A 54,297-nucleotide genomic window follows, 5' to 3' on the forward strand; every position below is an offset into this window, starting at 1 on the left:
GGCCTGGCGATGGGCGCGGCGCGCGGCGGGGCCAGCCTGGCGGGCGCGGCGACCGGCGCGGCCCAAAGCGGCGGCGCGATCGGCTTGGCCAAGGCCGCCGCCGGCGGCGCGGTCAGCCCGTTGCGCCGAATGGCCCAGGATCTTGGCGGACGCTTCGCCTCGGCGCGCGCCCAGCAGCTTGGCGGATCGGCCAGGGGCCAAGACGGTTCGCCCCCCGCAAGCCAACCGCCGGGTTGGGCCCAGCGCATGAACCGCGGCCAGGCCGTCGCCCATGGCGCCTCGGCCGCAAGCCACGCGGCCTCGTCCGGCCAGAGCGGCGGCGGCGCCTCGGTCGATCTCTCGGAAGGAGACTGAAGCAATGTTCAAGCGCCCGGAGGTTCGGTACGGCGCAACGCCCGAACTCGACACGCCCTATAGGCGGGCTCGTCAGGCGTGGGATGATCGCGAGGGCCGGATCGCCGTCAACGGCCGTCGCCTCTGGCGCCTGGCCATGGTCGAGGCCGGCGTGATCGCGCTACTGGCGGCGGGCTTGGTCTGGCAAGGCTCACGTGGCCACATCACGCCCTGGGTGGTCGAAGTCGATCGCCGGGGCGAGGCCCGCGCGGTCGCGCCGGCGGACGCCGATTTCAAGCCCTCTGACTTCATGATCGCCGCGCGACTGGAGCGCTTCATCCAGGAAGTGAGATCGGTTTCGGCCGATCCGATCGTGGTGCGCCAGAACTGGCTGTCGGCCTACGCCCTGACCAGCGCCAGAGGTGCTCGCGCGCTGAGCGCTTACGCCCAGGCCGACGATCCATTTCTTCGGGTCGGCAAGGAGCAGGTCTCGGTGGAGATCGCCAATACGCTGAAGGTCTCCCCGACCAGCTTCAGGGTCGAATGGGTCGAGCGCCGATACCAGGACGGCAAGCTGGCGGCGACGGAGCGCTGGGCCGCGACCCTGACGGTGATCCAGCGACCCTCCCGCAGCGCCGACCAACTGAAGAAGAACCCGCTCGGCGTCTACGTCGATGCGATCGACTGGTCCAAGGAGATGGCCTGATGCGCATGACACCCCGGATTCTGACACCCTTGGCGATCGCGATCGCCGCCATGGCGACGGGCGCCGCCGCCCAGTCGGACCCGCGACGACCGATCGCCGCAGCCAACGCCGCCGCGCGCGTGCAGCCCCAGCTCGAAACCTTCCAGGGGGCGGTCCAGACCTTCGCTTGGCGTGACGGCGGTCTCTATCAAATCTACACCGCGCCCGGCCGCGTGACCGACATCGTGCTGGAAGAGGGCGAAAGCCTGGTCGGGTCCGGGCCGATCGCGGCCGGCGACACCGTCCGCTGGATCATCGGCGACACCGAAAGCGGTGTCGGCGCCCGGCGGCGCGTGCATGTGCTCGTCAAACCGGCCCAAAGCGGGCTGATCACCAACCTGGTCATCAATACCGACAAGCGCTCCTATTATGTCGAACTGCGCGCCAGTGCGGCCACTTACATGGCCTCGGTGATCTGGACCTATCCCAAGGACGCGTTGATCGCCTTGGCCAAGCCGACTTCCACGCCCGCCGCGGTTCTGCTCACGCCGCCTTCGCCACCGCCGCTCGACCTGACCACCTTGTCGTTCGACTACAAGGTCACCGGCGACAAGGTCGCGTGGCGTCCGCTGCAGGTCTTCGACGATGGTCGCAAGACCATCGTCGTCTTCCCGCCGTCCGTCTCCGCAGGCGAGTTGCCGCCGCTCTTTGCTCTGGACGCGGCCGGCCGGCCCGAACTCGTCAACTACCGGATTGAGGGCCGGCGAATGATCGCCGATCGTCTGCTCGATCGCGCGGAGTTGCGGCTGGGGGACAAGCGAAAGGCCCGGCGCGTCCTCATCGAGCGGCTCGGGGCCGACGTCCGATGAGTCATCCCCCCGAGGACAGCGCGGAGGAAACGGTAAGGCTGCGGGCGTCTCCGCCCCGTGTGGCTCGGCTCTCGCGCCTGATGGTCCTGATCGTCGGCGGCGCGGCGGTCGTGTGCATCGCCGGCGCCTTGGCCATGGCCTTGCACACCCGAACGCCCAAGCCCGTGGAGCTTCCGACAGAGGAGGCGGACACCAAGCCGCCGCTCGCGGCCATGGCCGACGCGCCCAAGACCTATAGCGATGTGCCCCGGCTCGGGCCGCCGCTGCCCGGCGATCTTGGACGGCCGATCGTGGCGGCCCACGCCAGGGGCGTAGACCCCTCGCCTCCGCCGATCGGTCGCCCCGAGGGGACGTCGGGCGGTGCGGCTCCGAGCGCCCAGAGGTCTCTCGCCGACAGCGCCCGCGTGGCGGCCCTGTTCACCAGTCGAGCTCAACGCGCGACGTCAGAGCCCGCCAGCAACCCGTCATCGCCGCTGGCCGCCCTGCCAGCCGTGCTCCAGGCCCCGCCGCTCTCAAACCCGCCTCCAGATCCCAGGCAAGCCTTTCTCGATCGACCGGCGGGCTCGACGACCAGCGCCTTTCGCCCCTCGCCCCCGGCAGGTCGGCGGATCCTTCACGCTCATACCGTGATCCCGGCGGCGTTGCAGACGGCGGTGAACTCGGATCTGCCCGGTCCGGTGGCGGCCCAAGTCACGCGAAATGTCTACGACAGCCTGACTGGCCGAGAAGTCTTGATCCCGCAGGGGTCCAAACTGCTGGGGACCTATGAGGCCCGCATCGCCTTCGGCCAGCGTCGGGTGTTTCTCGCCTGGGATCGCGTCGTCTTTCCCGACGGGCGTTCAATGCAACTGGATCGTCTGGTCGGCGCCGACGCGGCCGGACGATCGGGACTTTCGGACCGGGTCGATGCTCATTGGGGCGACATGACCAAGGCCGCGTTGTTATCGACGCTGCTGGGCGTTGGCGCCGAGCTTGGCGCCGACGATGAGGGCGATGTGGCTCGGGCGGTCAGAGAGGGGCTGCAGGGCGCCGTCAATCAGACGGGCCAACAACTCGTTCGCCGGCAGCTTGACGTCCAACCAACGCTTACCCTGCGGGCCGGCCTGCCGCTCTCCATCCTGGTGACTCGCGACATCGTCTTCGATGGCTCGGCTGCGGCGTCGAACTAGGGTTCGCTCGGCAGGAGATCGAGCAGGCGGCGGAGCGCCGGCTTGTCCGACCGTCGACCGGTGATGGCTTTGAAGTCCAGAAAGGCTCGGCTGAGGGGCCGGTAGACCACGCCGTTCACGCGCGCCGCAGCAGCCTCGTTGATCAAGCCGACGCCTTGCTCCAGCGACACCAGGCGCGCCACACTCGCCGCGCTCGCCGCCAGCGCGTGGATATCTAGGCCGGCTTGATCGCGCCTTCGCGCGAGGCGCAGGGCCGAAGCGGCGATCGCGGTCGGCGCCAGGACTCGCCGCCCGGCCAAGTCGGTCCAGCCGATGGCGCTGTTTGCGGTCAAGGGATGGCTTATCGGCAGGGCCACGACCAGCCGCTCGCGCCATCCCTGGCGTTGGTCGAAGCGAGCTGGGGGATCGATCATGAAGGCGATGTCGAGCCGGTCCTGGAGCAGGGCGTCTGTCAGTCGCTCGTCGTCGGCCTCGACCAGGTCGAGCCGCAGAGCAGGCTCGCGCTCCAGCAATCGCCGCATGATGTCGTCCAGCGCGCCAGGGGCCAACCCGCCGAGCACGCCAACCCGCAAAACGCTCATTTCGGCCAGACCTAACTCGGCGGCGCGATCGACGGCGCGATCCAGGCCCGCCAGGGCGGCTTTGGCGTCCGCGACGAAATCCTCGCCGGCCGATGTCAGGCGAACGCCGCAGGGTGCGCGGTCGAAGATTCGAGCGCCGAGCCGCGCTTCGAGGTCATGGATGCGCCGTGAGACGGCCGACTGCTGGACGCCGAGCGATCGCGCCGCGCGGCGGAAGCCGCCTTGTTCGGCTGCGGCCAGGACGTAGCGCAGCTGGTGCAGACCCAGTCCGGCCCAGGCGCTGGTCCGGGACGGCGTGGTCCTTGGGGGCGAACTCTTGAGCGGAGCGTCGAACACGAGCAACTGCGGCGGCGTGGCCAGGATGGCCGCAGCGCCATCCAGAGAGCGCTTGGATGCGCTGCGCCACTCTATAGATCGAATATAGGCGGAATATTCGGTCCAACCTGGGAGGCTTCCCACGCCGCTGCGCTCGATTTCGCACGCCAACGGTCGCGGCGCCTTCGACGTCTGCGCTTTCGTGCCTTAGACTCTTTCCCCGACTGCCGAACCAGAGTGTGATCGGCGGGCGCGTACTCGACAGGAGCCCATGAAGACCTCGCTCGACCATCTGCCGGCCGGCAAGCGCAAGGAACTCGACTTCGTGGTCGAGACCCTGCGCGAAGGGTTCAGCCAAGCGCTGAGCCGGCGAACCATGCCGCGTTTTCGCACCGGCAAGCTGCTCAAGATCATTCTCTTCGGCAGTTATGCGCGCGGCGACTGGGTCGAGGATCCCAAGGGGCGATACTTCTCCGACTACGACATCCTGGTGGTGGTCAACCACGAGGATCTGGCCGACCTGGAAGAGTTCTGGGGCAAGCCCGACGATGTGCTGCTGCGGGAGCTGGCCTCCGGCGAGCGTCTGCGCACCCAACCCAACTTCATCGTTCACAGCCTGGACGACGTGAACGAGCAACTGCGGCTGGGCCGCTACTTCTTTACGGACATCCTGAGAGACGGGATTACGCTTTTCGAGGAAGACGGATTTCCGTTCGCGCAGCCCGAACTGCTGTCGCCGCAAGACGCCTATGGCGAGACTAAGGGCTACTACGAGGAGTGGTTTCCCAGCGCTGCGGGGTTTCTTGACACCGCCCGTTACGTCATGGGCCAAGGGCGATCCAAAGAAGCAGCTTTCCAACTCCACCAAGCGGCGGAACGGTTCTATCACGGCCTGGTTCTTGTCCTGACGCTGTACAGCACCAAGACCCATCGCTTGAACCTCCTGCGCGACCGTGCCGAGGCGATGGACACGCGTTTGATCGGCATTTGGCCCGGGTCCAACAAGTTCGAGCGCCAAGGGTTCGACCTGATCCGCCGCGCCTATGTCGAGGCTCGCTATTCCAAGACCTACGAGATCTCCGCCGAGCATCTAGACTGGTTGGAGAAGTGCGTCACCAAGCTCAAGGTGATTGCGGAAACCATCGCCTTAGAGCGTATCGAGGCCCTCCGAAAGGCAGTCGACTAGCTTGCGTCACGGGGTTCCGATGTCGAGCAGGACCTCCAAGCCCTTCTTGAACTCGACGACGCCTTCGCCGACGCCCAGCATCTTGGTCAGAGATTCCAGCGGACCATCGATTGCGGCCAACGTGCCTTTGACGACCTTCCTATAGCCCCAAGGCCGCGAGCGTCGTCGATCGCTGACGCGCTCCAGCGCGCGATTGCGAGCGGGTGGGATTTGAAAATTGACGTACTCGATGACCTCGAGCTTGAAGCGCAGAGGGGCTCCCGTCAGACCGAAATCGACGAGCCGATTTCGATAAGTCCCCACCTCCACAAAGGCGCGGATCGCATCGATGAGCTCTTTGATCTGCCCTCGTGCTTCGTCGAACGCGGCGGGCAGAGCGCTCTCATCCCGGGCGAGCACACCCGAAAAGCGATCGGGCAGGAGCAGCCATCGATCCTCGAGTATCTCGATGAAGAGTTGATCGAGGAGCTTGAGCATTTCCACGATCGCCTCAGCCGGCGGAAAATCGTCGAACCTTGGCGCTGCATACTCAGCCATCGCGTAAACCTCTCACCGCAGCAAAGGCGCAATCTTGGCGCGAGTCTGGGTCGAAGAGTCAAACCTTGGCCATACGGCGGAACCTCGCCCGAAGCGTCAGCCCGCGGGCATAGCGTAGCGCTCGATCACGGCGCCGTCGTCTTCGATTGCGATCTCGACGACCTCGTTGAGAAGCTCCTGCCCTTCCAAGTCGTCAAGCACAGCAGCAAACAGGATCCGTTGCTCAGCCGGCGGGACCTGGGGGACAATGATGACCAGGCCGGCATGAATCTCGGCTTCGGCGTAGAGACGCCGGAAGTCCTTGGCGTTGTTGGTGACGAAGGTCAGGAATTCCTCACGGATAGGCGCCATGAGGTTCCAATCCTGCATGCCGCCCATGCCGCGCCAGGTGACATGGGCGGCCTCATGGCCGCGCTGCTGGGCCACCTCGACCAGCGAGGTGTGCAGGCATTCGTCGATCAAGAAGTTCAACGGCCGCTCGTCCCACCGCGCGCGCCGGTCAGGGGATCGCCCTTGAGCAGCACCGTCTTGCGCGAAGCCGAAGGCACGCCGTGTTGCGACAGGCGCTTTGGACGGCCCCGCCGGGGGTGGGCTGCGGCCCAGAGACGGGCAAGCACGAGCCTGCGCGCATCGAGCTTGGGATAGCCCGAGAGCAATTCGTCCGGCGTCGCTCCCGCATCGAGCATGGCCGCAACGCCGTAGACCGGGATACGAGTGCCCTTGAATACAGGCTCGCCGCCGAGCACGGCCGGATCACTGTGGATTTCGGCCTCGGCGGCTTCCAAATCTCGAACGCGCGCATCCACCTCGCGGCGGGCCTCGGCGACGTCGACATGCAGGACGCTGTTGGCCTTGACCATCCGGGTGTTGGGACGGGCGGCGACTTCCTCGAAAAGCTGCTGGCGACGCTCCACCGGCAAGGTCCCCGCCAGGAAGTGCTCCAGCCGCATGCACAGCAGGTGACTGTGCGTCAGGTAACGCCGCGCCGCGCGCCCACCCACGGCGGGGCGGGCGACGTCGACGATGTGTTTGTCGATCAGATTGTTGACGGCCTTGAGACCAAGCCCGCTGACCGCAGCCGCCTCGGCGGGGGTGTAGAGGCGAAGCGAACTACTCATAATCATTCTCCACAGAGAGATTATTTATAACAGATCGTATTGGCCAAGTCACCCAGTCGCGACTGCGGGCGCGCGTAGGCCAAGAAAGCCTTGAACTTCACAGGTGCCGCCATCATTCTATGGCCAACGCCGTTCTCGTCGGCGTGGCCGCTGCCCTGGCGAAGAGCCCGCGCTCAACGATCCAAAGACCAATACCCCTCCACGGACCTCATCATGGCCGGCAGGGACGAGCAGCGCGTACCGCCACGGCCGATGCAGGATCTGTGATGTACACCACGCTCGACCGCGCCAAGAAGCGCGCCAAGGACCTCAAGCGCGTCTTCGACGACAGCGGCTTTCTCTATCCCTTGAACCTCTGCCAGACCGCCATCGCTCGCGCCGGCGGCTATCGCGACTGGAACGACCTGGAAGCGTCGATCGCGGCCCAGCCGCGCGTAACCTCAGACACGGACTATAGGCGTCGCCTAGTCGAGGCGCTGCCATGGCCATGCCACGCACCAGTGCGAGCCTGGCTCGACAAGGAACCAGTGTTCGACACGTTCGAGTTTGACGGACCGCGCTTTTGGTTTCGGGACGTCTATCCGTTCATCAGCGTCTCGTTGCGCCATCAACGCCGCCGCCCGCTCCTGCGGCCCGGATCGGGAACTGGCCAGCAGATGCGCGAGGGCCTGGTGATGGATCTGCTTTTGCACATGCACCCAGGCGTGCCGCTCTATCCGCGCCTAGACCCGGTCAGCTTAGCGCTGATCTACGAAGGAGATCTGGCCGCGACGTTCGCGACGCGCATCAAACACCCCCGGTTCGAGGATGAATTCGCGCGGTTGATCGAAGAGGGTGTCTTCCTGTGGACCGGACGGGCCCTTCACATCCTGCCGGTCGCGCGCGAGGCCATGTATGACGACCTGATCGAGGAGAAAACCCACCTCGCAGAACACTGGGCGCCAAGCCCGCACAACGTCAGGGAGTTCACCGGACGACTGCGCGAAGCCCTGGCTGTGATCGGCGTCGATGAGGCCTGGCGCATCGCCGAGGCCATCGCCAGCCAAGGGTCGCGCGCCTACACCACGGAATCTGGAGCAACTCTCGACCTTCTGTCCGAACTCGCCCGGGAAGGTCGTCTCGACACCTTCGCCCGGGTCTGCGGGCTGTTCGTCACGCTCTATCCGGCTAACGCCGCGTTCCTGGTCTCACAGATCCCAGTCAAGATTGGCTCCAACGTCCTGGCCAAGGTGGCGGCGAGCAACCTGAAACGCTTTGAGGCCTGGGATCGCACGCACCCGGACTGGCGCGGCGCCCTCAAGGCCACGTTCGGCTCGCCTCCAGCCTTCGTAGCCGCCATCGACGCCATGATCGCGGAGATATCGGCTCAGGCGGCGTAGGCCGGAGTTAGGTTGGGCGGGGCGCCGCGTCTGGCGAGTCTCGCCCATCTCACAAGCAAGAGTTGCTCTAGCTTGGGCATGGTGATTGGCTGGGCGGTCCAAGCCAATGGGACCGCAGCATGATCAAGTGGGGAGATAGTCGTCGGGACCACGATCCCATCCTGGCCGTATGGCCCACCTACCGTGGTCTGTACGACCGCTGGTTCATGCTCGAACTGGTCGAGACGCCCGCGGGCGGCGTGCAATGGCGCGACCGTCGTGTCCCCGACGAAGACGGCAACGTGCGAATGGACGTCTATGACGGCAAGGAAGCGGCCATCGCCAGCGCCGAGGCGCTGAACCCTGCCCTAGCCGACGCCCTGTTGGCGCGTCCCATGGATCACGTCCTCAAGACCTCGCTGATCCTTAAAGTCAGCAAAGCGCTTCAGGCCAAGCAGCGGCTCGCCGAGGAAGAGGGGTTGATGCTGGCCGAGGCGATCCGCCGACATTCCGAAACGCCGCGCCCAACCGCTTCGGATATCAAGCTCGACCCAACGGCCGAACGATACCGCGGGGCCTTAGCCGCCGAGTTGCAGATCTATCCTTATCTGGGCGTCGCCTTGATCGGCGAACGGGGCCGCCGTGTGGTCCTCTATCGCAACGCGGCCGGCGAATGGAGCCGGGCCTACAACGCAGGGGAACGTGCAGCCGAACTGGCTGTGCGAGCTCGGATCGCCAATGGCTTTGGATTTCACCACTCTCAACACTGGGGACAGGTCAAGGCCAGTATCCGCGCCATATTGCTGCCGCGCGCCAATCAGCTTCTGCAGCTGGCCAGCGTCCAGCGACTATTGGCGGAAGCCCTGGCTCGCGGTGAGCGCGTGCTGGTCAGCAATGGCGTGGTGTTTTGGTACGAAGATGACGGTCAGATCGGCTGGATGGTGAAAGCCACCACCAGCGACAAAGGGGAGGACGGCGCGACACTTTGGCGTGAAGGGACGATCCTTTCGACCAATCACGGCCGTTTGGTGATCCTCCCCTACATCAAAGAAAACGGCGAATTGATCCGGGGTCATACCAAGAATGGTCCTGGCGACGGGCGCGCAAAGCCGCGCCATCCAGACCATTATGTCGAGATCCCCTTCCGGGAGCTCAAAGGCGATCTGATGATCGGCCTCTATGGGGAGCTTCCGTATGAATGACCTTGGCCCGTTTTCTCAACGCTTCGGCTTTGAAGGCCCTGAGGCGGACATTACCGTTCGCGCCGATGCGCCCCAGGCTGTTCGGGACGCGGTCGTCATGCTTGGCTACCAGTTGGGAAAGAGCCCGAAAGGTCTGCGCTCACTGGTCTGCGAGATACTCCTACGGCGACCCAACGCCAACAACTGGAGCGACGAACCGGTCGAACACGAGGTCGCCGAACTGGTCGACGAGGCGCCATGGTTCAAGGTCTATGACATCGCCGAAGCGCTCTATCGCGACATCGAGAAGAGTGACTACACCGCCACCCAAGCGGCCAGCTTCGAGGCTCAGCTCAACCAGGTCTTTCGTGAGCACGGCGTCGGCTGGCGGATGGAGCAGGGCAAGCTCCAAGCTCGAGGCTCGGAAGTCTTCGCCGCCGCGTCGCGTTCAGCAGTGGATATCCTCGACAGCACGAGCAAGACGACGGCCGCTCGTGAAATGCATCAGGCGCTGGAAGACCTCGCCCGGCGGCCGGCCGACGTAACCGGCGCCATCCAGCATGCGATGGCCGCGCTCGAGTGTGTCGCGCGTGGTGCAACCACCGATAACGATACGTTTGGCAAGCTGGTCAAGAAGCTCGACATTCCTCGGCCGCTCGACACCGCGCTCGAAAAACTCTGGGGCTTCGCCTCAGAGCAGGGGCGGCATATCCGCGAAGGTCGAGACCCTCGTTTCGAGGACGCCGAGCTCGTCGTCACCGTGGCCTCAGCGGTCACCGTCTATCTCCAGCGGCTGGAGGCGACTGGACCGGTCGGCGATCAATGACGCTGCTTTGCCCTCAGTGCTTCGGCAATACCGGGCTCCAGCGTCGGATCGAGGAAATTCGGCCCGACTACGACGAAGGCCGGTGCGATTTCCACAAAACCCGGAAGGGCACGCCCATCGCGGCGGTCGGCGCCATCATCGATGAGGTATTCCGCTCGAACTATGCGCTCGCCGGATCGGACCCCTACTTCTCGGACGACCCGGATGATCCCGAGCCTTACTATGAGCCTCGGGGAGAGGATCTGCGCGAAACGGTCGCCGACCTAACCGAGCCGACGACCCCAGGCGTCACGGACTTGGTTGCCGACTGGCTGATCGAAAACGACGACTATTGGCCGCCCGACGGCGACGAGCCGTTCTATGTTGACGAGTTCCGTTACGAGCGAACGGCGCCGGGAGACGCGGGCCACGCCGTAGCCTGGTCAACATTCCGCGAAACGATCATGCATGAGCAGCGGTTCTTCAACCGAGAAGCCGATGGCTGGTTGGCGAAGATTTTCCAGTTCATCCACCTTCAGCGTGACCAGGATCGGTTGCCGCCGGTCTACCTGATGCAGCCAAGCCAGGCTCCAGTCTTCTTTCGCGCCCGGGTCGCCGACGCTCAGGAGCAGCGGAAAATCCTGGCCAATCCTCACCAGGAAATGGGCGCGCCGCCCCGTCGTAAGGGTAAGCCCAATCGGATGAACCCTTCTGGGATCACAGCTCTCTACGCGTCCCTCGATGTCGAGACCTGCCTGTCAGAGCTCCGGCCATTGGTGGGCGCGAAGATCGTGACGGTGGAACTGAGGCTCCATCGACCCATCATCGTCCTGGACACCACCCGCTTCCGGGCCCCGCCAAAGGAACTCAATCTCTTCGCGCGCGACCATGCTCGTCGGCTGACGCAATGGCGTTTCATGCAAAGGTTCATGGACGAGATCAGCAAGCCGATCCTGCCCAGCGACGAGCACCTCGACTACGTGCCCACCCAAGCTGTCTCCGAATACCTGCACAAGGTTCACAAGGTTCGGATCGGCAAGGAAGCGCGCAACATTGATGCGATCGTCTTCAAGTCCGCGCAGCGCCCGCCGGGCACGAATATCGTGCTGTTCGGCGACGCGGCAGACATCGTCGGCGCCGACGACAGCCTGACCAAGACCGCAAGATCAAGGTCCAGTCCTTCCCTCTTCGAGCTTTCCCTGCCGGAGGCGCGTAACCCAGCCCTGGCGCTAGATGCCGCGACCCTCAAGGTGCGGGAAATCACCGAAGCCCAGTTCCCGACCGACGAACCGGTCGATCTTGCCTTTGCGTTGGATCCGCCCTTCTAGCCCGGGTGGATGTAAATTCGGAGACGCCCTTGCCGCATCGTTCGCGGCGCCCAATTGTGACGGCGCGGGCGCCGCCTAATAGGCGACGATCTTGAGCCGGGGGTAATCGGCGGCGGTCGTGGCTGAAGCCGGCGGGCCTTTGGCATGCGCACGAGGTTCCAACGCCCGCCCCTTTTCCGCCGAACGCCGCTCGCCGGCTTGCGCAGCCAGCCTATTTGATTCAGGATTCTCCGGCTGGCGTCCTTGCACGCCGGTGGGGCGTGGAAACCCCGTGCGTTGATTAGAGCCATAGCGACAAGCCGGAGACGGCTGGCCGCTCGCGTCTGGATTCCAGGCGCGCAACCCGTGTCCGCGGTTCGCGGTCGCGCGCCCTTGTCCGCCCTGGCGTTTCCCACGCCTCCGTGAGCAGCGGAGTCGGCGATGGATCGGAATCTGAAGAGGCTCGCCACCCAGCCCGACCTGGACTGGGACGATGGCGAAGACATGGATCAGCTCTATCGGCGCCATGCGTCTTGGCTCGGCGGCATGCTGCGCCGGCGTTTCGGCCAGGGCCTTGAGGCGGACGCCGACGACGTCGTGCAGGAAACCTACGCCCGGCTCGCCCCGCACGCGGTGCGCGACATACGCCGTCCGCGCGCTCTGTTGATGCGGGTGGCCTCGAACCTGGCTAAGGACATCCTGCGTCGGCGCGCGGTGAGGGGCCGCCACGCCCAGGCCGTCCGTGACCTGCCCGATTGCGCTGAAGCCGGGGCAGAGGCGCTGGACCTGCTGACCACCAAGGAGGTCATTCTGTCGATCCCGGAAGCCTATCGCGACGTCTTTGTCTTGAGCCGCTTTCACGGTTTGACTTATGAAGAGATCGCTACACGCTGCGGTTTATCAGTGAAGTCTGTAGAATGGCGACTGAGCAAAGCCATCGCCCACTGCGTCAAGCGCGTTAAGGACTAGGCGGAAGAAGCGTCCCATGAGCCTTTCGACCGTTTCGAGCGACCGGGCCAATGAAGAGGCCGCCGACTGGTTCGCCCGCCTGAAAAAGCGCGACGTCTCGCGCGCCGACATGGAGGCCTTTCGCATCTGGCGTCAGGCGCCCGGGCACAAGGAGGCTTACGACGCGGTTGACGCGTTCTGGCGCCGAAGCGAGGCCTTGAAGACCGACCCCGATATCCGGGCCGCAGTCTCATCGGCGCTGGCGCCACCCACGCCGAACCGGGCGCTCGGGCGCCGACCGATCGTGGGGCTGGGCTTTACCGTCGCGATCGTCGCGATCGGCGCCGTCGGCGGCTATGCCCTTTGGGGCCCCAAGACCTACGCCACCGACATTGGAGAGACGCGCACCCTCCGGCTCGACGATGGCTCCGCCATCGTCCTCGACACTCAAACCAAGGTCAGCATCCGCTTCTCCCGCGCCAAGCGCGAGATCCGGCTCGAGCGTGGTCAGGCCTTGTTCGACGTCGCCCATGACACCTCGCGCCCTTTCATCGTCACCGCCGGCGAGACTTCCGTGAAGGCGCTGGGCACGCGGTTCGATGTTCGGCGTGAGAACGGCGGCGCCCGCGTGACCCTGCTGCGTGGGGCCGTGGAGGTGAGCAGTCAAGCGAAGGCGCAAGCCAGATCCTGGCGCCTGACGCCAGGGCAAACGCTGTCGGCCAAGACCGCGAGGCCGACCAGCGCCGACGTTCAGGCCCTCACGGGCTGGACGAGCGGACGGCTGGTCTTCAAATCCGTTCCGCTTGGCGAGGCCGTCGCGGAGGTCAGCCGCTACGACCGGCGCAGGATCGAACTCGATGTCGGCGAGCTGGAACGGGCTCCGATCAGCGGCGCCTTCGACGCCGGCGACACCGAAACCTTCGTCAGTTCGGCCGCCGAACTGCTCGATTTGACAGTCACGCGACCGGAGAAGGGGGTCTTCCGGTTGGTCCGTTCCGGAGCGCCCGACGAGACGCCCTGATTTTCTTTTTCACGGGCCCAGGGGGACGAGGCGGCTGACGCGTCAACCCGCCGACGCACTGCGCCGTGCACAGAAGATCCGTCCTGCGACGGACGCCGCGCGCGCGTCCGAGGGGACCCGTTTCATGCTTTTCGCATCTCTCCGCCGCCGCCTTCTGGCCGGTCTGGCGATCACCGCCTTCGCCTTGCCGCTCGGCGCGGAGCCGGCGTTGTCCGCGCCCCAAGCCCAGACCCAGACCCAGACGGTCGACTTCAACATCCAGGCCGGCTCGTTGGACAACGCGCTGCTGGCGTTCGCCGACCAGAGCGGGCGCCAGCTGATCTACACGCCCGATCTGGTCGCTGGTTTGCGGACCGCGGGTGTTCGTGGCCGCTTCACGCCGGACGAAGCTATCGCCCGGCTGCTGGGCGGCGCTCCGATCGATGTCCGACGTGGCGGTTCCAACGCCTTTGTCCTCAAGCGGCGGGCGGCCGCGATCCGGTTCGAGGGCGAACAGGCGCTTGAACCGCCGGTCACCGCCCCTGAGGCCGAAACCACCGAAGTGGCCGAGGTGGTGGTGACCGGATCGTTGATCCGGGGCGCCGGCGACGGCGCTTCGCCGATCGTCAGCCTCGACCGGGAGGTCCTTGATCGCGGCGGACACGCGACCCTCGCCGACGCGCTCAGCGATCTGCCCCAGAACTTCGGCGGCGGCTCGACGCCGGCCAATCAGCTGCTCGGCGCTGATCGTAGCTTCACCAACGACTCCGTGGCCACCGGCGTCAATTTGCGTGGATTGGGAAGTTCGGCGACCCTGGTCCTGCTCAACGGCCGGCGGGTCGCCGGAACCGGGTTGAAGGGCAACTTCGCCGATGTCTCGGCCATTCCGACCGGCGCGGTCGAGCGTGTCGAGGTGCTGCTGGACGGCGCTTCGGCGCTTTACGGGTCGGACGCCGTCGGCGGCGTCGTGAACGTGCGGCTGCGGCGCAATTTCGTCGGGGCCGAAACGCGGCTGCGGGCCAGCGCCGCCCAGGGCGGCAAGGCTCAAGAGCGGCAAGTGACCCAGACGCTCGGCCTGGGTTGGGGGGGCGGCAATCTCGTGCTTTCGGGCGAGTATCATCAGCGCGACGCGCTATCGGCCGCCGATCGTCGCCTGACCGAAAGCAGCGATCTTCGCCGCTTCGGCGGGACCGACCACCGCAACAGCTTCGCCCACCCCGGCAATATTGTCGCCTACAGCGCCGCGGTCGGTGGTTACGTCCCGCTCTACGCCATTCCATCCGTCCCCGCCGGGACGCCCCTGAAGGCTTCCGACTTCGTCGCCGGCTCGGCCAATCTCGGCGACCCGCGGCAGGGCAGCGACACCCTGCCAAAGCAGGAGCGCGCCAGCCTCTACGCCAGCATCCGGCAGGACGTGGGCAAGACCGAGCTGTCGGCCGACGCAATCTACACCCATCGCCGTTTCAGCTACCTGCAGGCCGGCCCCACCACGATCCTCACCGTCCGGCAGGCCAATCCCAATTTCGTCTCTCCAACCGGGGCGGCCTCACATCTGATCGGCTACAACTTCACGGATGATCTGGGCCCGCGTCGCCTGTCGGGACTGGGAGAGAACCTTGGCCTGACCTTTGGCGCGGCGCGCGACTTTGGCCGAACCTGGCGCTGGGACGCCTATGGCGCCTACAGCATCGACCGCGGACGTCGTGACCAGAACCGCGCCTTGAACACGCGCTTTCTGAATGAGGCGCTGGGCAATATCGCCGACGATCCGGCTACGCCCTTCAGCGCCGCGCGCGACGGCTACTTCAATCCGTTCGGGACGAGCACCCCCGCCGCGCTCGACTTCATCAACAACGGCTACCAACACCTCAAACGCCGCAACCGGGTGACAGCCGGCGGCTTCCAGATGGATGGCGCCCTCCTGAGCCTGCCGGCTGGCCCGCTTAAACTGGCGGTCGGGGTTCAGGCGCGCCACGAGGATTTCATCGTCCGCACGACCAACCTGACCTCGGGGACGAGCCCGACGACGAGCGGCGGACGATTGTTCGACCGCGACGTCTCGGCCGCCTACGCCGAACTGCGCGCGCCGCTGGTGTCGCCTGACATGAACGTTCGCGGGGTGGAGCGCCTGGAGCTTTCCCTGGCCGGACGGATCGAGCGCTACAGTGACTTCGGCGTCACCCGCAATCCGAAGATCGGGGTGGTCTGGACGCCCATCGCGCCTCTGAAGGTGCGGGCCAGCTACGGGACGTCTTTTCGCGCGCCGACCCTGGCCGACATTTACGAGACCTACGCCGTCGGCGCGGCCATCCTGCCGGACAAGTCAGGGCAGACGCTGATCCTGATGGAGACCGGCGGCAATCCAGACCTGGGCCCGGAAACCGCCAAGACCTGGACGGCCGGCTTTGACCTGACATCGCCGACGCGACGCGGCGCGCGCCTAACCCTGACCTACTTCGACACCCGGTTTTCCGACCAGGTCGGCCATCCCGTGTACGACGACGTCGTCAACGCCTTGACCAACCCGATCTACGCCAGCTTCGTGCGGCGCCTCAATCCAAGCAGCGCCACAGACCTGGCGGCCGCCCAGGCTCTGATCGACCATCCGACTTCCACCGACGCCAAGCTGTTTCCGGCCAACGCGTTCGGTGCCATCATCGACGGCCGCAACCGCAACGTCGGCGAGTTGGCCGTGCGCGGGCTTGATCTACAGGCCAGCTGGCCCTTCAGCCTGGCGGGCGACAGCTTCGTCGTCAGCGGCGATGCCTCCTATCTGTTCGATTATCAGCGCAAGCTGACGGTCGACGCGCCGGCCATCCAGTATGTCGACCTGGCCACCTTCCCCGTCGACCTGCGCGCCAATCTCGGCCTGACTTGGACGCATGCGGCCTTCACGACCAACGCCACGGTTCGCTATGTCGATGACTACCGGGCCTCGAGCGGCGCAAAGGTCGACAGCTGGACCACGCTGGACGCGCAGGTCCGGTGGGCGGCCGCGCCCACGCGCGGTCCGTGGGCGGGAATCGTGATCGCGCTATCGGCGCAAAACCTTCTGGGTGAGCAGCCACCGTTCTACGACGCAGTTCAGGGCGTGGGCTACGACTCCGCCAATGCCGATGTGCTGGGTCGCGTGGTGTCCGTGCAGCTCACCAAGCGCTGGTGACCGTCTGCGGCGCGGCGCCTGACGCCGCGCCGCGCTCTTCCTTCTCCGAGGTATGCCCATGCGCCAGCTTCTGGCGGTCGCGGCCCTTTGCTGCGCCCTTGCCGGCTCGCCCAGCCGAGCCGAGCCCTTCACCGTCGAGGACCTCCTCGACGCCGAGACCCTGGTCACCACATTGGCCTCGCCCGATGGGCGCTGGGTCGTCCTTCAGACCTATGCGGGTCAAGCCCATGCACCGCGCTTCGACTATGACGCCGCCTACTATCTGGCCACGAGCCGCCTGCGTGTCGTCGATCTCACCAAGACCGGCTCGGCGACGTTTCTGATCCCACCGGATCGCAACACTGGATTCGTGCCAGGACCGTTCTCACCATCCGGTCAGCGGATGCTGGTTCATCGGGTCCGCGACCATCGCTGGGAGACGGGGGTCATCGACCTCGTCACCCGGAAGGTTCGCTGGTTTGGCCTGGGGGTGGATTTCTCCGTTCAGGGCCGGACAGCCGCCTGGCGGAGCGAAGATGAGATCGTCGCGCTCACCCACCCGCCCGATCGCCCGCACCTGCTGTTGCGGCGCGGCTCCGAGCCCCCGGCCACCCTCGCGGCGCGCTGGCGCGCCACGGCGAGGCAAGGGGGACCGTCCGCCACGATGATCGGGTCGGGGCGATACTTGAGTCGCGGCGGCGCGGCATGGCCAGCCACGCTCGTGCGACTCGATGTCGACACCGGCAAGGTCTCAGCCCTGGCTCAGGGCGACTTTCTGTACCTCGAACTCGCGCCGAACGGCGGCCACGTCGCCGCGGTCAAGGAGGGCGCGGACGTTCAGCCGCGCGCCCAGGATCCGGTCACCGGGGGAACGGCTATGCGCCGGCGCGATCTTGTCATCGTCGACCTGAAGGATGGCCACGTCTCCGCCCCGTGCGCGGACTGCGATCTGTCGCCGTTCCTGCTGTCTTGGGCCCCAGCGGGGGATCAATTGTTGATCCATGCCCGCCGCCCCGGTCAGACGGTCGAGGAAGGCCGCCTGGCGGTGATCACGGTCGAGGCCCGCGCCGATCAGAGCGTCTCGTGGCTGACGGGCTTCCATCCCGCGATCGGCCGCACCAACGAAGGCTTCGAGCTCATCCAGGCCGGTTGGCTGGCCGGCCGGCCGATCGCCTGGGGCGATGCGAAGGCGTCTTCGTCGGCCCCAGAGCATGCTTGGTGGCGCCTGGACGCTCCTGGCCTGGCCACGCCCCTCCCACCTGGCGCGGCCAAGGCGGGTCGGCTCTATCAGACACCCGACGGCGGCGTGCTGGCGATCGACGGCGATCGATTGTCCGCCGTTGATCCACGAAGCGGGCGGGCGCGTCCGATCCTTGAGGGCTTTGTCCCAGTCAAGGCGCCGTCCAGTCAGATTTCGGGCCTGGACTTCGCGCGGGTCAGTCAAGAGCCGGTTCTTGTCGGCGCCGCCAAGGGACGGATCGTGCGCGTCGCGGCCAGCACGGTCGATGATCTCGGCCCGGCCCCGTCGGGCCTGAACCTGATCACCCCACGCGGCGCGGCCGTCACCGCCGCGCGCGACGATCACGGCGTCCAGACCATCGCCGTGGTCGATCAGGGCCGGCGTCAGACGGCGGTCGTGCTCAATCCGCAGTTCGCCACGCGCGATCTCAACGTCATTCGATCTGTCCGGCATCGCGCGCCCGACGGCGGCGAGGTCACCAGTTGGTTGATGTTGCCGCCCGGCTGGAAACAGGGCGATCGCCCGCCGATCGTGGTCGTGCCCTATCCGAGTCGAAATCATTACTCGCCCGCGAAGCCGCCCTCGGACCTGCTTCCGGGACTGGCCGTGACCAACATCTCGGCTCAACTGATCGCGGCGCATGGTTATGCGGTGCTTTATCCCAGCCTGGTGCGCAGCCCCACCGACGATCCTGGGGAAGGCATGGCCGCCGCCATTCTGACGGCCGTCGATGCGGTCGGCGCGGCGGGACTGGCCGACGCCGATCGCGTGGCGCTTTGGGGCCACAGCTTCGGTGGCTACATCGTGCTTTCGGCCGCGACGCAGTCACCGCGTTTCAAGGCGATCATCGCCTCGGCCGGGATTGCCGACCAGTTCAGCGCCTGGGGGCAGGTTCGCGGCAACGCCGCGCGCACCCGGCCAGAGGAAGGGTTCGTCTTCAACGCCGGCACGGGCTACCTGGAGACGGGTCAGATGCGTGTGGGAGCGCCGCCCTGGGCCGCGCCACACCGCTATGTTCGCGCCAGCCCCTATCTCAACGCGGAACGGATTACCGCGCCCGTGTTGCTGATCTACGGCGATCTCGACGGCTACGGCGCCGACCAGGGCGAGGAGATGTTCTCCGCCCTCTATCGCCTGGGCAAGGACGCCAAGCTCCTCACCTTCTGGGGCGAAGGCCATGTCGTCCTGGGTCCTGGAAATGTCCGACGACTGTACGCCGAGAGCTTCGCCTTCCTCGACCAGGCGCTAGGCGTAGCCCAGGCGAAGGAGCCGTGACGACCAGGCCCGGACCCACAGCTCGAGCACGACCATCGCGATGATGTCGCGGTAGGGATCGCTCCAGATCAAGTGCTCGGGCGTCAGCATCGTCACGACCACGTCGTGCTGAAGACATCCAGAGCGCATCAGGAGCCCGTCCAGCAGGAGATCGCGCAGCTGGGGCAGATCTCGAGCCAGGGCCAGCCCGTAGTGCCGGCTCAGATCCCCTTTGGATCGCCGGTCACGCACCGCGGCCGGGAGGCGCACGGCGAAGGCGGCGCGTGCAAGGGCCCGGTCGTCGCCGCCCGCGGTCAGGGCGAGCGACGACAGGCTCAGGGTCGCCTCCATGACGGGTTGGGCCAGCAACGGATTGACGACGTCCGCGACGCTGGTTCGCGCCGACCGCCCCGTGACCAGGAGGACACGGGCCAGGCCTTCGACCTGCGCGCGCTTGGTCGGCGTCAAGCCGCCGAGCGCTTCGCGCCACAAAGGCGGCGGCCGGCGCTCGGCCGCGCGGATCGCCTGAAGGGTCAAGTGCCGCGCTGGCCCGGCGCGGTGGCCGCCGAGCCCGCACGCCCCGGCCAGACCGAGACGACCTACGCGCCAGACGGAGGTCTGCGCGTATCGGGCGATCTTCATCAGATCCTGGGTTCGCCATCGCCAGGGCGGCGTGTGACGAAAATAGTCGCCGCCCAGCCAGCGACTTCCGCCCTGCATGAAGACGACGTCGCCGCCGAGGCCCGTGACGATCTGTTGGGCGCCGAGCTCGCGGCAGCGCGCGGCCAGATCCTGATCGTAGGCTGCATCGACCAACCGAAAACTGGGACGCGCGCTTGGACTGGCCTGGTCCAGGCCGTCAAGGTCCACGCCGGCGTCGGCCTTGATCGCCTCGGTCAGCTCAAATCCGTTAAGCGCCGCCGTCGCTCGGGCATAGGCGCGTTCGTCTCCGTGCGGATCGACCACATAATAGTTCAGCCAGGCGCGCACGTCCGCACCGGCCTGGCAAAGCGCCGAGGCGACGATGGAGGAGTCCAGGCCACCGGAGACTTCGGCGAGCGCCGGCAGGCCGCGGGTCAGCTGCGCGACGGTCTCGTCGATCACCCCCACGAGCCGGGCTTGTCGCTCGCCGCCGCCATCCAGGGCCCGGCGGGCGAACCGGTCCGGTCGCCAGACCAAGGTCTCGCCGCCGTCGGGCTGGATCGCGCGCAGGCCGCCCGGCGTGATCGCCGTCACGCCGATGAGCGGGGTCGCTCCGGCCAAGTGCATACGGTCGTAGAGCGCCGCTGCGACCATGTCCCAGTCGATCGCCAGATTCCTCGGCGCGGCCTGATCGAGGCCCGCATGCAGATCCGAAGCCACGATGGTCACGCCATCCCGCTGCCAGATCAAAGCGTCGAGCCCACCGGACGGATCGCGATAGACCGCCTGCGCCGGGCCATCGGCGGCGCGGAAGATCGCTACATAGCGTCCCCAGCCCGCCTTGGTGAGTCGGTCCGAGCCGGTCAGCGGCTCGGGCCCGGCATGTTCTGGATCATCGCCCCAATAATCCCCGACGAGAACAACGCGGCCGTCGTGCAGCAAGCGCGTCGTCGGCGGGCGATCCCTTGGGATGAAGAGCCGCAATCCCGGGGCGCTCACGCCTGAACGCCAGGTCGACCCCAGGGCGACGGCGATCGCGTCAGCCTGCGCGCCGGCCGCGGCGTCCGCTCCCATCCAGGTCAGCAGGATGTAGTCTCGCATGTCAGACGGCCAGGATCGGGGTGTAGGCGATCAGTCGTTCGGCGCGATCATCGAGCACCGTGTCGCCAACCTGCAGCCAGCAATGGGCCTCGAAGGACCAGGTCTTGACGCCAAACACCCACGTCGCGTCCAGGCCGGCTTGGCGCAAAAAGGCGAGCAACATGAAGGAGCGATAGAGGCAGACGCCAGGAAACGGCGCCAATGGCAGCAACGCGCGATACAGCGCCACCCGCTCAGCGAGTTCGGCGGTGACGTCCTGAACCGCGGCCGGCGGGCGGCGCGCCGCCGCATAGAGGATCAAGCTGGCGAACGGACGGCGATAGTAGCGACGCAGCATCACGCCGTAGGCGGACAAGGCCTCGATGACATCCCTCATGTGAAACTTGGACGGATGGACTGTCGCCAGATCGAGATGGGCGCGAGCCGGCAGTGCGCGTCGCGACGGATCGCGCTCCCCGATCAAGGCAAGGTCCGCCAGGTCCGCCGCCAGTTCGGGGTCGAGCACTTCAAAATCCGCCCCCACCGCGCGGAACGCGTCGGCGCCACCGGGCAAGCAGAAATACTCGCCCTTTCGAGTGTCGAGCAGAACCATATCCTCGCCCAGGCGCGCGCCATGGACCCAGCCAGCCAAGTGCATCTCGCGTCCCGAAAGTACGAGTTCACGGAAATACGGCGGCGGCCCAAAGGCGCGCCGCCGCAGCAGGTCAGCCAGCGAACTCGCGAGGCTGCATGTTCAGCTCGATGCTGAAGTCGAACCCGCCCCGGGTCAGGCGCTTGGCCGAGCCCACGCGGACGATGGTGGTCTTTTCCTTGGATCGCATGACGCGCTCCTTTTCGAGGCGTCCAAACCGGACGCCGTTGATGTCAGACGCGGGCGCGGACAGGGTTGGTCGGCGCCCGCTGCGATCAGCCGGCGACCTGCTTGGGCTCCAGGTTGATCTCCAGGCTGACGGTCCCGTCGCCCTTGGTCAGGCGCTTGGCGTCGCCGACGCGGACGAGGCGGACCTTACGGGTCTTGGTCATGACACGCTCCATTTTGAGTGTTGCCGCACAATCGCGACGACCCATGAGGCGCACCCACCACCCTGCATTGATAGTATATTGGGCCTATAACCGGGATATATTCGCACGCGCGCGCAAAGCCCTGATCACGTCGCCCGCGCGATGCCTGCGAACCTCATGCAAGGCGTCGATCGCCCCCTGCATTGCGCCGCCTCCGCCACGGCTAGCGGCGATCAGGCCAACCAGTTCTTCGCGCACCGGGAAGATCTGCGGCTCGACGACGACGGCGGGAGCCAGGCGATCGGCGGTTTGACGATAGGCTTCCAGAAGCGCGCGATTTCCCGCTTGAGCGATGATCCGGTCGAAGTGCTGGCCGAGTTGCTCGCCAAGGCCGATCGTGTCGCCGCCTGACGCCGCATCCTCCTGAAGGCTGGGACGCGACGCGCTCGCCAGAGCGTCGAAAAGGTAAAGCCGGCGCATGCTGTAGAGCTCGACCAGATCAGCGACGTCGAGGCGGCGGGCGAAATAGCCGCGCCCTCTTTGGTCTTCGATCAGGCCTTCTCCCGCCAACCGGGAGAGGGCTTCGCGAACCGGCGTCGCGCTCAGGCCAAGATCGTCGGCCAGTTCCGTGATCGTCAGAGGCTCTCCGAGCAGCAGGTCGCCGGCGCGAATGCGGTTGCGCAGGGCTCCGAGGGCGGCGGTGAACGGATCCTTGGCTTTGCCGGGCGACGAAAATCTCACGCGTGTCTCCAGACGACGAAAGCGCACGCCAGTTCATCGCTTCACTACGCCACGATTACACAAATAGTCGCACAAACGTCATCGTTCAACCGCAAGATATAGAATCTATATTGATCTAGCGCGCAGAATATTTGCGCCTATACGCAAAATCATTGCGCGCGATGATTTGCACTTTACTTGTCTTTGACATAGTGAGCGGAACTGCTCGCGGCGTGCGCGCCGCGATGCTGGCTGAGGCTTAGGCCGCGACCGGACATTGACGGCCATCGCCAATCGCCGGAGCTTTGCTACACCTTCAGGTAGATTGCCTAGGCGTGGGTTGTAATGACGGATGAGGACCCGGACAGCAGAAAACGCGCTCGCCTTCTGTCTCGCGCGCTGAAGGCGGTTCGCGGTGTTCGCAGCAGCGCCAAGTCGCGAGATCTGGCGGCGGCGCTCGGCCTTTCGCTACGAGGCTACCAGCACTTCGAAGCCGGCGGCGGCCAACTCAATATCGACCACGTCCTCAAGTTCGGCGCGGCGCTGGACTGCGACCCCATCGGCGTGCTGACCGCAGTCCAGATCGGCCGACCGGAGTTCGCCGCCTATGTCGCCCAGAATAAGGCGATGATCGCCCTGATGATCACGCTGCAGGAGTTTGTCGAAGACGCCGGGGAGGACATCGCTCGGCTCGAGACCACGACTTTCGTGTCGGCGTACCGGACAATGTTCAAGGACCTCTCGCGCCAGGCCAAGGCCGCGCGGGACCAGAACGACGACTGGATCGCGCAGAACGCCGGGCGGCTGGGCCTGCCCGGCAAGCCGCCCGAGGATGACGACTCATAGACCCAGGCTTCGGTCGCGACCGCGATCGAAGCTCACGCCGCCCCCATCCAGGACGCGACCGACGACGGCGCGCCCCAGGTGCGACTCGAGACTCGGACGCCAAGGCGTCAGGCGAAAGCCCAGGCCATCCTCGATCATGGCGAAGCGACCAGAGGCCAGATCGAGCCGCCGGCGATAGACGCCGTCGAAGGTCTCGCCCGCCGCGGCCTCCGGCCGAGCCGTCAAGCCTGTCTCGTTGGTGATCCGAGCGCGAACGGCGGCCAATTCGCGCTCCTGGAGGGTCGTCAGGAGGCGTCCGGCGAGCATTAAGCGGCCGTCGCGTCGCTCCGCCAGGCCGCGCGCGACCAGAACCTCGATCCGCGCTTCGGCCGCCCTGGCGACCTCGGCGCCAAACCCAGCGTCGCTCCCGCGCTCTTGGCGCAGGATCTGGCGATCGAGCCAGGTCGCGCCTTCGGCCTGGATCTGAGCTTCGAGCGGCAGGTCGCTGCGGGTCGCCAGGGACCGCGACCGGGTCGACGGCGGCGATCTCAGCTCGACGATCGCGCCTGGCCGGGCGTCACCGGTGTCGTCCAGGTCGGCGAAGCCAAGATGATGCTGCCGTCCATCCAAGCCGTCGATGATCGCATAGGCCGAGCCCGTCAATTCGTCGCTCAAGCCCCGCTCGACCAGGCGTCCGGTCACCGACGGGGCCGCTTGGTCGGCGTGGATCAGGAATCGGCCAGGCTCCACGGCTCGCCCCCTGTCGGCCATCGCGCGATGGAGCGTCTTGATGATGTCGCCCCGGATGGACAGATCGCGCAGACGCGCTTCGAGGTCGGGCGCCAGCCGCCAACGCGCCGGCCCGATCGGCTCGGCCAAGCCGAGTTTCTGCAGATGCGCCGCCCGTCCCAGGGCGCGCCGGTTCCTGTCCGGGTCCTCGGCGCCTGGCCGCAGATCCAGCACGCCATCGAGTTTGTCGACCGCCCTGGCCAGGCCGTGATCCAGGCTGGTCCAACGATCAGCGGTAATCTCCTTGTCGAGGGCCTTGGCGACTTCCTGCGCCGTTCGGGGGCCCAGCTCCAGGGCGACGAGGTCTTGGGCGCGCTCACGCAGCCCCTGGGCGAGATAGTCCCCGGCGATCACCAGATCGCGTCCCTCGACCCGGCCGCGAACCAGTACGTGCAGATGCGGGTTGTCGGTGTTCCAGTGGTCGATCGCCACCCAGTCCAGCCGCGCGCCGAGATCTTGCTCGGCCCGCCGCATAAGGTCTCGGGTGAAGCCGCGCAGATCTGACATCAGAGGGGCGTCCTCCGGAGAGATGATGAGGCGGAAGTGGTGGCGGTCGTCCTCGCAACGCGCGGCGAAGGCGGACACGTCCGCATGCTCCCCCATAGCGTCGAACATCGCCGGCCTGGCGCCGTCTCGTGTGACGCCCTCGCGTTCGAGATAGGCGATGTGCCGCGCCAGCGGCGCGGCGCGAAAGCGCCTTCCTCGGTGGCGCACCACCCTGGCCTTGATGATCACCCGCCGGCGACCCGCCGTTCGCCCGACGCCGCGCCCCCCGCCACGCGCCGGACCGCCGCGAGCGGCTGAACGGCCGCGTCGGACGCCCATGCCTGGATCGCTCGCCAGGGCGACGGCCCGCTTGACCTGGCCCAGGAAGGAGCCCGCAGCGGGACCGCCCCGCTCGGCCCGACCGCGTCCCGGCCTGAGAAGAAACTCGTCATCGAACTCGTTCATGGGACGAGCGCCGGCGCTCGCCGCCCTGAAAAGACTGGAAAATTCGCGTGTTGCGCCAGCCGGGACCGGCGAGCGACGGCGCTGCAAACCCAACCCCCGCAACGCCTCGCGGTCACACCGACGGCGGTGCTTTTATCTGGCCGTCGTCTTTGCCTTCTCCACACCGCGCCACAGCTCTCCCGACCGCCACCGTCGCTCATCGCGCCTCTCCGCTGAACAATCCCGTGGGCGGCGACCGCCATCGCACCGACCAGACCGGCGGGAAGAGGCCTGCGGTTCGCCAGTCAGCGGGGTCCGCCGCGCCCTGGACCCGATCGCGCAGCTTGGCGACATAGCGCTCCGTCTCGGCGGGCAGAGGACGGCCGGCCAAGCTCTGTTCATAGCGACCGGGTCCTGCATTGTAGGCGGCCAGGAAACCCTCGCGCCCGTAGCGGTCGAGCAGGCGTCGCAGATAGGCGGCGCCGGCCAGGATGTTGTCGTGGCGATCAAACGGGTCGCCTCCGAGGCCAAGTTCCGACCTGAGCTCCGACCAGGTCGCCGGCATCAATTGCATCAAACCCATCGCCCCGGCCGACGAGACGGCGCGGGGGTCACCGCCGCTTTCGGCCTGGATCACCGCCGCGATGAGGCCGGGGTCCAGTTCGAAGCGCTGAGCGGCGCGAAGCACGGCCGCCTCGTGGGACGCCGCCTGGACTGGCCCCATCGCCACGGCCGCCGCGAGCGCAACCGCAACCAACCGCCGCCTCACGGCTCACCGGCCTTGGCCGCACGCGACCTTGTCCAGATCGGGCGAGCCACGCCGCGCACCGAAGACAGCGGTGTGGGGCCAAGGTAGCGGCCGTCGAAGCTGCCGCGCGCCGGGGACAGGACGAAGATCTCATCGGAGGCCAGACGCCGGCACCCGCGCCATCGCGGCAAGGGCCGCCCCGCGCCGTCATGTCGTCTCGCCGCGACCGGTGCGGCGCCCTCGACCATCACCACGTCCCCCATCCGGCAGACGGATCGCCCAGGCAAGGCGACAACGGGCTTGACCAGGGGCACGCCCCGGGGGAGCCAGCCGCCGCGCGCCAGCCAGTCGGCGGCTTGCGGCGGCGGGTCGAAGGCGACGAAGTCTCCGACGCCGGGCGCCTTCTGGGTGAGGCGATAGAGGCCGACCGGCACGCTTTCGGTGGCGTTCCACAGCAGGCGGGGCGCAGAGGGGCGCCAGGCCAGGAGCAGGCAGGCCGCGCCGCCAAGGACGATGGCCGCCCGCCTCATCGTCCGGCCTTCCGCCGCAGAAGCCAGGCGCGATGACGTGCTCGATCATAGGCGCTTGGCGCCAGCCCCGCCTGCAGCCGGTTTTGAACGTGGCTCCAGTAGCTCGGCGCGATCCGCTCGGGCGCGTATCCGGCGGCTTCGACCGCGTCGATGACGGCGAGTCCTCGCTGGACGAGGGACCAGCCCCTAAACGCCGCCAAGACCTCGGCGCCGGGCCGGACGCCTGGACGGGTTGTGAAGGCCTGGCCCGGCGCGACGGCGCGCAGGATGTCGAGCTCGGACCGGGTGGTGCCGTAGTCGCCGCCCGTCCACCGGATGAAGGCGAAGATCGCGCCCGGCTCCAGTCGCACAGTCCGTCGGCGTCGGTCGTGGCGGACCTCGCTGCGCACCGCGCCGAAGCGAAGCCAGCGCTCGATCCGCGCCGGCCACCAGATCAGCTCGACCTCGGTCATGGGGAGCGATGCGTTCATGCTTCCGTCTCCGGGAATTCGCGATCGAAGAGATCGCGCACCATCTCCGCGACGGTCTGGCCGCGACCGAAGGCGGCGATCTTGATGCGCGCCCGGCAAGCGGGGGTGACGTCGATTGTCAGTCGCGCCGTGTAGGCCGAGGCGCGCAGAGGCTCGTCGGCGGCCTTGATCCAGGCCTCGGCGGCGGGCGGGCGGGCGGCGAAGGATCGATCCGTCATGGCGCGATGCTTTCGATCTCAGCGGCGACCGCCCGGACGTCCCGCGCGGCCAGGCCGTCGGGATCGAGCTCGGTGACGACCCGTCCTGTTTGCATGGCCTGGGCGAAGGCGACCCTTTGGCCCACGACATGCTCCAGGGCGAACGGCTCCTCGCGCGCCAGGGCCGTGGTGGTTTCCCGGGCGATCACCGTGCGCGCGAGGCGGCGGTTGATCAGGAAGCGGGCCCGCAACTGCGGTCGGTAGATCCTGGCCTCGGCGATCAGCCGCAGCATTTCAGCCGAGGCCCAGCCGTCCAGGGGCGAGGGCTGGACCGGCACCAGGACAAGGTCCGCCGCCAGAAGGGCCGATCGCATCAGGGCCGCCACCCGTGGCGGGCCGTCGATGATCAGATGATCGGTCTGACTGGCGAGACCTGGCGCCTCCTGGTGGAGGGTCTCCCGGGGCAGGCCAATAACGCCAAAGGCGCGCGGCAGGCCGGCATGATGTCGCGCCTGCGCCCAGTCCAAGGCCGAGGCCTGGGGATCGGCGTCGATCAGGGTCACGCGCCGTCCTTGGCCGGCCCAGTAGCCGGCCAGACTGATCGCCAGCGTGGTCTTGCCAACGCCGCCTTTCTGATTGAGGAGCGCGATGATCATGACCGGCCGCCTCGGCCGCCGCGCGCATCACCCCCGGCCGACAAAGAGTTAGAGTCTGGGTTAGATTCCAAGTTACGCGGCGCGGGAGGCCCTATGATGTAAGGGTTTGAGCGCAAGTCGCGCGCCTGATGTCCCGAGCCCTCTGCGCCCGATCTCACGATAGCCGCTGCGCCCGATCTCACGACCCCGTCCACAGGCTCGCCCAGAGCGATCTCCACGACAGCGGGCACGATGCGCAAGCGCTCGGGTCCGTGCGTGCGATCCAGCGACAGGTGGTACCCGGGCAAGGGCTGGCGGGCTACGATCCGGCGGATGTCCAGGGCGAAATCCGACGGGCGGGCCAGGCTGCCCGACTTGTGGTGCAGGTGAGAGAGCTCGAAGACCCAGCCCCGCACCTGGCGGCCGGCGTGCTTGCGCGCCACGCGGTAGAGCCAGCGCTCTATCCCGCCCGTCAGGCGGAAGTAGGCCGGATCGATGGTCAGCACCAACGACCGATCGACCACGCCGCGATAGAACCAGTCGGGCAGGACAATCTCCACCCCCTCGACGCGTCCGTCGCGGGTCGAGCGCTCCTCCCATTCGTTGATCCAGGAGAACTGCTGGCGTCGCCAGTGCTCACCCTGGCGGATCGTGGTGGCCACGACCGTCGACTGCAGCCGGCGCAGGGCCGCCTTGAACAGCCGGTACTCGGTGGCGCCGGTCGCACGTCCGACGCCCGTCAACAGCTGATAGGGGGTGAACTGCATCCGCCGCGAGGTCCGCAGGCCATGGTTCTCGGCATCGACGATCTGCGAGGCCGCCCATATCAGCACATCGGCGTCCCAGATCGTGGCCATCCCGTGCTCGGGCAGGCCGTGCACCTGAACCTCGACCTCTCCGGCCCGGTAGAGGATCGGGCGCACTCGTCGAGACTTCGACAGCGAAAAGAACGGACGCTCCATCAGGTCGCGTTGATCGCGCGGACTGGCGTCGCCCGTCACGACAATGAAGGGATCGAGCCGCTCACGCGGACGGATCGGAAAGTTCGGCTGCCGGCCCATGCTCAGAGCGCGCTCGTCGTCGAGACCGGGGCGTGACGCTTGGCCGGAAGGACATCACCCACGCCAGGATCGGTGGTCGAGGTCTTGGCGCCGCGGTCGGCCCAGGCCTGAAGGTCATCGATGGCGTAGACGACGCGACCACCGAGTTTTCGATAGGCCGGCCCCGTCCCGTAGGTGCGGTGTTTTTCGAGGGTGCGATGCGACAGACCAAGATAGGCGGCCGCCTGCTGCGTGCGAACGAAGCGCGGCGCGCCGGCGGCGGGCGTGGCGGACATGAGCGGACTCCCTGGTTTCGCGGCGAAGGCCCGGATGACCCCGCGCGGACTGGGGCAAAGCTGGCGGGTCCGTGCGGTGCGGAGGGAGTGCGAAGACGGGGATGCGATTTTCGCACCCCCTGGTCAGAGGAGCAGGGAGCGGTAGCCGCCGCCGACCAGGGCCGCGCCGTCGCGGGCCAGCCGCATCGTCGCGTCGCGCAGCGACGATGACTTCCACGGCGCCGCCGCGACGCGGGCGTCGCCATAGAGCGCGATGGCGATGTCGCGATAGGCGGCTCCGCCACGTCGGCCATCGACCGCGCGGAGCATCGCCTTCAGGCGACGGCGTCGCGGTCGGGTGAGCGGATCAGGTCGAGGCGAACCGCCTTCGAGCCGTCGCCAAAACCCCGCCAGCGCCTCCAGGCGGTTGGGCAGGGTGGCGTCCAGCGGCAACACCGCCGCCAGGGGCGACTGCGGCTCGTCGGGGCCCAAGAGCAACAACCGGCTTCGGCCCGGACCAGCTCCCGTCGACCACCAATGCTCGCCGGACGCCGATGCGTCGGGAGGCCGCAAGGCCAGGCCGACGTTCGTGGGCCAAGCCGTCAGCAGGATCAGGCCGGCGTCCGCCTCGGCGCGCCAACGCACGTCCGCGCGAGGGGCTTCAAGCGAAGGATCGACGGGGAAATCGCAACCCCCAGCGCGCTGTCCAGTCCGTCCCGCCGGGGGAATCCGGCGCGGCCTGGAAGTCCTTCTGGTAGTCGGGATTGCGACGAAGATATTCCCAGGCCAGATCGGCGGCTGAAAGTTCGTCCAGATAGTCGTAGGCTTCTACGGACCGCCACCGAGACGCGTCTGGCGACATAAGCAACTCCGGCAAGGCTCACTCAGAGATTGAGCGTCGCAGGTTGTTCCGTACCCAGAAGGGCGGGGTAGACCGAACCGTGCGGACAGGCGATGCCGCGCCGGCATCACCTCGGCGGGCCGCCCCCCAGCAGATCGCGATAGCCCGTCTGGGCCATCCAGCGCGCGCGCCTCAGATGCTCGTCGTGAATCCGGCGCGCCCGGGCGGGATCGGCGACGACGTCGAGTCCCAAAATCACGGACGCCGCCTCACGCCAGTCGGCGCGGGCGGCGGCGGCGTCCAACAGGCGCAAATAGGCCTGAAGGTGGGCGCGGTCGTAGTCGGTGACCTGCGGGTCGCAGATCGGCGTATCTCGAAGATCACCGTGGTCCATCGGGCCTCGCACTCCCGGCCGGGGCGTCACCCTACTGGAAAACGCCTGGGAGGGGATGGCTCCCGCATGTCATCGGGCGATGCGTCTGCGGCATCGCCCTGATGGTTTAGCCTGGCGCGCGGGGGCGGGGCTCCTCGCGCGGCTTGTCGTCCGGCTTGCGGATCCAGCTGAGCGCATAGGGTTCCTCGCCGGCCATGAGCCGAGCGTCGAGCGGCTCGGACCAGGTGGGATCGTCGAGCTTGAGATTGAGGATCGCCCCGCTGGCCGCGTCGTTTGGGCGCCACGCCGCGCCGCATTCGACGTCCCCGACATAGGCGCGAAACTCCGGCGCACGCGCCGAGAGCTTATCCACCGGAGTGAGGCGGACAGTGGCGTCCAGCTGCAGGGTCGTGAGGCGGCCGACGAAGCCTTCGCCGTCGCGCCGGAAATAGCCGATCGTGGTCATGTTGGATCCTTTCGCAGGAGGTCGCGGCGACGGATCCGGCATGGGTGGGGGACGGGCCGGATCGCGTCGCCGCTCGCCCGATGAGGCGATCGCGAGGCCCTCGACCGAATGGCGGATCGGCCCGCGCCATGACGATGAGCGCCCTGATCGCGCTCTCGCAAGAGGCGTCGGACGCCGATCGCGCAAAGACAGGCGCTGGCGTATCCTGGCGTAGGACCCGCCATGGGCTCGCAGCGGACAACACGCTAGGCAGGCGGTTCGCCACCGGGCGGCTCCACACGCCGGATTGCCCGCCAGTAGGGCCAGGGTACGCCGCTGACCTGTTCGACCTCGAACCAGGCTTCTTCTCCATCGAAGTCGGGTACGCGCTCGCGGTCGATGAAGCTGTTGCGACGGCGCTCGGCCCGCCGCGTGCCGCCCTCGAAGGTGAACATGAGGGTCTTGCCATGCCCCTCGCCCCCAAACTGGCGCACGCGGGTGAGCTTGACGACCATCCTGTGGATGACTCGGTCCGGTCTTGAGGCGTGCGTCGTCGCGCGCTTTTTGACGCGTGGGGGCGGCATGGCGATCTCCTTGTTCGCTAAATGTTCTCATCCCGTCTCGCGGCGGAGTCAACGGGATCGTCCTCGGATCGAGACTTGTTCGACGACCAAGGCTCGCATCGCTTCGAAGGTATTCGGCGAATTGGCGCTGACTCTCAGCGCGTGTTGGCGCCGAACACTTCCTCGATCATCGCCCTCATGAAGGTCGCGCCCGTCTGCGCCAGCGCGATCGGCGCCGGCGGATCACCGATGTCGTAGGCGAAGGCGTCTGGCACGGGCAGAGGCTTTCGGCCGCCGATCGGACGAAGGCGGATCGACTCTGGGAAGAAGGCCAGAACGGGCGGCGGATCAGCGGTCTTGGGGATCAGGGCGAGGTCGGGCAGCAGCGCGCCTGGGCGAGTTCCGAGGATTTCCACATCGTAGCCGCCGAGCGCTCCCAGTGCGATGGCGGCCTCGGACTTCTCGACGACTTCCAGCAATGTGTGGCTGTCGGCGTTGCGCGCCATGTGCAGGTAGTTGAGCGCGGGGTCCGCCTGAGCCCGCGACTTCCACGGGCGGTAGACGCCCCGAGCCTGACGCCCGCCCGCCGCATCACATAACTCCAGCGCCTGATACCAATAGACCAGGAAGTCACTCCAGTGGCGTTCTGCGTCCTCGAAGGTTTCCGAGGCTTCCAGGCCGGCGAGCGCGGTCTCGACCCGCTTGGCCTTGATGACGATCGCCCGGCTCATCGCCCCTCCTACCCGCCGCGCCGCCCGCTGAGCCTATGCCTGCCTAAACAGAAGAGACGACGCAGATCGACACCTGGATCGACAACACTACTTATCTTTATTTCGAAAATCTTGACACGCGCAGCAATATACTGTAGAGTCCCGTTTCAAGTCGCGGCTCGCCGGACTTGTTCCCCGAAAACCTATCTCTCGGCGTCGAACCCCGACGCGTCACCGAGGAGAAATCTCTATGTATAAGGACCTCTACACCTATGACCCTCCCTACCAACCTGCCTGACGTCATCAACGCCATCGCCTTCTTGGCCTTCGTTCTCGGCGTCGTGTTCTTCGTGCTCCCTGCCATCGCCAAGCCGCTCAGCAAGGCGCAGAAGGCGGCCCTATCCTTCACGTTTGCCAGCGGAGCGGCCTTCACCCTTTCGGTGGACGCACCGAACATGGCGATGACGCCGCAGAGCGCGCCGCCGCCGATCACCGCGCCGGCCACGTCTCAGACGTCACTGTCATCGCCGTCATCTCCTCCTCCCGCGATCTAGTCGGCGACACTCGGCCTTGACCGACGCGCCTGGCGTTCGCCCGTGCGGTCTTCCGCTCGGGGCGCCTTCGCGCGTCGGTCGCGTCCAAGGCTAATCCTCGGCAAGCTCGATCTCATCCTCGCCGTGATCATCCGGCTCGGTCGGCGGCGAAAGAAATTCAAGCAGGCCTCGCAGCTTGGCCAGAAGCTCCTCGTAGGTGACGATGATCACGTCGTTGAGGCCGTTGCGGAAAAGCTCCAGCGACTTCAGCTGAGCCGGGTCTGCTGGAAGCGCGCCGGCGATGACCAGGCACTTCACGGCATAGACCTGACGGTCGGTCTGACGCGAGGTGAACTGCAAAAGCGGCAAGCTCAGCGCCAGTTGGTAGCGTTGATCGAGAACTTGCGTCACCGCGCCCGCCAACTCAGGCGATGGCGGAAACACCCCGCCGCGATACTCGGCGCCAAGGAGCCGCGTCCCGGGCTTCTTGATCTCGACCAGGGCGATGTTCTCGGTCAGCCCATTGCGCGCCATGAAGTCGGCGATCTTCTCGCCGCCGCCGGAAAAGGTTCGCCCGCCCACGGAAACCCGCTCGCCAATCACGGCGATCGGCAGGCTGAACGCTAGGTTCAACACGAAGGGGTGCTCAAGGAAAAAGGCCTGCCAATCGGCCTCGCTGAGCGGCTTGGCGATCATCGTCGTCATGCGCGCGATCAGCGTTTCCAGCGTGACCACCTCCAGCTCGCGCCGCAGCTCCATCAGGGCGGCCGGTTCGTGTTCCGCCAGATCCTGCTTGGCCGCCGAGACCAACTTGATCGCCGCCATCTTGTCGGCTGGCGACAGGCGATCGGCCGCGACCGAACCCCCGACCGTCTTGAAGATGGTGTCCTTCCGGTAGGGCCGCTGCGCCTCGGGGAAGCGTTGGGGCAGGATGGCGGTCAGCAGGCTATTGTGCGCCAGAACCACCTTATCGGTGCTCGCCGACGCCAAGGCCTGGCTGTGGATCCGCCCCAGCCCCAGGCGCACGGCCTCGAAGTCTCCATAGGTCAGGACGTAATCCTTTCCCGAAAGTCCCGACCCTCGGGTGCGGCTGACCACGAGCGTGTCGACCTCGGGTATCTTCTCGACGGCCGCGATGATGTAGCGGATGTCCTTGAGCAGCCCCAGGCCATACTCTGGATCACGAATGAAGCCGGCGGGAAGTCCGGCGAGCGCCGGCTCCGGTCCGTCCTGCTCGAAGACCTCGGCCAGCCCGAACCCTTCCAAGGTGATGGCGCGTATCCGGCTGTACTTGGGCCCCAGAAAGTTCCCGCGCCCCGGCAGCGTCCCGTGCGGCCTGACCGTAAATTTGTCGGCGGCGACCTCGACCTCGATCAGGCTGATCAGGGCCGTTTCCTTGGTGACTGAGACGCCATAGGCCTGGGCGTCCTCGACGCGCGCGTCCGACAGCCGGTAGGTGGCCGAATAGTCTCCTTCCTCATCGGTGAACGTCAGGAATTCGCCTTTCGGCGCCTGGATATCGGCGAACCGGCTGGGCATCGATCAGGCTCCGGATGTGGACAGGCGCTGAGCCAAGCCGTGTCAGAAAACGCCAGCCTTAAGCTTCTCGACGTGATCGAGCGTCTCATCCACGGCGAGGATCGCGCGAAGCTTGGCCTCTTCGAGGCTGCTGCGCCAGTGCGGGATGGCCGGGTCATAACCGTTAGGCCCGTCACCGATGTAGCGGGCATGGACCTGCCACCGTCCTTTGGACTGCGGCGTGATCGTCAGCCGGACCTGCTGCACCTCGGCCGCCAGCCCGCCACCATCGCGCCATCACCAAGGGTGGGTGGCCCTATACCCCCGCCCCTCCGCCCACGTGGGGCTCGCGCCAATACAAGCTATCTTTCAAATAGTGTTGTAATGATGTCTGGATCAGGAATTTATTACGAGCCGCAATCGAGGCGATCCTGAAACAATTGTTCACCCTATGGGTTTGCCTATCTCATAGGAATTCAGAAAATGGCCCGCGATTGCATCTTGTATGTCGAAGATGATCTGTTGTGTAGCTTAGAAAATTCGGAAGTTATTCGAGAGAGTGGATTCGACGTGGTCGAAGCCTGTAGCGCTGCCGAGGCGGCGGCGGTGATCGATCGGCACGATCCCCTCGCGGCCCTGGTGACGGACATCGATCTCGGCGACGGCGCCGATGGTTTCGAGGTCGCGCGTCATGCCCGTTCCGCCTATCCGGGCCTTCCGATCATCTATGTTTCAGCGGCGGCGGCGGCCCGCATTTCGCTGGAAGGTCTCAAAGGCGCGGACTTCATCGCCAAGCCTTTCCACGCCCAGCAGATCATCGCCGCCCTGCATCGCATCGTTCAGACGGAGACCATCCTGTCCATGCTCGACGCGGCCACTCCGAACGGGGTTTGGGCCAGGGTGACCAACACGCCGCCGAACCCGCCCGCCGACAAGACCCAGGCGATGACGGAGACCCTGCCGTGATCGTTCACGTCACCTTCGCGGAAGGCCAGGTCATGCTCGCGGACTGCCGGCTGCAGCTGGGATGCTATGGCGAGGTCAACGCCTTGGTCCGGGCCGCGTGCGATCAATTCCACGCCAAGAATCCGGACAGATCACTCTTCGACGGTGTGACCGTCACGTTTCAGCGGGCCGTGTGAGATGGCTCTGCGGAAGCTCTATCCACCGGCTGTAATGGAGCGCAGTTATGCCAGGCCCTGGTGAGCAGATGATCATGCGAACTTCGAACGAGTGTCGCGCCATGGCGTGTGAGATGGAGCGCAAGGCCGAAAGCTGTCCCACCTGTGAGTTGCAGACCGAATTCCTCGACCTGGCGAAAACCTGGCGGGGCATCGCCTTGATGGCGGCGTGGCAAGACGCAGCCGAGCGGCATGTCTGGCTGGGCTAGACGAGGTCCCCACGATCAACAGGTCTAACCTTCGCACCCGCCTTTGCGGGCAAGCTCGCGGCTTGGCCCATATGGCGATGCCAACTAGATATCGGAACGAACAGCGCCCGCGCCGCGGCTGAAATGCCTCCCCCGGCGCCTAGGAGGCGTTCGGCGAAACGGCCTCATCGGCCATCGCGCGCACGAGGTCGAGAACCTGCCGGCGGATGCGGGCCCGGCCGATCTTCGGGAACGTCTCGGCCAATTCCATCCCCTCGGGCATGTTCAGAAAGTCCGTGACGATACGATCGGCGGCGGCGCCGACGACGTCGCGCTCGCTCGTCACCGGGTCGGCGAGCCCGTCGAAGAAGAATGAGATGGGCGCCTGCAGCGCCCTGGCGATCTCATAGAGCTTCGATGCGCTCACCCGGTTGGCGCCGCGCTCGTATTTTTGGACTTGCTGGAAGGTCAGTTTGAGCGCGTCGGCCAGGTGCTCTTGGCTGAGGCCCAACATCTTCCGGCGCATGCGCACGCGCGCCCCGACGTGAAGGTCGACCAGGTTCGGTGTTCTAGCTTCGGGGATCGCGGTCACGACATCTCCACGGCCCATCCGCCGGTTGGCGGCGAGCCCTCAAGTTCGGCCATGGGAGAAGCGCTTTCTCATCGCCAAGACAAGCGTGTTCCCCTAACGCGACACGGTTATCGCGACATCGACCATGCAGCGCGCGCCGAACCCCTGGGCACGGCCCAATAGGCCGGCGGCGGGGCCGCCGGCCACAGGGTCAACCTGCCGAAGACAAGGCCTTCAGGTAGTCGACGGCCTTCTGGGCATGGGCGGCGGCGGTGAAGATCGCCCGCATGTCGCCACCCAGCACGCCAAGCCATGCGCCGATATAGGCGGCGTGATCGGGTCGAGGCGCCAGATCAATGCCGAGTTCGGCGCAGAGGAAGGCCGCGCCAAGCTCGGCCACGAGTTCCTCTCGGGCGTAGCCTTCGTCGCCGAAGGTCTTGCGGCCAAGATCGCGGTCGAGCCGCGAAGGGTGTCGCGTCCAGTGCACGGTCTCGTGGCTTCGGGTGGCGTAGTAGTCGTGAGGGGTGGCGAAGGCCCCGAACACCGGCAGGCGGATGCGGTCCGCGACGAGATCGTAGCAGGCCATCTCGCCGCCGTGGACGACCTCAGCCTTGGTGGCGGCCAGGAAGGCGTCGGCCTGGGCGATGCGCTCGCTTTCCGGCAGGGTCGGCGGCGTGGCCTTGAAACGATCCGCAAGCCCGTCGATCTGCTCGACGTTGAAGACCGTATAGGCCTTCAGGAACGGGATCGACCGCTCGACATCCTCGCCCTGGTCGTTGGTCTCCTGGCGCGTGACGCGGTTGGCGTAGACGACCATGGTCCCCTTCTCGCCCTTGCGCACCGCTCCGCCCAGTTCCAAGGCTTGACGGAAGGTCATCCAGATGGGGGCGGCGTAGCCGCGTTCGACGGCCGCGCCCCACAGCACCAGGGTGTTGATGCCTGAGTAGGGCTCGAAGCTGTGGCGTAGGGGCCTCGAGACAGGACCGGCGGCGTGGCCGCTCGTCCAGGGCTTGGTCCAGGGCGTCACGCCCTTGGCGAGGTCGGCGAGAATCTGATCGGTGATGGTCGAATAGAGGTCTTGGCGGGTCGCGCCGTCCTGGCGCGAAGGGGTTTGGGCGCGCGTCATGGCCGCCTCCTTGCGAATGACGGGAAGGGGACGCCCCGCCGCCACAGGCGGCGGGGCGTGGCGAGATCAGTCCTCGGCGTCGGGCTCGGCGCTCGGGCGGGCCTCGCCCTTGCGAACCGGACGGGACCAGACGAGGTCGAAGCCGTCCTCGGACGGGAACAGGCGGGCGCTGATCGGGTCGGGGAAGCTCGGGTCGTCGAGGCTGACCGACAGGAAATCGACACCCTTCTTGGAGGTGTATTTCCAGGCCGCGCCGATATCGGCGCCCTCCGAGTAGATGCGATAGACCGGTTGGTCCTTGGCCGGGTCGCCGTCGATCGCCTTGAAGACGACCTTGGGAACGAAGAGCTTGAGGCTGCGGATGGAGCCGACGAAGCCGTCCGACGTGGCCTTGAACGTGCCGATGCGAGCCATGGGATAGTCCTTTCGCTTCTTCGGGCCGCGACCATCGCGGCCTCGATGGCGCGCCGAAGACCGGGGATGGGCGAGGACGGCAGGCCGCTCCCGGCCGACAGGCAGGGCGGCCCCGCAGCGCAGCGGAGGACCGCCAGGGGCGGGTTTGTTGCCTCGCGAGGAAGGCGCGCCGGAACCCATCGGGTGGAGACGGCGCCGGGGAAGAAACCCTGGCCCCAAGGTTGCCCGACGACCCCGCCTCGGTCCGGTTGCAGCCAGGAGAGGCCGCAGCGGTTGCGATCCGACCGAAGGGAAAGGCCTGTGCCGGGGTTCGCCCTCGGCGCGTTCCAGGCCGCGTCGGATGGCGGCGGCGGCGTCCGCGCCGAAGACGCGCGCGCCCCGAGGTCGTCATCAGGACGGTCGACGGCGACCCGGCCAAGGACCAACCGGTCCATCGCATCTACTCCGAGAACGCCGCTGTCGCGCTCCCTTGAATACGCCCCATGGAGGCCTGTCGCTTTCCTGCCGGTCAGCCTCGACGGCCCGAGCTTTCCCGACCCGATCCGCGCCCGCCTGCTCCCGCCGTGACCGGGATCAGGCGAGGACTGCGTTCCGGCGGTCCGCAAGGGCGAGGCCCGCTCGCGCGTCGAGCCCGACGCCGAGACCTGATCTCCTCGCGCCCCGCCGCCTGTGGCGGCGGGGCATCCCCTTCCCTTCAGTCGCAAGGCGGCGGTTCTGGCGCGCGCCCAAGCCGGACCGCGCAAGGCGGCCCGGCCCCAGGGACGACTACTCGGCCGCGATCAGATGCTCCCCGGTCTTGGTCGGCGCGACACTGGCGTCGTCCGGATCACCGGCCCCGGCGATCAAGACCTCATCGCCCGGCGCCTGCGGCGGGGCCTTGGTCCGCAGCAACACCGGAAGCCAGCGGGCCTTGACCAGATCGGGCTCGGTCGCCGCCACCAGATCGACCTTCTTCAGGCCCGACAGACGCTGGGCGGTGTCGGGCGAGACGGCCTCGCTCGTCGCCGCCAGCACATGTGCCTTGGTGACCCGAGACAGGTAGCGCTCGGCGGTCGGCTGCCAGAAGGCCGTCATGTCGAGGCTCGCCGCCGTGGCCAGGACTTCGGCATGGGCCAGGGCCGCGCCGCGCCCGCCGAAAGCCTTGACCGCATCGACCGTGCGCCCCACGCAGAAGGCCAGCAGGCTGGCGCGACTGTCGGCGTCGAGGCCGACGATGAAGTCCCAGACCGCCGCCGGGTCCTCGGGCACGTGCTTGGCCCACTGGCCAAACCGGGCCTCCAGGGCCTCGTAGGCCGGGTTGGTCTTCACGCCTTCGCCATGCTCGGGCAGGAAGGTTGAGGTCGCCTGGATCGTCAGGCATGAAGCGCGGCCGACGCCGTGGAACGTGCAGAGCGCCAGGACGTGGGTCAGGGCGATCAGGGCAAGGTCCGGATCGTTGGCCAGCGCCAACCGCAGACCCGCCGACCGATGGGCGGTCAGGTCGGCGATGAGCTTGGCCGACAGCGGCGCGCGCGCATCGCCCTCGGGCTCCTCGCTCACCGGTGCGGGCTCGTCGTCGGCATCATCGCCTTCTGCCTCGCCGTCCGCTTCATCGTCATCCTCGTCCGGCGCGCCGGCGACAACCTCGTCCTCGGGCAGGACGAGGCCACGCTCGATGCGCGGCTCGCCGTCATAGCCAAGGATCACCCAGACCCCGGCGCGGGCGAGGTCCTCGGCCGCGTAGGCCTCGGCGGGCTCTTCCAATTGGGCTTCCAGCGCCGAAAGACGCGCCTCGATCTCCGTCGGCAGGTCCTCAACGCCGCCCCATTCCTCGCAGAGGACGTTGTAGGCGTCGCGTTGGGCCTGCTGCTCATCGCTGACCGGCACGGGCTTGGGCCACACCCGGCGCAGCCCGTGGCCGTGCGGATAGTCCAGGCGCCATTGCGCCCACTTCCAGCCCTCGGCCGTCTGGATGTCCTGGGCGATGTCCGAAAGCTTGGCGGCGACCAGCTCGTCGATCAGGGCCACGTCCGACAGGTAGCCACCGCGATCCTCGGTGAAGAGGTCACGGATGACGGCCCCGCCCGCCGCGACATAGGCCTCGACGCCGATGAAGCGCACGCGGCGGTCGTCGGCCTGCACCGTCTTCTCCGTCATGGCCCGACGAATAGCGGACGGGTGGGCTTGGGCGTAGGTCTCGAAGACCTGGAGCTGGCGCGCGTGGTCCTCGGAGACGGCGAAGGCCATCAGCTGATCGAGGGTCAGCTCGCCCTCACGGTGACGCGCGATCAGCGACGGGTCCACCGCCGCCAGTCGCAGGCGCTGGCGCACGACGGCGGCGGTGACGCCATAGCGCGCGGCGATGGCTTCGGCACCCCAGCCCTTGCGCTCGGCCAGATCGCGGAACGCCTCGAACTCGTCGGCGGGCGCCAGCGGCTCGCGGGAAATATTTTCGTCGAGGCTGACCTCCACCGCGTCGTTGGCCTCGTCCACCAGACAGCGCACGAGGGCGTCGCGCGGGATCAGCTTGCGCTTGGCCAGCAGGCGCAGGGCCAGACGCCGACCTTCCCCGGCCGTGACCAGGGCGTAGCCGGTCTCGGAGCCGTCCGCGCGGCGCTCGGGTTTGACGACCGGCGGCTGGATGATCCCCTTGGTGAGGATCGAGGCGGCCCGCGCCTCGATGACTTCCTGGCTATGGCCGCCTTTGCGGACATTGTCGGGCGAGGCCTTGAGCTTGTTGAGGGGATAGACGCGCTCCTCGCCGGACCGGACGGCGCCGGTGTCGGTGAGGACGAAGTACTTGGCGGCGATCACGTCGTCGGCGGCGTCTTGGGCGGTTTGACTGGACACTGACATGACAGGTCTCCCGTTGGGGGTTGGGGGCAGGCGCGGGTTGCGCCTGACCCCTGCCCGTCGGCGAGACCGGGGGGTGCAAACGGAGCGGCGGTTTCGCGGGGACCCGGCTGCAGCCGTCGCCGTCCTCGCGCCTTTCGCCGCCCTCGCGCCCGCGAAGCTGGGCGGAAACCGATGCGAAGTGCGCCAGGGGGCAGCGCCCCCAAGCCCGCGGCCGCGCCCCGCGCGGCCGCCATGCAAAAAAGTGAGTTCGCCGCCCCAGGTCCCAGGAGTTTTCGCGACCTGGCCCGTCAGGGGGTCTACGGGTCGGTTGGGTGAACGCCATCCGAACCAAGTCTGGACACGCTTCGGTTACTCCCGCGCATCCATGCGTAGTAGCCGCTAGAGTAGAGCGCGGTAGCGGAGTGGCGTCGATGAATGACATGACCAACCGGTTCCCGATGGCGGCCCAAGCCATCCTCACGCCCGAAATCCTATCGACTTCGGTGCAGGTCAGCGGTCAGCACGGCGTCTTTCTGATCAAGGGCTTCGCCCGTGACGTCCGGGCCTGGCCCGCGACCGGCGCGCCCCGGCATGTCTACGGAATCCTGCAGCTGGGACCAGCGTCGATCCGCTTCAAAACCGATCCGATGAACGCGCCTACGGAAGGCGAGGCGGTGATCCTGTCGGCGTGTCTCGAGGTAAAGCCGCCCAAGGCCGCTGGTCGTGATCGATGGAACGGCGCGTTCGAGGTCACACTCATCGCCGAGAAGGCCGGGACCTGGTCGCCGGGCGCGGCCGATCGCGAGGTGGTGCAACTGACGGCTCGAGCCGACCGCTTGCCGCTCGAGGACTTCCTGGACACCTATCTTCCCGACCGGTTGACGGTTCTGGTGTCGGGAAAGGCCGAGGCCGATATTCAGCAGGCCTTCACCGAGGCCGGCCTGATCCAGCGTCCGCGGATCGTCCGAGCCCGTTTCGACGACGAAACCTCGATCATCGAGGCCGCGCGACAGGCTGTCGCCGACGGCGCCGAGGCGGTGGCGCTTGCGCGCGGCGGCGGGGCCGGCCTTGAGCTGACGGCCAATTCGCCGCGACTGACCCAGGCCCTGATTGGGCTTGGACGACCGTTCTACAGCGCCCAGGGACACGGGGACGACGTGTTCCTGATCGACAAGCACGCTGACGACTGCTTCGCCACGCCATCAATCTTGGGCCTGGCGATTGCGCGCGGCGTGACCCAGGCCAATAGTCGCCGGCAGGATCGTGAAGCGCTCGGCCAGACGCGCCTTCGCGCCGAAGAACTACAGACCAGACTTGATCAGACCTCTGCGACAATGCTCGCGACCAGTGAACGGCTAGCGGCAGCCGAAGCCGCGCGGGGACGGCGGATCCACGCCGACAAGCTCGGCGTCAGCCTGTCCTGGCCGGCGGCCTTGGGCGTCGCCGGCGCGATGGTCTTCTTGGTCGCCTTGACCTTCATCCTCATAACCTAGCGCAGGCGCTTCGCCCGCAACGCCTGCGCCCAGGTGACGCCGCGGCCGATCGATCTTGCGAACGGGGTCCTGGTGCGCAAGGTGCATCGATGGCCAAGTACGAACCGCTCAGACGTTACCTCGCCCGCCAGAAGGCGAGCCGTGTCGAACTGACCTTCTCCGAGATCGAGCGCCTGATCGGCGCCATGCTCCCCAAGAGCGCCCAGCGCCCGCAATGGTGGTCGAACGCCGACGGGCACACCACGCCTGGCGTACAGACGGCGGCTTGGCGCTCGGCTGGCTTTTCTGCCTCGATGAGCGGGGACGAGAAGGTGCGGTTCGACCGCAGCTAGAGCCGCGATCGTTCAGCCGCTAAGGTCCATTAGGCCAAGCTTGGGAGGCGTGCGCTGCCTGATCCTGAAATCGAAAACGCGCTCAATTATCTGGTCGACGATGACGGGTTTCACCGCCTCGATGCGATGCTCGGGCGGTTCAATCTCTTCGAGGCGATGGGCGGTGTTCGCGCCGAGTTGCGCCACTCCAATTTCCTGGGCTTCCTGTTTACGCCAGCGAGGGCTCATGGCCTTGGCCCCTTAGCGCTTGAAAAGACGCTTCGCGCGATCTTGGAGGAGGTTCCGCCTGAATTCAGGCCGATCCGCCCGCTGGAACTGGCGCTCGCCGACCTCGACGACGCGGTCGTTCATCGCGAGCGGGAGAATATCGACCTGCTGATCGAGATCGCCTCGTTGAATCTGATGGTGCTGATCGAGAACAAGGTCGGCTCTGGCGCCGGCGAGGGCCAACTGCAGCGCTACAAGGAAACCCTTCAGCGACGCTTCCCCACCCGAAAACACCTCCTGATCTTCTTGACGCCCGACCGCGTCGAGCCGGACTGCGAGGGCTATGTGCCGTTCAGTTACCGCCGGCTCGCCGAAGTTCTGGACGACCTTTCGCGCCATGACAGCGTCGCCGCCGAACCCCGGCTGATCCTGTCCCACTACGTCGAAATGCTGCGGAGACACGTCGTGCCCGACGAAGAACTCAAGACCCTCGCGCTTCGGCTCTACGAGCGCCATCGCGAGGCGTTCGACTTTGTCTTCGAGGTCCGTCCCGCGCCGCAAGGCCTGCTCGACGCCCTGAAGTCGCGGGTGCTGGGCATCGAGGGCCTGGTCGAGGATCGCTCATCGATGACCATCTTCCGCTTCCTGCCGGCCCGATGGGACAGCGATCTCCCTGCGGCGCGCTGCAGCCGGTCGCTCTGGACGCGCAGCGGCCGGGGCCTGATGTTCGAGATCAAGGTCAATCCGACCACTGGGCGAGTGCATGTAATCTTGGTGTTGGGACCGCTGGAAGCGGAGTTGCGACGTAGGATTTATAAGGCCGCCGCCGATCGTCCGGAGATCTTCAAGGGTCTGGTCAAGCCGATGGGCCAGCAGCACTCCACCCTCTACAGCCGCGAGCTTCTGACCCCAGCGGTGGCGCAAACGCTGGACTTCGAGCAGCAGAGTCTGGCTGTTTCTCTGGCGTGGTCGGAGTTCCAGGGCGAGGAGCTGCTTTCGCTGATCAAGGCCGTGGAAACCATCGTCAACGCTGCCGCGCAAGAAGACGCCGCCTCCGGCTAGCCGGCGACGGCGCCACCAAGAAGGCTCGCCGCCTCCGGCGAGAGCAGAAACTAAGTGCTACGTTGAGGCTGGAGCATGGCGGCGTCGAAGGCCGACGACGTGCCCGACCAGGGTGCCTCGCTGATCGGCGCGCCCAAGGCGTTGACGGCGGCGATCAGCGGCGAGGGATCGTAGCCCTTGCGGCCATCGGTGATCAGGTAGAACTCGACACCGCCATCCGGCCGGTACATCCCCCAACGATCAGCCTTAGCGATGATGAAGCCGTGTTCGTCAGCCCACGCCGCCCGCTCTTGCAGCCTGCTGTCCGACATCGGGTAGGGCTCGTCGGCAATCAGATAGGCCTTGGCCTTGGGGTCGTACCAGGTGGTGGGGTGATCCACGCCCGGCGCCTCGGCGCGATAGGCCCCGTTGGGATAGGCGCGATAGCGGCTGGTGGAGGGGCGCAGGCCCGTGACGTCGATGAACTGCAAGGTGCGCAGCGCCTGGCAGATGGCCCAGCGCGCGGCCTGTTGGGAGTGGCCCAGATCGCGGGCGGCCAAGTGGTTGTCGCCGATGATGCGCAGGTGGCCGAGGCGATCGGCGATGCGCATTTGGCTCGGGCTGACGGCCTCCAGCAGAGGGCGGCTCAAGCGCACGCTGAGGGACTCAACGCCCGTCTGCCGCGCTTCGCGATCACGCCAGCCGATCGTGATCCGCACCTCGTAGCCGGGTTGGGCGAGCGGCTTGCGCGGACCCGCCGACGGCGGACGGACTGGGAGGCGTCGCGTGGCGTCGATCCAGTTGTTGAATCCGGATTGGACGGCGGCCTGGTCGAGGGCGCGAGCGTGCTGCAAGCCCTGCTGTGCGCGGATGCGCTTGGCCAGCCGCTTGATGCCGTCGAGGGTGGTGGGGGTGAAAGTAGAGGTCTGAAGACCGGTCATCGTTGTGCTCCTGGCCCGAAACGAAGCGTCGCCCGTCAACCGCCCCGAGAGCCCGAACAAAACGATCAGGGTCAGGGATCAATCTAGGTAGTGCCAGGTGAGGCTTCGCGCTGACGGGCGGCGGGCTCCTACCGAGAGCCTGCACGCACCCTAACCCGAAGGGAGCTAGCGCACAAGAAATGCGCCGAGCGCCGCGGGCGATCAGCGTATCGGCTTTTCGCCGAACATAGAGAAGAACGAGCGCTGGGTTTTGAACTTCAGGGTGTCGCCTGGAACGATCTGCTTGCCCCGGCGGCGCACACCGCCGGCCGGCGTTACGACCTGCAAATCCTCGCTGTCGAGCATAGCGCTGTGGATGTCGTCCTTGTGGGCCGGCGTGGCGCTGTACGCCGCTGCGTAGAAGTCCCCCACGAGCATAGCGTCGCCCACGCCCGCAACGAGTTTAGGGATGTCGTAGATCAGCTTCTCGCGAGCCTTGCCGCGATGTTCGTCCTCGAACAGGTAGATCATACCTTCCTTGGCCGGATCGTAGGCCAGCATGTCGAGGCCGGGCAGGCCGAAATGCGCCTGCGCGCCGTTCTCGTGCAGGACGTCGTTATAGACTTGGCGGGCCCGATAGTTGTTGGCGAAGTGGATGAGCCAATAGCGCCAGCCCTTGGGGTTGGCGATCGAGAAGGGGCTGACATAGGGCGCGGTGGTGTGGAACGACTCGAAGACGATACGCTCGGCCGCGCCCAGCCAAGCTTCATTGCTGACAATGCCATCGATGGCGCGCAAATCGGCGGGATCGACGCCCAGGTGTCGGACCTGCCGCTTCATCAGGCCTGGATCAGTGCGGCTCAGGAAGGTCAGCAAGGTGTCGATCGCGAAGGTGTAGAAGACCTCCACGGACTTGGTGGACCGCATGATTTCGCTGAGCGTGGTGAACGCGACGCGCTTGTGACCGCACTGGTCGAGGTTCCACAGGACGTTTTGAAAGCGCCCTGCCAAGAGGTCCCTTATCGCCGGGTAGGCGTCCTCGAACGGTTGGCTGAAATAAGCCACGCTCAGGTGCAGCTTGGGGCAGGTATCCTTCACCGCAGCCAGCAAAGGCGCACAGTAGGTTTTCAGCATCTCCGTGACGTCGGGCTTGGCGTCGTTGAAGATCAGGAGACACTCGATCTCTATCGTCCCGAGCCCTTGGACGGCGCGGCGCGTGTTGACCGCATCGAGGGCGCGCTGCAGCTCCTCGATAAAGATGATCGGCGAACCGGCGGCGCCGCAGGCGTAGCGCCCACCACCGGAAAACCCGTCCACGACCGCAAGACGGAACTTGCTCTGCTGAGGGTTCACGCAGCGCACGGTCAGGTACTGAAAAAAGTATTCGCGTAGAATCTTGTGCTTGCGGTGGCTGTGCTCGTCGAGCACCGCGCCAGCCGCCCAGTCATACGCCTTTTCGACCAATCCCCGCTCCCCCTTGGCGCGGCCCCGGCTAGATGTCCAAGGTCGCGGGCATCTCGTTCCAGGTCCGGCCGCGGTACTCGCGCCCGTTGGCCTTCTTGGAACGCTTCTTGTTATCCTTGCCCCAAGTGCCCCACTGCTTAAAGAAGAAAGCTGTGCTGAAGGTATCGCATTGCGCGTATATCTCGTCGATCCAGTCTTCGCGGATCGGGCGGGCGTTCAAACCGCTTTCTCCGCCAACGATCGCCCAATGGATATCGGTGAGATCGACGTCCCCGACCGGCCCGATCAGCGGCTCGAACGAGATGAAGCGGATTGCGGCGGGCACAGCGCGCAGATGGTCGATCCGGCCGACGACATCAGCGTTCTCGACGCTGGTGCCCAGCCAGACGTTGGGCAGAATGTCGGGAATAGCGCGCGTGACCACTTCAGCCATGCGTTCGGGACGCTTGGTGAGGATTTGGTAGTTGTGGTGCGGGGTCTCCCGCATCACCCGCCAGACATCGACGATGAACGCCTCGCTGACGTCGTCGTGGAAGAGGTCGCTCATCGAGTTGACGAAGATCTTCCTGGGCTTGCGCCAGCTGTAGGGGATGGAGAGCGCGGTGCGATCTTCCCGCACCACTCCGTTCCAGATCGCGCGCTTGCCGCTCTTGCGGGTGAGGCCCTCGTATTTGGGCACGCCCATGGCTTCGAGGCGGCGCGCCATCTGCATGGCGTAGCAGTTGGTGCAGCCTGCGGTGACGATGGAGCAGCCGGCCACCGGATTCCAGGTGGCGTCGGTCCACTCGATCTGGGTTTCGGCCATGGCTCAACTCTTCCTTCGCGCCCGGGAGGCGTTTCGTCGGGCGGACAGTCAACTCCAAGAAGCAAACATCACGTTAACCATGATTGCTTCAGTCACGCTTCAGGGGACAAGGATCGCCTTGCGCTGTGACAGTCGCGGTCGTCCCCAGCTCCACCTTCGATAGAATTTCTCGACCACTGATACGCGCTTTGCAATGGTGGGTGTCTGGTCGCGCGCTGGCGACCTCTAGGGTCGAGATCACCGTGATCGGAGAGCTGAAGCACTACCAGGGTCGTGAGCAGGCCTATGTGAAACACTTCCTGCTCAGCGAGTACCTGGAGAGCTGGGCCCATAAGGTCGCCAGCACATGGGACGAGGTCGCCTATGTCGACGGCTTTTCCGGCCCTTGGCAGAACTCCGACGAGCATTTCAGCGACACGTCGTTCGGTATCGCTCTGAAAGCGCTCACCAAGGCCAAGGCTAGCTGGCGTGCCCACGGGCGAAATGTCCGCATGACGGCCTACCTCGTCGAGAAGAACCCCGCCGCCTACGCCAACCTTCGGGCCGCTACGGCGAACTTCCCCGAGGTGGAGATCAAAACCTATCCGGGATCGTTCATCGACCAGGCCCCGACGATTCTGCGCGACATCCCTTCGCGAGCCTTTGCCTTCCTTTTCATTGATCCAAAAGGCTGGCGGATCGACATGAGGCGGATCGCAGAACTCCTCAGGCGACCGAACACCGAGGTCGTTTTCAATTTCATGTTCGACTTCATCAACCGCGCGGCGTCGATTCAGGCCCCCGGCGTCGCCGCCAGTCTGGATGAGTTGATAATCGATCCAACTTGGCGCGACCGGCTGATTGAGCCCCGGCCAGCCGGCGTAACCGAAGCCGAACATCGGAAGACCGTGCTCGTTGACGCCTTCGCTGCCACGCTTGGCCAACTCGGTCGGTATCCATACGTCGCCGAAACCACTGTCCTGCGGCCGCTGAAAGACCGTCCGCTCTACTGCCTAGTGTATGCTACCCGGAAACCGAAGGGCATCGAGGTCTTTAGGGGCTGTCAGGTCAAGGCCCTCCAACAACAGGACCTGATCCGTGGCGTCACGAAGTTGAATGTGGCAGCGGCCGCGAGGGACCAGACTGAGATGTTTGGGTCATTCAGCGAAATGGCGCCTGACCCGTCGGCTGCGTTCCTTGCAGACGAAGCGCGCTTGGCGGGTCAACTTCTACACGCCCTTGTGCCACCAGCGCCGGGCGCGGCGATGTGGGGCAATCTCTGGCCCAAGGTTCTGAAACGCCATGTCGTCACGCTGACCCAGGTCAAACAGCACGCCAAGGATTTTAAGAAGGCCGGCGCGGTGACGTTTCTGGACTGGGCTCCCAAGCAACAGGCGCCAGGGGATCAGGATCGCCTTAACCGCCCACTCGCTTGAACGGCCCAAGTCCGCAATCACGCAATCCGGTGAACGAACCGATACGCCGGCAAGCCCGAAACAGCGTCGGTGATCAACTCGGCATCGGACTTCAGGACGGCAGCGGCCACCCGTCTGGAGGCTTCGTTTTCGACGCCGACGACCGCTTCGACGATGATCGGTAGAATGCCTGCGCGACCATAGCCATTGGCCATCTCCCTGATCGCCGCCTGGACCACGTCCTTGGCTCGCCCTTGGCCACGATAGGCCGGTGGCACGGCGTAGCCGAGCTGGAAGCCTGGACGACCGTCAATGAACCCGCAGCTGGCGGCGGAGACCATCGCCGTAATGATCGCGCCCTCAAGGCGGACATATGTCATCCGAACGACATGCGGGGCAGGCTCGTCCATCACCACATAGAGATCTCGGTCGAGATCGCAGCGCTGAATTGGCACGCCACCGAGGGGGAGGACGTGCTGGAGGGACACCAGAGCATCTGCCGGGTCGGTCATCTTGGGCATGCGGGCCGTCCCGGAGTGCTGACAAGCGGTCACTCCAACAGTTTGGAGACCCCATTCCAAGGCCGAACCCCACCCGGTTTGCAAGGGCAGGCCCCGAAGCCGAGAAAATCCCCCGACTAAAGCCCCGACTAAAACGCAAAATTAGTCGGGGGCGCTAGCGCCGAACCCCGATAAGTCATTGATTTTCTTGGAGAAAATGGCGCGCCCGGAACGATTCGAACGTCCGACCCTCAGATTCGTAGTCTGATGCTCTATCCAGCTGAGCTACGGGCGCGCACTGCCTTGCGGCGAGGCGGGGGAAATAGCCCGGACCCCGGGGGTGTGCAAGCGTCTTGTCGAAAAAAGTCGCCGAGTCCGGTGGATAAGTGGGCGACTCCTTGTGCTGTAAAGGTTTCAACGGTCGGAAAAGATGTCGCAGGCATGCCGGGCGGTGTTTTTTGCGAGCGCGCTGGCGGCGGCGGAGGCATGGTTCGTCGAATCTCCGTCCCGGGAGTCGGCTTTGAAGCCGCTCGCCAGGACCTGTTCCGCGCTCCGTTCCGAGGATCCGCCCATGCGCCTGCCCGTTCTCGCCGCCCTCGCCGTCCTGACCGCTTGCGGAGGGATCGCCGGCTGCGCGACGCCGGCGGCGGTGGCCAAGGACAGGCCGGCCGCGGTCACGGCTCAGAGCACGGTTGGCGCCGCGGCCGCCTACAGCCCGCGCGGCATGGTCGCCACGGCCAATCCGCTGGCCACCGAGGCGGGCCTGCGGGTGCTGCGCGAAGGCGGCTCGGCCGTCGATGCGGCGGTGGCCGTGCAGGCGGTGCTGGGCCTGGTCGAGCCGCAGAGCTCGGGCCTTGGCGGCGGCTCGTTCCTGGTGGTCTACGACGCCAAGACCGGCAAGGTGACGGCCTATGACGGCCGCGAGACCGCGCCCGCCGCCGCGACGCCGGCCCTGTTCCTGGGCGACGACGGCAAGCCCGTGCCGTTCATCTCGGCGGTGCTGTCGGGGCGCTCGACCGGCGTGCCCGGCGCGGTCGGCATGCTGGCCCAGGCCCAGAAGGAGCACGGCGCCATCGCCTGGGACCGCCTGTTCCTCGACGCCGAAAAGCTGGCCGACCAGGGCTTCACGGTCAGCCCGCGCCTGGCCTCGATGATCAACGGCCGCTCGCCCCAGGGAAAGACGCCCGACGCCACGGCCTATTTCACCAAGCCCGACGGCCAGCGCTACCAGGCCGGCGAGACGCTGAAGAACCCGGCCTACGCCGCCACGGTGCGCCGCCTGGCCGCCGAGGGGCCGTCGGCCCTCTATGAAGGCCCGCTGGCCGAGGCGATCGTCGCCAAGCTGCACGAGGGCGAGCGGCCCTCGGCCATGACCCTGGCGGATCTGAAGACCTACAAGCCGCGCAGCGCCGACGCCCTCTGCCGGCCGTGGAAGGTCTATACCGTCTGCGTGCCCAACCCGTCGTCGAGCGGGGTGTCGCTGCTACAGGCCCTGCTGATGCTCGAGCACACCGACATCGACAAGCGCGGCCCCAAGGACCCGATCGCCTGGACCCAGATCGCCGAGGCCGAACGCGTCATGTACGCCGACCGCGACCGCTATGTCGGCGATCCGGGCAAGGTGAGCGTGCCGGTCGAGGGCCTGCTGGACCCGGCCTACGTCAAGGAACGCGCCAAGTTGATCGGCGAGACGGCCGGCCCGGTCCCCACCTTCGGCCTGCCCAAGGGCGCGCCGAAGGTCGGCCCGGACTCGACCATCGAGCCGGGCGGCACCACCCACTTCGTCATCGTCGATCCGGCGGGGAACGTGGTGTCGATGACCACCACGGTCGAGAGCATCTTCGGCTCGGGCCGGATGGTCGGCGGCTTCTTCCTCAACAACCAGCTGACCGACTTCAACTTCGCGCCGATCGACAAGGACGGCCTGCCCGGCGCCAACGCCGTGGCCGGGGGCAAGCGCCCGCGCTCGTCGATGTCGCCGCTGATCGTCCTGGACAAGAAGGGCAAGTTCCTGGCCGCCGTCGGCTCGCCGGGCGGCTCGGCGATCCTGTCCTATAACCTCAAGGCCATGGTCGGGGTGTTCGATTGGGGCCTGTCGATGCAGGACGCCGTGGCCCTGCCCAACCTGGTGGCGCGGGGCGACGTGTTCTCGGGCGAGGTCGACCGCTTCGGGCCGGAGCTGACGGCGGCGCTGCAAGCGCGCGGCGTGCTGGTCAAGGAAGGCCAGAACGAGAATTCGGGCCTGCACGGGGTGATCGTGCGCAAAGGCGGCGTGCTGGAAGGCGGCGCGGATCCGCGTCGCGAAGGCGTGGCGAAGGGGTTGGAATAGTCCGGCAAATCCTCCCCCTTTGGGGGAGGTGGCCCGGAGGGCCGGAGGGGGTAGCGCCGGCGCTGGACCCCCCCCCCCCCCCCCCCCCCCCCCCCCCCCCCCCGCGCCGGCGCTGGACCCCCTCAGTCGCTACGCGACAGCTCCCCCAGAGGGGGAGCATCCCCCGATCCGCCTTAAGGCAGCGGCCTCGGCTTGCGGTCTTCGCCGATGGCGACGAACGTGAACACGCCTTGGGTCACCTTGTGGGCCTTTTCGCCGTCGCGGCGGCGGCGCCAGGCTTCGACCTCGACCTTCAGCGAGGTGCGCCCCGTGTGGACGATGCGGGCGAAGAGACTCACCTCGTCGCCGACGAACACCGGGCTGATGAACACCATGCCGTCGACGGCGATGGTGGCGCAGCGGCCGGCGGCGCGGTGGAAGGCGATCGAGGCCGCCGCCAGGTCCATCTGCGACAGCAGCCAGCCGCCGAAGATGTCGCCTTCGGGGTTGGTGTCCGACGGCATGGCGATGGCGCGCAGGACCGGCGGGTCGTGCGGCCACTCGGCCGCTTCCCAGGCCTGGGCGAGGGTCTCGGCGCGAGGGCCGGAGAGGCTGGAGTCGTCCAACTTAGTGGCCGCCGGGGCCTTCGTAGACGCCGGGGGCGAGCTGCTCGTCCTCGTCGTGGCCGGCGTGCGAGGCGGCGATGAAGCGGCGGTCGCAATAGGGGCAGTCGACCGAGCCGGCCGCGCCCATCTCCAGCCACACGCGCGGGTGGCCCAGCGCGCCGCCGACGCCGTCGCAGGCGATGCGGTGCGAATGGACGTGGACGATTTCCGGGGCCGGGCCGGCGGTGACAGCGACGTCCATGCCCGTGGGGGCGGTCGGAGCTTCGGACTTGGCCTTGGCCATGGGAACTAACCTTCGAATTCTGAGCGCGGCCTTGGCTAGGCGGCGAACGAGGCATACCTATGCGACGCGTCGGCGCCGCGTCAATTCGGGCAAGGCGCCGCGCCTTCGTTTTCAAAGCCTTCGGCCCCGCGACGGGCCTTGATTGGACGCTTCATGGACCTGCCTGCCTACGCGATCGAAGCCGAGGGCCTGTTCAAGACCTATCCCGCCACCAAGACCGCGCCGGAGAAGCGGGCGCTGAACGGCATCGACCTGAAGGTGCCGCGCGGCTCGATCTTCGGCCTGCTGGGTCCGAACGGGGCTGGAAAATCGACCTTCATCAACATCCTGGCCGGCCTGACCCGCAAGTCGTCGGGCACGGTGCGGATCTGGGGCCGCGACATCGACGAGCGCCCCCGCGACGCCCGCGCCGCCATCGGCGTGGTGCCGCAGGAACTGGCCGCCGACGTCTTCTTCACCCCGCGCGAGTCGCTGGAGGTGCAGGCCGGCTATTACGGCGTGCCCAAGAACGAGCGCCGCACCGACGAGCTGCTCAACGCCCTGGGCCTGGGCGACAAGGCGAATGCTTACGTCCGCCAGCTGTCGGGCGGCATGAAGCGCCGGCTGATGGTGGCGAAAGCCATGGTCCACCAGCCGCCGGTGCTGATCCTCGACGAGCCGACCGCCGGCGTCGACGTCGAGCTGCGCCGCCAGCTGTGGGAATATGTGAAGGGCCTGCACGAGCTGGGCGTGACCATCGTGCTGACCACCCACTATCTGGAAGAGGCTCAGGAGCTCTGCGACCAGATCGCCATCGTCAACCGCGGCGAGGTGGTGGTCTGCGAGCCGACCCCGACGCTGCTGGGCCGGATGGACATCCGCAACGTGGTGGTGACCCCCGAGAGCCCGCTGGCGACGCCGCCGGCGCTGGAAGGCTTCGACACCAAGGGCCGCGCCGGCGGGGCCTTCTCGGTCAGCTACCGCACGGGCCAGTCGAGCGTCGAGCACGTGCTGGCCGCCGTGCGCGGCGCCGGCGTGTCGATCAAGGACATCGCGACGGAGGATCCGGACCTGGAGGACGTGTTCGTGTCGCTGACCTACGGCGATCCGAACGCCAAGGATCCGCTGAAGACCTGAGACCGCCTACGGAAAACCTCTCCCATGGGGAGAGGGAGGGGCCCGCGCCGAAGGCGTGGGAGGGTGAGGGGGTAAGACGTCTGCCGTCTCGTCCCCTTTTGACCCTGCCCTGTCCGGAAAGTCCGAAACCCCTCACCCTCCCATGCTGCGCATGGGCCCCTCCCTCTCCCTATGGGAGAGGTGGATTTGGGTTGGCAGAGGTTCGTCGTCAGGGCAACGCCCTGACAAACGCCCGCACCACCGTCGCGGAGTTATCCGCCGCCAGGCGCAGGAACACCGGGAACTGGTTGGTCGCCGGGTCGCCGCCAGCCAGGTCCGACAGGCTGCGGAAGGCGATGAACGGGGTCTTGTTGACATAGGCCACCTGGGCCACGGCGGCGCTCTCCATGTCGAGCACCCGGGCGCCGAAGGTCTTGTGGGCGTAGTCGCGGAAGGCGGCGTTGTCGACGAACACCGGGCCCGAGCCGCCGGCCCCGCCGACCACCACCTTGGGCGGCTTGGTCAGGCACTGGTCGGCGGCGCAGCGCTTCAGGGCCAGGCCTTCGACCGACTGGCGCGCCAGGGCGATCAGGGCCGGATCGGCGGCGAAGGAGAGCTTGTCTTCCGCCTTGGCCGGGTCCTGGTTCACCGTCACGGCGCGCGGATGCATCATGCCGAAATTGGGCAGGTCGCTGACCAGGCCGGGCGTCGGGGCGAAGCCGCCCGGAACCTCGCGGGCATAGGCCATCTCGGAGGTCTGGGCCCAGGTCTCCGGCGCCACCACGTCGCCGACCTCGAGTTCTGGATCGGCCCCGCCGGCCACGCCGGAGAACACGATGCGGACGACATGGAAGCGATCGAGGGCCGCTTGGGTGGTCATGGCCGCATTGACCATGCTGATCCCCGACAGTAACAGCACCACCGGCTTGCCCTCCAGCTTGCCGGTCACGTAGCGCGTGCCGGCGGCGACATACTCGTGCTTGTCGGCGGTCGCCGCCTCCAGCGCCGCCATCTCCGGCGGGAAGGCGCTGACCACGGCCGTGCGCGGCGCGGCGTCCAGGCGCTCGGCGGCGTTCGCGCCGATCGGCGTCAGCAGAAGAGCGCAGGCGAGGGCGGTCGAGACGATACGCATGGGGGGAGGCTTCCGATGGTCGATTCGGCGGCACCCTAGCCTCGCGCGCGCCGACGCCGGAAGGGCCGACGTCCAGCCTGTTGCATCGTCCGCCGGTTCCGACGACTTTCGCGCCGTTTTAAGTAAGCGGGGCAGGCATGAGGGCTTGGATTCTAAGAACATTGGTCGCTTTGGCGACCATTTTGGGGACGGTCCTCCTGGGTGCGAGCGCGCCAGGGCTGGCCCAGGCGGCCGCCAAGCCGATCCCGATCAAGGTCGTGGTCGTCACCACCTTCGAGATCGGGGCCGATACGGGCGACGTCGCCGGCGAGTTCCAGCCCTGGGTCGAGGGCTGGCCGCTGAAGCGTGAGATCAAGGTGCCGGGTATCCGCCACGTCGCCCGCTATTCCGACGACGGCGTGCTGGCCATCGTCAGCGACATGCGCGGCCGCACGCGCGAAAGCGTCGCGGCGCTGATCCTGTCAGACCAGTTCGACCTCTCGCACGCC

Annotated in this window: 59 protein-coding genes, 1 tRNA gene and 1 pseudogene (1 of these 61 only partly in view); 25 read left to right on the forward strand and 36 right to left on the reverse strand. The window is 66.9% G+C overall.

Going from position 1 to position 54,297, the window contains the following annotated elements:
• The 4 genes and pseudogenes from AC07NG_RS21595 to AC07NG_RS21610 form a co-directional block, all read left to right on the forward strand.
• Window positions 1-354: pseudogene (locus AC07NG_RS21595) on the forward strand (hypothetical protein); the annotation flags it as partial.
• Window positions 355-358: 4 nt separating this feature from the next.
• A complete protein-coding gene (trbF, locus tag AC07NG_RS21600) occupies window positions 359-1,039 on the forward strand; it encodes a conjugal transfer protein TrbF (RefSeq protein WP_492861685.1) in 681 nt (226 codons plus the stop codon).
• Complete coding sequence (gene trbG, locus AC07NG_RS21605; protein WP_494596287.1) at window positions 1,039-1,887, forward strand: P-type conjugative transfer protein TrbG; 849 nt, start codon at window positions 1,039-1,041, stop codon at window positions 1,885-1,887. The genes trbF and trbG overlap by 1 nt, the downstream gene beginning before the upstream one ends.
• Window positions 1,888-1,967: 80 nt before the next feature.
• Window positions 1,968-3,056 carry a TraB/TrbI/VirB10 family type IV secretion system protein gene (locus tag AC07NG_RS21610; protein WP_494596289.1) on the forward strand — a complete coding sequence of 363 codons (1,089 nt, stop codon included), beginning with the start codon at window positions 1,968-1,970 and terminating at the stop codon, window positions 3,054-3,056.
• On the opposite strand, the gene AC07NG_RS21615 is transcribed toward AC07NG_RS21610, so the two are convergent.
• Window positions 3,053-4,123: a LysR family transcriptional regulator gene (locus AC07NG_RS21615; protein WP_492861688.1), complete on the reverse strand. Its 1,071-nt coding sequence runs from the start codon at window positions 4,121-4,123 to the stop codon at window positions 3,053-3,055. The genes AC07NG_RS21610 and AC07NG_RS21615 overlap by 4 nt on opposite strands.
• A 100-nt stretch (window positions 4,124-4,223) precedes the next feature.
• Between AC07NG_RS21615 and AC07NG_RS21620 the strand changes: the two genes are divergently transcribed.
• On the forward strand, window positions 4,224-5,138 hold the full coding sequence (locus tag AC07NG_RS21620) for a HEPN domain-containing protein (protein ID WP_492861689.1): 915 nt from the start codon (window positions 4,224-4,226) through the stop codon (window positions 5,136-5,138).
• A 6-nt stretch (window positions 5,139-5,144) separates the two neighbouring features.
• Here the strand turns inward: AC07NG_RS21620 and AC07NG_RS21625 are convergent, their stop codons facing one another.
• The 3 genes from AC07NG_RS21625 to AC07NG_RS21635 form a co-directional block, all read right to left on the reverse strand.
• Window positions 5,145-5,675, reverse strand: coding sequence for a hypothetical protein (locus AC07NG_RS21625; RefSeq protein ID WP_492861690.1), 531 nt, complete (start codon window positions 5,673-5,675; stop codon window positions 5,145-5,147).
• Window positions 5,676-5,771: 96 nt separating this feature from the next.
• The gene (locus tag AC07NG_RS21630; RefSeq protein ID WP_492861691.1) at window positions 5,772-6,146 is read right to left on the reverse strand and encodes a DUF5615 family PIN-like protein; all 375 of its coding nucleotides are present in this window, start codon (window positions 6,144-6,146) and stop codon (window positions 5,772-5,774) included.
• On the reverse strand, window positions 6,143-6,793 hold the full coding sequence (locus AC07NG_RS21635; protein WP_492861692.1) for a DUF433 domain-containing protein: 651 nt from the start codon (window positions 6,791-6,793) through the stop codon (window positions 6,143-6,145). Before AC07NG_RS21635 ends, AC07NG_RS21630 begins: the two co-directional genes overlap by 4 nt.
• A 266-nt stretch (window positions 6,794-7,059) precedes the next feature.
• On the opposite strand from AC07NG_RS21635, the gene AC07NG_RS21640 reads away from it, so the two are divergent.
• The 8 genes from AC07NG_RS21640 (at window position 7,060) to AC07NG_RS21675 (ending at window position 19,049) form a co-directional block, all read left to right on the forward strand.
• Window positions 7,060-8,172, forward strand: a complete 1,113-nt coding sequence (locus AC07NG_RS21640; protein ID WP_492861693.1) for a hypothetical protein — start codon at window positions 7,060-7,062, stop codon at window positions 8,170-8,172.
• A 119-nt stretch (window positions 8,173-8,291) separates the two neighbouring features.
• Window positions 8,292-9,353, forward strand: a complete 1,062-nt coding sequence (locus AC07NG_RS21645) for a hypothetical protein (RefSeq protein ID WP_492861694.1) — start codon at window positions 8,292-8,294, stop codon at window positions 9,351-9,353.
• Window positions 9,346-10,158, forward strand: a complete 813-nt coding sequence (locus tag AC07NG_RS21650) for an AbiJ-NTD4 domain-containing protein (protein WP_492861695.1) — start codon at window positions 9,346-9,348, stop codon at window positions 10,156-10,158. The genes AC07NG_RS21645 and AC07NG_RS21650 overlap by 8 nt, the downstream gene beginning before the upstream one ends.
• Window positions 10,155-11,465, forward strand: a complete 1,311-nt coding sequence (locus tag AC07NG_RS21655; protein ID WP_492861696.1) for an RES family NAD+ phosphorylase — start codon at window positions 10,155-10,157, stop codon at window positions 11,463-11,465. The genes AC07NG_RS21650 and AC07NG_RS21655 overlap by 4 nt, the downstream gene beginning before the upstream one ends.
• Before the next feature lie 420 nt (window positions 11,466-11,885).
• Window positions 11,886-12,413, forward strand: coding sequence for an RNA polymerase sigma factor (locus tag AC07NG_RS21660; RefSeq protein WP_492861697.1), 528 nt, complete (start codon window positions 11,886-11,888; stop codon window positions 12,411-12,413).
• 16 nt (window positions 12,414-12,429) lie between these two features.
• Window positions 12,430-13,413 (forward strand): FecR family protein, encoded by a 984-nt coding sequence (locus tag AC07NG_RS21665; protein WP_492861698.1) that lies wholly within the window; start codon window positions 12,430-12,432, stop codon window positions 13,411-13,413.
• 184 nt (window positions 13,414-13,597) lie between these two features.
• Window positions 13,598-16,555 carry a TonB-dependent receptor domain-containing protein gene (locus AC07NG_RS21670; RefSeq protein ID WP_494596293.1) on the forward strand — a complete coding sequence of 986 codons (2,958 nt, stop codon included), beginning with the start codon at window positions 13,598-13,600 and terminating at the stop codon, window positions 16,553-16,555.
• A gap of 58 nt (window positions 16,556-16,613) precedes the next feature.
• Entirely contained in the window at window positions 16,614-19,049 is a 2,436-nt protein-coding gene (locus tag AC07NG_RS21675; protein WP_492861700.1) for a S9 family peptidase, read from the forward strand.
• Here the strand turns inward: AC07NG_RS21675 and AC07NG_RS21680 are convergent.
• From AC07NG_RS21680 to AC07NG_RS21690, 3 genes are all read right to left on the reverse strand, one after another.
• Window positions 19,020-20,771 (reverse strand): asparagine synthase-related protein, encoded by a 1,752-nt coding sequence (locus tag AC07NG_RS21680; RefSeq protein ID WP_492861701.1) that lies wholly within the window; start codon window positions 20,769-20,771, stop codon window positions 19,020-19,022. The two genes, AC07NG_RS21675 and AC07NG_RS21680, sit on opposite strands and share 30 nt — an antisense overlap.
• 1 nt (window position 20,772) lies before the next feature.
• A complete protein-coding gene (locus AC07NG_RS21685) occupies window positions 20,773-21,402 on the reverse strand; it encodes a lasso peptide biosynthesis B2 protein (protein WP_492861702.1) in 630 nt (209 codons plus the stop codon).
• Window positions 21,403-21,878: 476 nt separating this feature from the next.
• Window positions 21,879-22,514 (reverse strand): GntR family transcriptional regulator, encoded by a 636-nt coding sequence (locus tag AC07NG_RS21690; protein WP_492861703.1) that lies wholly within the window; start codon window positions 22,512-22,514, stop codon window positions 21,879-21,881.
• A 324-nt stretch (window positions 22,515-22,838) separates the two neighbouring features.
• Here AC07NG_RS21690 and AC07NG_RS21695 point away from each other — a divergent pair, with 324 nt between their 5' ends.
• Window positions 22,839-23,339 (forward strand): hypothetical protein, encoded by a 501-nt coding sequence (locus tag AC07NG_RS21695; RefSeq protein ID WP_492861704.1) that lies wholly within the window; start codon window positions 22,839-22,841, stop codon window positions 23,337-23,339.
• Here the strand turns inward: AC07NG_RS21695 and AC07NG_RS21700 are convergent.
• The 14 genes from AC07NG_RS21700 to AC07NG_RS21765 form a co-directional block, all read right to left on the reverse strand.
• Window positions 23,334-25,058, reverse strand: a complete 1,725-nt coding sequence (locus tag AC07NG_RS21700) for a relaxase/mobilization nuclease domain-containing protein (RefSeq protein ID WP_492861705.1) — start codon at window positions 25,056-25,058, stop codon at window positions 23,334-23,336. The genes AC07NG_RS21695 and AC07NG_RS21700 overlap by 6 nt on opposite strands.
• Before the next feature lie 196 nt (window positions 25,059-25,254).
• Window positions 25,255-25,725, reverse strand: a complete 471-nt coding sequence (locus tag AC07NG_RS21705; protein WP_492861706.1) for a lytic transglycosylase domain-containing protein — start codon at window positions 25,723-25,725, stop codon at window positions 25,255-25,257.
• Between the two features lie 77 nt (window positions 25,726-25,802).
• Complete coding sequence (locus tag AC07NG_RS21710) at window positions 25,803-26,315, reverse strand: S26 family signal peptidase (protein ID WP_492861707.1); 513 nt, start codon at window positions 26,313-26,315, stop codon at window positions 25,803-25,805.
• Complete coding sequence (locus tag AC07NG_RS21715; protein WP_492861708.1) at window positions 26,312-26,785, reverse strand: DUF2840 domain-containing protein; 474 nt, start codon at window positions 26,783-26,785, stop codon at window positions 26,312-26,314. Before AC07NG_RS21715 ends, AC07NG_RS21710 begins: the two co-directional genes overlap by 4 nt.
• A complete protein-coding gene (locus AC07NG_RS21720; protein WP_492861709.1) occupies window positions 26,782-27,003 on the reverse strand; it encodes a hypothetical protein in 222 nt (73 codons plus the stop codon). The genes AC07NG_RS21715 and AC07NG_RS21720 overlap by 4 nt, the downstream gene beginning before the upstream one ends.
• Window positions 27,000-27,638, reverse strand: coding sequence for a ParA family partition ATPase (gene parA / locus AC07NG_RS21725; RefSeq protein WP_492861710.1), 639 nt, complete (start codon window positions 27,636-27,638; stop codon window positions 27,000-27,002). Before parA ends, AC07NG_RS21720 begins: the two co-directional genes overlap by 4 nt.
• Complete coding sequence (locus tag AC07NG_RS21730) at window positions 27,635-28,678, reverse strand: replication initiator protein A (protein ID WP_492861711.1); 1,044 nt, start codon at window positions 28,676-28,678, stop codon at window positions 27,635-27,637. Before AC07NG_RS21730 ends, parA begins: the two co-directional genes overlap by 4 nt.
• 2 nt (window positions 28,679-28,680) lie before the next feature.
• The gene (locus AC07NG_RS21735) at window positions 28,681-28,953 is read right to left on the reverse strand and encodes a helix-turn-helix transcriptional regulator (protein WP_492861712.1); all 273 of its coding nucleotides are present in this window, start codon (window positions 28,951-28,953) and stop codon (window positions 28,681-28,683) included.
• Between the two features lie 123 nt (window positions 28,954-29,076).
• Window positions 29,077-29,430, reverse strand: coding sequence for a DUF2285 domain-containing protein (locus AC07NG_RS21740; RefSeq protein ID WP_494596298.1), 354 nt, complete (start codon window positions 29,428-29,430; stop codon window positions 29,077-29,079).
• A gap of 163 nt (window positions 29,431-29,593) precedes the next feature.
• Window positions 29,594-29,794: a transcriptional regulator domain-containing protein gene (locus AC07NG_RS21745; protein WP_492861714.1), complete on the reverse strand. Its 201-nt coding sequence runs from the start codon at window positions 29,792-29,794 to the stop codon at window positions 29,594-29,596.
• Between the two features lie 106 nt (window positions 29,795-29,900).
• The gene (locus AC07NG_RS21750; protein ID WP_492861715.1) at window positions 29,901-30,167 is read right to left on the reverse strand and encodes a DNA -binding domain-containing protein; all 267 of its coding nucleotides are present in this window, start codon (window positions 30,165-30,167) and stop codon (window positions 29,901-29,903) included.
• 106 nt (window positions 30,168-30,273) lie between these two features.
• Complete coding sequence (locus tag AC07NG_RS21755) at window positions 30,274-30,612, reverse strand: DUF736 domain-containing protein (protein WP_492861716.1); 339 nt, start codon at window positions 30,610-30,612, stop codon at window positions 30,274-30,276.
• Between the two features lie 245 nt (window positions 30,613-30,857).
• Window positions 30,858-31,106, reverse strand: coding sequence for a hypothetical protein (locus tag AC07NG_RS21760; RefSeq protein WP_492861717.1), 249 nt, complete (start codon window positions 31,104-31,106; stop codon window positions 30,858-30,860).
• Window positions 31,107-31,309: 203 nt separating this feature from the next.
• Window positions 31,310-31,885 (reverse strand): hypothetical protein, encoded by a 576-nt coding sequence (locus tag AC07NG_RS21765; protein WP_492861718.1) that lies wholly within the window; start codon window positions 31,883-31,885, stop codon window positions 31,310-31,312.
• Window positions 31,886-32,136: 251 nt separating this feature from the next.
• Here AC07NG_RS21765 and AC07NG_RS21770 point away from each other — a divergent pair, with 251 nt between their 5' ends.
• The gene (locus AC07NG_RS21770; protein WP_494596300.1) at window positions 32,137-32,418 is read left to right on the forward strand and encodes a hypothetical protein; all 282 of its coding nucleotides are present in this window, start codon (window positions 32,137-32,139) and stop codon (window positions 32,416-32,418) included.
• Window positions 32,419-32,508: 90 nt separating this feature from the next.
• On the opposite strand, the gene AC07NG_RS21775 is transcribed toward AC07NG_RS21770, so the two are convergent.
• Window positions 32,509-33,936, reverse strand: a complete 1,428-nt coding sequence (locus AC07NG_RS21775) for a Shedu immune nuclease family protein (RefSeq protein WP_492861720.1) — start codon at window positions 33,934-33,936, stop codon at window positions 32,509-32,511.
• A gap of 42 nt (window positions 33,937-33,978) precedes the next feature.
• A complete protein-coding gene (locus AC07NG_RS21780) occupies window positions 33,979-34,182 on the reverse strand; it encodes a hypothetical protein (RefSeq protein WP_492861721.1) in 204 nt (67 codons plus the stop codon).
• A 216-nt stretch (window positions 34,183-34,398) separates the two neighbouring features.
• Here AC07NG_RS21780 and AC07NG_RS21785 point away from each other — a divergent pair, with 216 nt between their 5' ends.
• From AC07NG_RS21785 to AC07NG_RS21795, 3 genes are all read left to right on the forward strand, one after another.
• Window positions 34,399-34,881, forward strand: coding sequence for a response regulator (locus AC07NG_RS21785; RefSeq protein WP_492861722.1), 483 nt, complete (start codon window positions 34,399-34,401; stop codon window positions 34,879-34,881).
• Complete coding sequence (locus AC07NG_RS21790; RefSeq protein ID WP_492861723.1) at window positions 34,878-35,057, forward strand: hypothetical protein; 180 nt, start codon at window positions 34,878-34,880, stop codon at window positions 35,055-35,057. The genes AC07NG_RS21785 and AC07NG_RS21790 overlap by 4 nt, the downstream gene beginning before the upstream one ends.
• Before the next feature lie 113 nt (window positions 35,058-35,170).
• Entirely contained in the window at window positions 35,171-35,305 is a 135-nt protein-coding gene (locus tag AC07NG_RS21795) for a hypothetical protein (RefSeq protein WP_492861724.1), read from the forward strand.
• A gap of 139 nt (window positions 35,306-35,444) precedes the next feature.
• Here the strand turns inward: AC07NG_RS21795 and AC07NG_RS21800 are convergent, their stop codons facing one another.
• The 4 genes from AC07NG_RS21800 to AC07NG_RS21815 all read right to left on the reverse strand — a co-directional run bounded on the left by AC07NG_RS21800 (window position 35,445) and on the right by AC07NG_RS21815 (window position 40,230).
• Entirely contained in the window at window positions 35,445-35,894 is a 450-nt protein-coding gene (locus AC07NG_RS21800; RefSeq protein ID WP_492861725.1) for a helix-turn-helix domain-containing protein, read from the reverse strand.
• 172 nt (window positions 35,895-36,066) lie between these two features.
• On the reverse strand, window positions 36,067-36,981 hold the full coding sequence (locus tag AC07NG_RS21805; RefSeq protein WP_492861726.1) for an ArdC family protein: 915 nt from the start codon (window positions 36,979-36,981) through the stop codon (window positions 36,067-36,069).
• Between the two features lie 66 nt (window positions 36,982-37,047).
• Window positions 37,048-37,395: a DUF736 domain-containing protein gene (locus tag AC07NG_RS21810; RefSeq protein ID WP_492861727.1), complete on the reverse strand. Its 348-nt coding sequence runs from the start codon at window positions 37,393-37,395 to the stop codon at window positions 37,048-37,050.
• Between the two features lie 765 nt (window positions 37,396-38,160).
• Window positions 38,161-40,230 carry a ParB/RepB/Spo0J family partition protein gene (locus AC07NG_RS21815; RefSeq protein ID WP_492861728.1) on the reverse strand — a complete coding sequence of 690 codons (2,070 nt, stop codon included), beginning with the start codon at window positions 40,228-40,230 and terminating at the stop codon, window positions 38,161-38,163.
• Window positions 40,231-40,649: 419 nt separating this feature from the next.
• Between AC07NG_RS21815 and AC07NG_RS21820 the strand changes: the two genes are divergently transcribed.
• Together AC07NG_RS21820 and AC07NG_RS21825 are read left to right on the forward strand one after the other, a co-directional pair.
• The gene (locus AC07NG_RS21820) at window positions 40,650-41,702 is read left to right on the forward strand and encodes a hypothetical protein (RefSeq protein WP_492861729.1); all 1,053 of its coding nucleotides are present in this window, start codon (window positions 40,650-40,652) and stop codon (window positions 41,700-41,702) included.
• An 89-nt stretch (window positions 41,703-41,791) separates the two neighbouring features.
• The gene (locus AC07NG_RS21825) at window positions 41,792-42,034 is read left to right on the forward strand and encodes a DUF7662 domain-containing protein (protein ID WP_492861730.1); all 243 of its coding nucleotides are present in this window, start codon (window positions 41,792-41,794) and stop codon (window positions 42,032-42,034) included.
• A 12-nt stretch (window positions 42,035-42,046) separates the two neighbouring features.
• Here AC07NG_RS21825 and AC07NG_RS21830 read toward each other — a convergent pair whose 3' ends face one another.
• Complete coding sequence (locus tag AC07NG_RS21830) at window positions 42,047-42,262, reverse strand: hypothetical protein (protein ID WP_494596352.1); 216 nt, start codon at window positions 42,260-42,262, stop codon at window positions 42,047-42,049.
• Between AC07NG_RS21830 and AC07NG_RS21835 the strand changes: the two genes are divergently transcribed.
• A complete protein-coding gene (locus AC07NG_RS21835; protein ID WP_494596347.1) occupies window positions 42,191-43,303 on the forward strand; it encodes a PDDEXK-like family protein in 1,113 nt (370 codons plus the stop codon). The genes AC07NG_RS21830 and AC07NG_RS21835 overlap by 72 nt on opposite strands.
• Before the next feature lie 50 nt (window positions 43,304-43,353).
• Here the strand turns inward: AC07NG_RS21835 and AC07NG_RS21840 are convergent, their stop codons facing one another.
• From AC07NG_RS21840 to AC07NG_RS21850, 3 genes are all read right to left on the reverse strand, one after another.
• Complete coding sequence (locus AC07NG_RS21840) at window positions 43,354-44,223, reverse strand: hypothetical protein (protein ID WP_492861732.1); 870 nt, start codon at window positions 44,221-44,223, stop codon at window positions 43,354-43,356.
• Between the two features lie 201 nt (window positions 44,224-44,424).
• Window positions 44,425-45,666, reverse strand: a complete 1,242-nt coding sequence (locus AC07NG_RS21845; RefSeq protein ID WP_492861733.1) for a three-Cys-motif partner protein TcmP — start codon at window positions 45,664-45,666, stop codon at window positions 44,425-44,427.
• A 28-nt stretch (window positions 45,667-45,694) separates the two neighbouring features.
• A complete protein-coding gene (locus AC07NG_RS21850; protein ID WP_492861734.1) occupies window positions 45,695-46,471 on the reverse strand; it encodes a DUF5131 family protein in 777 nt (258 codons plus the stop codon).
• Between the two features lie 242 nt (window positions 46,472-46,713).
• Between AC07NG_RS21850 and tcmP the strand changes: the two genes are divergently transcribed.
• Window positions 46,714-47,886 carry a three-Cys-motif partner protein TcmP gene (tcmP, locus tag AC07NG_RS21855; protein WP_492861735.1) on the forward strand — a complete coding sequence of 391 codons (1,173 nt, stop codon included), beginning with the start codon at window positions 46,714-46,716 and terminating at the stop codon, window positions 47,884-47,886.
• A 17-nt stretch (window positions 47,887-47,903) separates the two neighbouring features.
• Here the strand turns inward: tcmP and AC07NG_RS21860 are convergent, their stop codons facing one another.
• Both AC07NG_RS21860 and AC07NG_RS21865 read right to left on the reverse strand, forming a co-directional pair.
• Entirely contained in the window at window positions 47,904-48,386 is a 483-nt protein-coding gene (locus tag AC07NG_RS21860; protein WP_492861736.1) for a GNAT family N-acetyltransferase, read from the reverse strand.
• A gap of 197 nt (window positions 48,387-48,583) precedes the next feature.
• Window positions 48,584-48,660, reverse strand: a tRNA-Arg gene (locus tag AC07NG_RS21865).
• Window positions 48,661-48,936: 276 nt separating this feature from the next.
• On the opposite strand from AC07NG_RS21865, the gene ggt reads away from it, so the two are divergent.
• Window positions 48,937-50,694, forward strand: coding sequence for a gamma-glutamyltransferase (gene ggt / locus AC07NG_RS21870; RefSeq protein WP_494596307.1), 1,758 nt, complete (start codon window positions 48,937-48,939; stop codon window positions 50,692-50,694).
• Window positions 50,695-50,867: 173 nt separating this feature from the next.
• On the opposite strand, the gene AC07NG_RS21875 is transcribed toward ggt, so the two are convergent.
• Window positions 50,868-51,299 carry an acyl-CoA thioesterase gene (locus AC07NG_RS21875; protein ID WP_110121666.1) on the reverse strand — a complete coding sequence of 144 codons (432 nt, stop codon included), beginning with the start codon at window positions 51,297-51,299 and terminating at the stop codon, window positions 50,868-50,870.
• Window position 51,300: 1 nt separating this feature from the next.
• Window positions 51,301-51,582 (reverse strand): zinc-finger domain-containing protein, encoded by a 282-nt coding sequence (locus AC07NG_RS21880; RefSeq protein ID WP_110121667.1) that lies wholly within the window; start codon window positions 51,580-51,582, stop codon window positions 51,301-51,303.
• A gap of 153 nt (window positions 51,583-51,735) precedes the next feature.
• Here AC07NG_RS21880 and AC07NG_RS21885 point away from each other — a divergent pair, with 153 nt between their 5' ends.
• Complete coding sequence (locus tag AC07NG_RS21885) at window positions 51,736-52,698, forward strand: ABC transporter ATP-binding protein (protein ID WP_487290677.1); 963 nt, start codon at window positions 51,736-51,738, stop codon at window positions 52,696-52,698.
• Window positions 52,699-52,906: 208 nt separating this feature from the next.
• On the opposite strand, the gene AC07NG_RS21890 is transcribed toward AC07NG_RS21885, so the two are convergent.
• Complete coding sequence (locus tag AC07NG_RS21890; RefSeq protein ID WP_494596310.1) at window positions 52,907-53,809, reverse strand: 5'-methylthioadenosine/S-adenosylhomocysteine nucleosidase; 903 nt, start codon at window positions 53,807-53,809, stop codon at window positions 52,907-52,909.
• A 137-nt stretch (window positions 53,810-53,946) separates the two neighbouring features.
• Between AC07NG_RS21890 and AC07NG_RS21895 the strand changes: the two genes are divergently transcribed.
• Window positions 53,947-54,297, forward strand: the 5' portion of a protein-coding gene (locus AC07NG_RS21895) for a purine nucleoside permease (protein ID WP_494596312.1). It continues 726 nt past the right edge of the window; the window shows 351 of its 1,077 coding nt (coding positions 1-351); its start codon is at window positions 53,947-53,949; its stop codon lies off the right edge, out of view.

The organism is Caulobacter sp. GW821-FHT10C03 (assembly GCF_059415485.1).

Coding starts and splice junctions, on each gene's coding strand:
- trbG (WP_494596287.1), top strand. CDS start 1,039: ATGCGCATGACACCCCGGATTCTGACACCCTTGGCGATCGCGATCGCC.
- AC07NG_RS21750 (WP_492861715.1), bottom strand. CDS start 30,167: ATGGACCACGGTGATCTTCGAGATACGCCGATCTGCGACCCGCAGGTC.
- AC07NG_RS21850 (WP_492861734.1), bottom strand. CDS start 46,471: ATGGCCGAAACCCAGATCGAGTGGACCGACGCCACCTGGAATCCGGTG.
- AC07NG_RS21625 (WP_492861690.1), bottom strand. CDS start 5,675: ATGGCTGAGTATGCAGCGCCAAGGTTCGACGATTTTCCGCCGGCTGAG.
- AC07NG_RS21640 (WP_492861693.1), top strand. CDS start 7,060: ATGTACACCACGCTCGACCGCGCCAAGAAGCGCGCCAAGGACCTCAAG.
- AC07NG_RS21885 (WP_487290677.1), top strand. CDS start 51,736: ATGGACCTGCCTGCCTACGCGATCGAAGCCGAGGGCCTGTTCAAGACC.
- AC07NG_RS21835 (WP_494596347.1), top strand. CDS start 42,191: ATGGGCGGTGTTCGCGCCGAGTTGCGCCACTCCAATTTCCTGGGCTTC.
- AC07NG_RS21880 (WP_110121667.1), bottom strand. CDS start 51,582: ATGGCCAAGGCCAAGTCCGAAGCTCCGACCGCCCCCACGGGCATGGAC.
- AC07NG_RS21735 (WP_492861712.1), bottom strand. CDS start 28,953: ATGTCCGCCACGCCCGCCGCCGGCGCGCCGCGCTTCGTTCGCACGCAG.
- AC07NG_RS21800 (WP_492861725.1), bottom strand. CDS start 35,894: ATGGGCCGTGGAGATGTCGTGACCGCGATCCCCGAAGCTAGAACACCG.
- AC07NG_RS21815 (WP_492861728.1), bottom strand. CDS start 40,230: ATGTCAGTGTCCAGTCAAACCGCCCAAGACGCCGCCGACGACGTGATC.
- AC07NG_RS21820 (WP_492861729.1), top strand. CDS start 40,650: ATGACCAACCGGTTCCCGATGGCGGCCCAAGCCATCCTCACGCCCGAA.
- AC07NG_RS21760 (WP_492861717.1), bottom strand. CDS start 31,106: ATGGTCGTCAAGCTCACCCGCGTGCGCCAGTTTGGGGGCGAGGGGCAT.
- AC07NG_RS21785 (WP_492861722.1), top strand. CDS start 34,399: ATGGCCCGCGATTGCATCTTGTATGTCGAAGATGATCTGTTGTGTAGC.
- AC07NG_RS21830 (WP_494596352.1), bottom strand. CDS start 42,262: ATGAGCCCTCGCTGGCGTAAACAGGAAGCCCAGGAAATTGGAGTGGCG.
- AC07NG_RS21710 (WP_492861707.1), bottom strand. CDS start 26,315: ATGAGGCGGGCGGCCATCGTCCTTGGCGGCGCGGCCTGCCTGCTCCTG.
- AC07NG_RS21730 (WP_492861711.1), bottom strand. CDS start 28,678: ATGGGCCGGCAGCCGAACTTTCCGATCCGTCCGCGTGAGCGGCTCGAT.
- AC07NG_RS21805 (WP_492861726.1), bottom strand. CDS start 36,981: ATGACGCGCGCCCAAACCCCTTCGCGCCAGGACGGCGCGACCCGCCAA.
- AC07NG_RS21840 (WP_492861732.1), bottom strand. CDS start 44,223: ATGACCGGTCTTCAGACCTCTACTTTCACCCCCACCACCCTCGACGGC.
- AC07NG_RS21860 (WP_492861736.1), bottom strand. CDS start 48,386: ATGCCCAAGATGACCGACCCGGCAGATGCTCTGGTGTCCCTCCAGCAC.
- AC07NG_RS21645 (WP_492861694.1), top strand. CDS start 8,292: ATGATCAAGTGGGGAGATAGTCGTCGGGACCACGATCCCATCCTGGCC.
- AC07NG_RS21795 (WP_492861724.1), top strand. CDS start 35,171: ATGGAGCGCAAGGCCGAAAGCTGTCCCACCTGTGAGTTGCAGACCGAA.
- AC07NG_RS21755 (WP_492861716.1), bottom strand. CDS start 30,612: ATGACCACGATCGGCTATTTCCGGCGCGACGGCGAAGGCTTCGTCGGC.
- AC07NG_RS21680 (WP_492861701.1), bottom strand. CDS start 20,771: ATGCGAGACTACATCCTGCTGACCTGGATGGGAGCGGACGCCGCGGCC.
- AC07NG_RS21775 (WP_492861720.1), bottom strand. CDS start 33,936: ATGCCCAGCCGGTTCGCCGATATCCAGGCGCCGAAAGGCGAATTCCTG.
- AC07NG_RS21715 (WP_492861708.1), bottom strand. CDS start 26,785: ATGAACGCATCGCTCCCCATGACCGAGGTCGAGCTGATCTGGTGGCCG.
- AC07NG_RS21665 (WP_492861698.1), top strand. CDS start 12,430: ATGAGCCTTTCGACCGTTTCGAGCGACCGGGCCAATGAAGAGGCCGCC.
- AC07NG_RS21695 (WP_492861704.1), top strand. CDS start 22,839: ATGACGGATGAGGACCCGGACAGCAGAAAACGCGCTCGCCTTCTGTCT.
- AC07NG_RS21890 (WP_494596310.1), bottom strand. CDS start 53,809: ATGCGTATCGTCTCGACCGCCCTCGCCTGCGCTCTTCTGCTGACGCCG.
- AC07NG_RS21660 (WP_492861697.1), top strand. CDS start 11,886: ATGGATCGGAATCTGAAGAGGCTCGCCACCCAGCCCGACCTGGACTGG.
- AC07NG_RS21650 (WP_492861695.1), top strand. CDS start 9,346: ATGAATGACCTTGGCCCGTTTTCTCAACGCTTCGGCTTTGAAGGCCCT.
- AC07NG_RS21675 (WP_492861700.1), top strand. CDS start 16,614: ATGCGCCAGCTTCTGGCGGTCGCGGCCCTTTGCTGCGCCCTTGCCGGC.
- AC07NG_RS21745 (WP_492861714.1), bottom strand. CDS start 29,794: ATGTCGCCAGACGCGTCTCGGTGGCGGTCCGTAGAAGCCTACGACTAT.
- AC07NG_RS21620 (WP_492861689.1), top strand. CDS start 4,224: ATGAAGACCTCGCTCGACCATCTGCCGGCCGGCAAGCGCAAGGAACTC.
- AC07NG_RS21635 (WP_492861692.1), bottom strand. CDS start 6,793: ATGAGTAGTTCGCTTCGCCTCTACACCCCCGCCGAGGCGGCTGCGGTC.
- AC07NG_RS21700 (WP_492861705.1), bottom strand. CDS start 25,058: ATGAACGAGTTCGATGACGAGTTTCTTCTCAGGCCGGGACGCGGTCGG.
- AC07NG_RS21825 (WP_492861730.1), top strand. CDS start 41,792: ATGGCCAAGTACGAACCGCTCAGACGTTACCTCGCCCGCCAGAAGGCG.
- AC07NG_RS21655 (WP_492861696.1), top strand. CDS start 10,155: ATGACGCTGCTTTGCCCTCAGTGCTTCGGCAATACCGGGCTCCAGCGT.
- trbF (WP_492861685.1), top strand. CDS start 359: ATGTTCAAGCGCCCGGAGGTTCGGTACGGCGCAACGCCCGAACTCGAC.
- ggt (WP_494596307.1), top strand. CDS start 48,937: ATGCGCCTGCCCGTTCTCGCCGCCCTCGCCGTCCTGACCGCTTGCGGA.
- AC07NG_RS21770 (WP_494596300.1), top strand. CDS start 32,137: ATGACCCTCCCTACCAACCTGCCTGACGTCATCAACGCCATCGCCTTC.
- AC07NG_RS21765 (WP_492861718.1), bottom strand. CDS start 31,885: ATGAGCCGGGCGATCGTCATCAAGGCCAAGCGGGTCGAGACCGCGCTC.
- AC07NG_RS21810 (WP_492861727.1), bottom strand. CDS start 37,395: ATGGCTCGCATCGGCACGTTCAAGGCCACGTCGGACGGCTTCGTCGGC.
- AC07NG_RS21720 (WP_492861709.1), bottom strand. CDS start 27,003: ATGACGGATCGATCCTTCGCCGCCCGCCCGCCCGCCGCCGAGGCCTGG.
- AC07NG_RS21610 (WP_494596289.1), top strand. CDS start 1,968: ATGGTCCTGATCGTCGGCGGCGCGGCGGTCGTGTGCATCGCCGGCGCC.
- parA (WP_492861710.1), bottom strand. CDS start 27,638: ATGATCATCGCGCTCCTCAATCAGAAAGGCGGCGTTGGCAAGACCACG.